48 protein-coding genes and 1 pseudogene (1 of these 49 running past the window's edge) are annotated in these 45082 nt (G+C 48.6%); 15 read left to right on the forward strand and 34 right to left on the reverse strand.

The genetic code is table 11. The annotated features are described in order from the left end of the window. The 3 genes in view from I0P70_RS19770 to I0P70_RS19780 are tightly spaced (at most 46 nt apart) and all read left to right on the forward strand, a layout consistent with a single transcriptional unit that may run on beyond the window. On the forward strand, positions 1 to 2557 hold the 3' portion of the coding sequence (locus tag I0P70_RS19770; protein ID WP_196120871.1) for a glucosidase. Its footprint begins 77 nt before the window's first position; the window shows 2557 of its 2634 coding nt (coding positions 78–2634); the start codon falls outside the window, past its left edge; its stop codon occupies positions 2555 to 2557. A 28-nt stretch (positions 2558 to 2585) separates the two neighbouring features. Further along, positions 2586 to 3707 carry a DUF2652 domain-containing protein gene (locus I0P70_RS19775; protein ID WP_196120872.1) on the forward strand — a complete coding sequence of 374 codons (1122 nt, stop codon included), beginning with the start codon at positions 2586 to 2588 and terminating at the stop codon, positions 3705 to 3707. A gap of 46 nt (positions 3708 to 3753) precedes the next feature. Then, on the forward strand, positions 3754 to 4554 hold the full coding sequence (locus tag I0P70_RS19780) for a DUF6503 family protein (protein WP_196120873.1): 801 nt from the start codon (positions 3754 to 3756) through the stop codon (positions 4552 to 4554). On the opposite strand, the gene I0P70_RS19785 is transcribed toward I0P70_RS19780, so the two are convergent. Then, positions 4551 to 5111, reverse strand: a complete 561-nt coding sequence (locus tag I0P70_RS19785) for a peroxidase-related enzyme (RefSeq protein ID WP_196120874.1) — start codon at positions 5109 to 5111, stop codon at positions 4551 to 4553. The two genes, I0P70_RS19780 and I0P70_RS19785, sit on opposite strands and share 4 nt — an antisense overlap. Positions 5112 to 5524: 413 nt before the next feature. On the opposite strand from I0P70_RS19785, the gene I0P70_RS19790 reads away from it, so the two are divergent. From I0P70_RS19790 to I0P70_RS19805, 4 genes are all read left to right on the forward strand, one after another. Then, a complete protein-coding gene (locus I0P70_RS19790) occupies positions 5525 to 6982 on the forward strand; it encodes a sorbosone dehydrogenase family protein (protein ID WP_196120875.1) in 1458 nt (485 codons plus the stop codon). Positions 6983 to 7029: 47 nt separating this feature from the next. Beyond that, positions 7030 to 7845, forward strand: a complete 816-nt coding sequence (locus I0P70_RS19795; protein ID WP_196120876.1) for an SDR family NAD(P)-dependent oxidoreductase — start codon at positions 7030 to 7032, stop codon at positions 7843 to 7845. A 54-nt stretch (positions 7846 to 7899) separates the two neighbouring features. After that, entirely contained in the window at positions 7900 to 8679 is a 780-nt protein-coding gene (locus I0P70_RS19800; protein WP_196120877.1) for an alpha/beta fold hydrolase, read from the forward strand. 69 nt (positions 8680 to 8748) lie between these two features. Next, positions 8749 to 9219, forward strand: coding sequence for a cupin domain-containing protein (locus I0P70_RS19805; protein WP_196120878.1), 471 nt, complete (start codon positions 8749 to 8751; stop codon positions 9217 to 9219). Between the two features lie 45 nt (positions 9220 to 9264). On the opposite strand, the pseudogene I0P70_RS19810 reads toward I0P70_RS19805, so the two are convergent. From I0P70_RS19810 to I0P70_RS19830, 6 genes and pseudogenes are all read right to left on the reverse strand, one after another. Continuing rightward, positions 9265 to 9672, reverse strand: a pseudogene (locus I0P70_RS19810) (fumarylacetoacetate hydrolase family protein); the annotation flags it as partial. Between the two features lie 55 nt (positions 9673 to 9727). Continuing rightward, positions 9728 to 10714: an IS481 family transposase gene (locus I0P70_RS19815; RefSeq protein ID WP_196120879.1), complete on the reverse strand. Its 987-nt coding sequence runs from the start codon at positions 10712 to 10714 to the stop codon at positions 9728 to 9730. 133 nt (positions 10715 to 10847) lie between these two features. Continuing rightward, entirely contained in the window at positions 10848 to 11297 is a 450-nt protein-coding gene (locus I0P70_RS19820; RefSeq protein WP_196120880.1) for a fumarylacetoacetate hydrolase family protein, read from the reverse strand. A 337-nt stretch (positions 11298 to 11634) separates the two neighbouring features. Further along, a complete protein-coding gene (locus tag I0P70_RS21415; RefSeq protein WP_230392315.1) occupies positions 11635 to 11847 on the reverse strand; it encodes a GDCCVxC domain-containing (seleno)protein in 213 nt (70 codons plus the stop codon). A 2-nt stretch (positions 11848 to 11849) separates the two neighbouring features. Then, positions 11850 to 12449 (reverse strand): mercuric transport protein MerTP, encoded by a 600-nt coding sequence (gene merTP / locus I0P70_RS19825; RefSeq protein ID WP_196120881.1) that lies wholly within the window; start codon positions 12447 to 12449, stop codon positions 11850 to 11852. Next, the gene (locus tag I0P70_RS19830) at positions 12446 to 12835 is read right to left on the reverse strand and encodes a metalloregulator ArsR/SmtB family transcription factor (protein WP_196120882.1); all 390 of its coding nucleotides are present in this window, start codon (positions 12833 to 12835) and stop codon (positions 12446 to 12448) included. The genes merTP and I0P70_RS19830 overlap by 4 nt, the downstream gene beginning before the upstream one ends. A gap of 68 nt (positions 12836 to 12903) precedes the next feature. Here I0P70_RS19830 and I0P70_RS19835 point away from each other — a divergent pair, with 68 nt between their 5' ends. Then, positions 12904 to 14253: an NAD(P)/FAD-dependent oxidoreductase gene (locus I0P70_RS19835; protein ID WP_196120883.1), complete on the forward strand. Its 1350-nt coding sequence runs from the start codon at positions 12904 to 12906 to the stop codon at positions 14251 to 14253. 265 nt (positions 14254 to 14518) lie between these two features. Here I0P70_RS19835 and I0P70_RS19840 read toward each other — a convergent pair whose 3' ends face one another. The 7 genes from I0P70_RS19840 to I0P70_RS19870 form a co-directional block, all read right to left on the reverse strand. Then, on the reverse strand, positions 14519 to 14944 hold the full coding sequence (locus I0P70_RS19840) for a hypothetical protein (RefSeq protein WP_230392316.1): 426 nt from the start codon (positions 14942 to 14944) through the stop codon (positions 14519 to 14521). Positions 14945 to 15186: 242 nt separating this feature from the next. Continuing rightward, the gene (locus I0P70_RS21420; protein ID WP_255531117.1) at positions 15187 to 15303 is read right to left on the reverse strand and encodes an OsmC family protein; all 117 of its coding nucleotides are present in this window, start codon (positions 15301 to 15303) and stop codon (positions 15187 to 15189) included. A gap of 160 nt (positions 15304 to 15463) precedes the next feature. Then, complete coding sequence (locus I0P70_RS19850; protein WP_196120884.1) at positions 15464 to 15790, reverse strand: hypothetical protein; 327 nt, start codon at positions 15788 to 15790, stop codon at positions 15464 to 15466. Between the two features lie 17 nt (positions 15791 to 15807). Then, positions 15808 to 17340, reverse strand: coding sequence for an NAD(P)/FAD-dependent oxidoreductase (locus I0P70_RS19855; RefSeq protein ID WP_196120885.1), 1533 nt, complete (start codon positions 17338 to 17340; stop codon positions 15808 to 15810). A 34-nt stretch (positions 17341 to 17374) separates the two neighbouring features. After that, entirely contained in the window at positions 17375 to 17656 is a 282-nt protein-coding gene (locus I0P70_RS19860; protein ID WP_196120886.1) for a DUF427 domain-containing protein, read from the reverse strand. Positions 17657 to 17698: 42 nt separating this feature from the next. Further along, positions 17699 to 18925, reverse strand: a complete 1227-nt coding sequence (locus tag I0P70_RS19865; RefSeq protein WP_196120887.1) for a bifunctional alpha/beta hydrolase/OsmC family protein — start codon at positions 18923 to 18925, stop codon at positions 17699 to 17701. 53 nt (positions 18926 to 18978) lie between these two features. Further along, on the reverse strand, positions 18979 to 20133 hold the full coding sequence (locus I0P70_RS19870) for a DUF3179 domain-containing protein (protein WP_196120888.1): 1155 nt from the start codon (positions 20131 to 20133) through the stop codon (positions 18979 to 18981). A 316-nt stretch (positions 20134 to 20449) separates the two neighbouring features. On the opposite strand from I0P70_RS19870, the gene I0P70_RS19875 reads away from it, so the two are divergent. The 7 genes from I0P70_RS19875 (at position 20450) to I0P70_RS19905 (ending at position 26226) form a co-directional block, all read left to right on the forward strand. Next, complete coding sequence (locus I0P70_RS19875) at positions 20450 to 20935, forward strand: hypothetical protein (RefSeq protein ID WP_230392317.1); 486 nt, start codon at positions 20450 to 20452, stop codon at positions 20933 to 20935. Between the two features lie 103 nt (positions 20936 to 21038). Beyond that, positions 21039 to 21551, forward strand: a complete 513-nt coding sequence (locus tag I0P70_RS19880) for a hypothetical protein (protein WP_196120890.1) — start codon at positions 21039 to 21041, stop codon at positions 21549 to 21551. A gap of 30 nt (positions 21552 to 21581) precedes the next feature. Then, a complete protein-coding gene (locus I0P70_RS19885) occupies positions 21582 to 22433 on the forward strand; it encodes a cyanophycinase (RefSeq protein WP_196120891.1) in 852 nt (283 codons plus the stop codon). Between the two features lie 182 nt (positions 22434 to 22615). Then, positions 22616 to 23242 carry a thioredoxin family protein gene (locus tag I0P70_RS19890; RefSeq protein ID WP_196120892.1) on the forward strand — a complete coding sequence of 209 codons (627 nt, stop codon included), beginning with the start codon at positions 22616 to 22618 and terminating at the stop codon, positions 23240 to 23242. Positions 23243 to 23274: 32 nt separating this feature from the next. Beyond that, a complete protein-coding gene (locus tag I0P70_RS19895; RefSeq protein ID WP_196120893.1) occupies positions 23275 to 23862 on the forward strand; it encodes a carboxymuconolactone decarboxylase family protein in 588 nt (195 codons plus the stop codon). Between the two features lie 273 nt (positions 23863 to 24135). Then, positions 24136 to 24828: a glycosyltransferase family 2 protein gene (locus I0P70_RS19900; protein WP_196120894.1), complete on the forward strand. Its 693-nt coding sequence runs from the start codon at positions 24136 to 24138 to the stop codon at positions 24826 to 24828. Between the two features lie 57 nt (positions 24829 to 24885). Next, positions 24886 to 26226, forward strand: coding sequence for a hypothetical protein (locus I0P70_RS19905; RefSeq protein ID WP_196120895.1), 1341 nt, complete (start codon positions 24886 to 24888; stop codon positions 26224 to 26226). A gap of 43 nt (positions 26227 to 26269) precedes the next feature. Here I0P70_RS19905 and I0P70_RS19910 read toward each other — a convergent pair whose 3' ends face one another. The 20 genes from I0P70_RS19910 to I0P70_RS20005 all read right to left on the reverse strand — a co-directional run bounded on the left by I0P70_RS19910 (position 26270) and on the right by I0P70_RS20005 (position 44837). Further along, the gene (locus I0P70_RS19910; protein WP_196120896.1) at positions 26270 to 26977 is read right to left on the reverse strand and encodes a TIGR04283 family arsenosugar biosynthesis glycosyltransferase; all 708 of its coding nucleotides are present in this window, start codon (positions 26975 to 26977) and stop codon (positions 26270 to 26272) included. Positions 26978 to 27081: 104 nt separating this feature from the next. Then, positions 27082 to 28104 carry a cysteine hydrolase family protein gene (locus I0P70_RS19915; protein WP_196120897.1) on the reverse strand — a complete coding sequence of 341 codons (1023 nt, stop codon included), beginning with the start codon at positions 28102 to 28104 and terminating at the stop codon, positions 27082 to 27084. Positions 28105 to 28155: 51 nt separating this feature from the next. Continuing rightward, positions 28156 to 29151: an SDR family oxidoreductase gene (locus I0P70_RS19920; RefSeq protein WP_196120898.1), complete on the reverse strand. Its 996-nt coding sequence runs from the start codon at positions 29149 to 29151 to the stop codon at positions 28156 to 28158. 1105 nt (positions 29152 to 30256) lie between these two features. After that, entirely contained in the window at positions 30257 to 30607 is a 351-nt protein-coding gene (locus I0P70_RS19925; protein WP_196120899.1) for a helix-turn-helix transcriptional regulator, read from the reverse strand. Next, positions 30604 to 32571 carry a type IV secretory system conjugative DNA transfer family protein gene (locus tag I0P70_RS19930; protein ID WP_196120900.1) on the reverse strand — a complete coding sequence of 656 codons (1968 nt, stop codon included), beginning with the start codon at positions 32569 to 32571 and terminating at the stop codon, positions 30604 to 30606. The genes I0P70_RS19925 and I0P70_RS19930 overlap by 4 nt, the downstream gene beginning before the upstream one ends. A gap of 101 nt (positions 32572 to 32672) precedes the next feature. Further along, the gene (locus I0P70_RS19935) at positions 32673 to 33131 is read right to left on the reverse strand and encodes a hypothetical protein (protein ID WP_196120901.1); all 459 of its coding nucleotides are present in this window, start codon (positions 33129 to 33131) and stop codon (positions 32673 to 32675) included. Beyond that, on the reverse strand, positions 33128 to 33916 hold the full coding sequence (traN, locus tag I0P70_RS19940; RefSeq protein ID WP_196120902.1) for a conjugative transposon protein TraN: 789 nt from the start codon (positions 33914 to 33916) through the stop codon (positions 33128 to 33130). The genes I0P70_RS19935 and traN overlap by 4 nt, the downstream gene beginning before the upstream one ends. Position 33917: 1 nt before the next feature. Next, a complete protein-coding gene (gene traM / locus I0P70_RS19945; RefSeq protein ID WP_196120903.1) occupies positions 33918 to 35099 on the reverse strand; it encodes a conjugative transposon protein TraM in 1182 nt (393 codons plus the stop codon). After that, a complete protein-coding gene (locus I0P70_RS19950) occupies positions 35086 to 35472 on the reverse strand; it encodes a hypothetical protein (protein WP_230392318.1) in 387 nt (128 codons plus the stop codon). The genes traM and I0P70_RS19950 overlap by 14 nt, the downstream gene beginning before the upstream one ends. After that, positions 35450 to 36058 (reverse strand): conjugative transposon protein TraK, encoded by a 609-nt coding sequence (traK, locus tag I0P70_RS19955; protein WP_196120904.1) that lies wholly within the window; start codon positions 36056 to 36058, stop codon positions 35450 to 35452. Before traK ends, I0P70_RS19950 begins: the two co-directional genes overlap by 23 nt. Positions 36059 to 36075: 17 nt before the next feature. Then, positions 36076 to 37071, reverse strand: a complete 996-nt coding sequence (locus tag I0P70_RS19960; protein ID WP_196120905.1) for a plasmid transfer protein — start codon at positions 37069 to 37071, stop codon at positions 36076 to 36078. A gap of 4 nt (positions 37072 to 37075) precedes the next feature. Continuing rightward, a complete protein-coding gene (locus tag I0P70_RS19965) occupies positions 37076 to 37699 on the reverse strand; it encodes a hypothetical protein (RefSeq protein WP_196120906.1) in 624 nt (207 codons plus the stop codon). Positions 37700 to 37714: 15 nt separating this feature from the next. Then, complete coding sequence (locus tag I0P70_RS19970) at positions 37715 to 38386, reverse strand: plasmid transfer protein (RefSeq protein WP_196120907.1); 672 nt, start codon at positions 38384 to 38386, stop codon at positions 37715 to 37717. After that, positions 38361 to 40805: a TraG family conjugative transposon ATPase gene (locus I0P70_RS19975; protein WP_196120908.1), complete on the reverse strand. Its 2445-nt coding sequence runs from the start codon at positions 40803 to 40805 to the stop codon at positions 38361 to 38363. Before I0P70_RS19975 ends, I0P70_RS19970 begins: the two co-directional genes overlap by 26 nt. Before the next feature lie 48 nt (positions 40806 to 40853). Then, positions 40854 to 41156 (reverse strand): DUF4133 domain-containing protein, encoded by a 303-nt coding sequence (locus I0P70_RS19980; protein ID WP_196120909.1) that lies wholly within the window; start codon positions 41154 to 41156, stop codon positions 40854 to 40856. A 3-nt stretch (positions 41157 to 41159) separates the two neighbouring features. Further along, positions 41160 to 41453: a DUF4134 domain-containing protein gene (locus I0P70_RS19985; RefSeq protein WP_025603778.1), complete on the reverse strand. Its 294-nt coding sequence runs from the start codon at positions 41451 to 41453 to the stop codon at positions 41160 to 41162. A gap of 24 nt (positions 41454 to 41477) precedes the next feature. Continuing rightward, positions 41478 to 41888 carry a hypothetical protein gene (locus I0P70_RS19990; RefSeq protein ID WP_196120910.1) on the reverse strand — a complete coding sequence of 137 codons (411 nt, stop codon included), beginning with the start codon at positions 41886 to 41888 and terminating at the stop codon, positions 41478 to 41480. A gap of 154 nt (positions 41889 to 42042) precedes the next feature. Then, positions 42043 to 42537, reverse strand: a complete 495-nt coding sequence (locus I0P70_RS19995) for a hypothetical protein (RefSeq protein ID WP_140455370.1) — start codon at positions 42535 to 42537, stop codon at positions 42043 to 42045. A 72-nt stretch (positions 42538 to 42609) separates the two neighbouring features. Beyond that, positions 42610 to 43239, reverse strand: a complete 630-nt coding sequence (locus I0P70_RS20000) for a ParA family protein (RefSeq protein WP_018480016.1) — start codon at positions 43237 to 43239, stop codon at positions 42610 to 42612. 20 nt (positions 43240 to 43259) lie between these two features. Next, positions 43260 to 44837 (reverse strand): relaxase/mobilization nuclease domain-containing protein, encoded by a 1578-nt coding sequence (locus tag I0P70_RS20005; protein WP_196120911.1) that lies wholly within the window; start codon positions 44835 to 44837, stop codon positions 43260 to 43262. Positions 44838 to 45082: the final 245 nt, after the last annotated feature.

Here is a 45082-nt window from a genome sequence, read left to right on the forward strand (position 1 = left end):
TGAGCGACAATGGGGTACAGTGCGGGAGGACTACAGCGAAGACGCGAACCCATGGACCTACTTCCCGCACGACCATGCCCGCAGCAGGGCCTATCGATGGGGCGAAGACGGCATAGCGGGCATCAGCGACAGCAGGCAGCGGATCTGCTTTGCCCTTGCCCTATGGAACCACCATGACGCCATCCTGAAGGAAAGACTGTTCGGACTAAGCGGCCATGAAGGCAACCACGGGGAAGACGTGAAGGAGCTCTATTATTACCTGGACAGCACCCCCACCCACTCTTACATGAAGCACCTGTACAAGTACCCTCAGGAGGCGTTCCCCTATGAGAAGCTGTTGCGTGAAAATCTAAGTCGTGGGTATTACGATTCGGAGTATGAACTACTGGACACCGGCATATTTCAGGACGGAAAGTATTTTGATGTGTTTACCGAGTATGCCAAAGCTTCGGAAGAAGACATTTGTATCCGCATTACCCTGTGCAACCGGGGCAAAGAACCCGCCCCGCTCACGCTGCTGCCCACCCTGTGGTGCCGCAATCTCTGGAGCTTTGGCCTGTTACCACAGAAGCCGGTTATTACCCTGAGTCCACCTGCAGCAAACTACGGCAGCGCCATGTTGCAGTATCCGAAAGTTGGTAACTATGTCTTCTATTTTGAGGCACCGGAGGATCTGTTGTTTACGGAAAACGATACCAATACAGCGCTCCTATTCGGCTTCCCAAACCCATCACCCTATGTGAAGGACGCCTTCCACACTGCCGTAGTTGGCAATAGACCGGAACTGCTCCAGGGAAATACCGCAGGCACCAAGTTCGCACCGCTCTATCGTTTTGTTTTAGAAGGCGGGGAGGAAAAAGTAGTCCGGCTAAGGCTTCGCAAAGAAGTACTGGAAGGGGAGCCCTTTAGGGAGCCTTTTGAAGCACTCTTCAGACAGCGCATTTCGGAAGCAGACAGTTTTTACCTGGGAATCACAACCTGCAGGGATAAGGAAGAGCAACTGATACAGCGGCAGGCGCTGGCAGGCATGCTTTGGAACAAGCAGTACTATAACCTGGATATTCCCCGCTGGCTGTCGGGGGACCCGGGGCCCCCTCCTCCACCGCTGAGCCGCGTAGATGGCAGAAACAGCCGTTGGCACACGCTTAACAACGAGGATATCATCTCCATGCCGGATAAGTGGGAGTACCCTTGGTACGCTGCCTGGGATCTGGCCTTCCATTGTGTGGCACTGGCCATGGTGGACGTGGACTTTGCCAAAAACCAGCTGATACTTTTCCTGCGCGAGTGGTACATGCACCCAAATGGACAGTTGCCGGCTTATGAATGGAGCTTTGGCGATGTAAATCCACCGGTGCATGCCTGGGGCTGCCTGCAGGTGTACCGCATGGACAAGGAAAGAAACGGGAAAGCGGATTATCAGTTTCTGGAGCGGGCCTTTCACAAGCTGCTGATAAACTTTACCTGGTGGGTAAACCGAAAAGACCGTCAAGGCAATAATATTTTTGAGGGTGGATTCCTGGGGCTAGATAACATCGGGGTATTTGACCGGAGCGAACAAATACCCGGCGGCGGCACTCTGGAGCAGGCAGATGGCACCGCTTGGATGGCTATGTACAGCCTGAATATGCTGGAAATGGCCTTGGAGTTATCCCAGTATAATAAAAGCTACGAAGACGTAGCCACCAAGTTCTTTGAGCATTTCATTTATATCACCGAATCGCTGAACCAGATACGGGAAAACTGGGCGGGCTCGTGGAGCGAGGAAGAGGGCTTTTTTTATGATGTGCTTTCCTTGCCGGATGGCAGTAAAACACCTATTAAGATTCGCTCGCTGGTAGGCCTGACCACCCTGTTTGCAGTACTGGTTTTGAAAAAAGAACTGGTGGAACAATTGCCGGACTTTTACGGTCGCCTGAAGTGGTTTAAAAAGTACAGGAGGCAAAACAACGCCTATCGGGTGATTGAAGACAATGAGGAAAATGAAGACATACTGCTATCGCTGGTACCCCGTAAACGGCTGGAAAAACTGATGGAGGCGCTGCTCAGTGAAAAAGAGTTCTTGGCTCCGGGAGGAATCAGATCACTTTCAAAGATTCACGTAAAGCCGTATGAGCTCGCTGTGAACGGAGAGGTTTTCTCGCTGGACTATCAGCCCGGTGAAGCGACGTCACCCTTGTTCGGAGGTAACTCCAACTGGCGAGGCCCGGTGTGGTTCCCGGTAAATTACCTGCTCATCCAGTCGCTGGAAAAGTACTGCGCCTACTTTGGGGGCACCTGCAAAGTAGAGTACCCTACCGATTCTGGAAATTTACTTTCCCTGTCGGAAGTGGCCCGGGAGTTGAGTAAACGACTAATATCCATTTTTAAGGCAGATGTAAGCGGCCATCGCCGGATACACGGATTAAACGACCTATACACGAGAGACCCGCATTTCCGGGACTTGCTGCTGTTCTATGAGTATTTCCACGGAGATACCTGCAAAGGGCTCGGGGCATCCCACCAGACAGGCTGGACCGGCTTGGTGGCAGAGCTTATTAACCGAACCCATACCTGAAAACTGACAAAGCATACTGTATAACAAATTGCAAACACATACCATCATACCAACCCCACGCCCCGGTATACTTTTTATGCCGGATATAAGCGGCTTTACCCGGTTTGTTAATGAGACAGCTATCTCTCATAGCCAGCATATCATTGCCGAACTATTGGAGGTAATGATACAGGCGACTGGAAACGCGTTTGAGGTATCCGAAATAGAAGGTGACGCCATCCTGTTTTTCCGTCTGGAGGAACAGCCTGTGCTACACGAGCTCGAAGAGCTGGTGCATCACATTTACATTAGCTTTCACCAGCACCTAAAATATTACCAAAGGGACCTGATTTGCCATTGTGGAGCCTGCTCGAGTGTTAGCAATCTCTCCCTTAAATTCATACTGCATTATGGCCAGCTTTCCACCCTCTCAGTTGGAGACAGGATAAAGCTCGCGGGCAGGGATGTGATTGCAGTTCACCGCTTTCTCAAGAACAGCGTTCCACTCAAGGAATATATTTTGATTAGCAGCGAACTGGCTCAGAGCAGCAAAGCGTTACCGGAAGAACTTAGAGGTTACATACCTTTGAAAGAGAATTTTGAAGGACTTGGCGAAATATCCTACTTCTATAAACCGCTGGATGGCTGGTTAAAGTCTATCCCGGAGCCACCCCCGCTGGAGCATTTTAAGCTTCCGGTCATCAGGAGAATGGAAAAAACCCGGATAAAGGCTACTGCGGAAGAAGTACTCTATGCGCTCACAGAACCGTCGCAACGGTTGTGCTGGATGACTGGATTAAAGCGCATCACGTTGCGAAAGCACAAGATAAACAGGGTGAAAACGGTGCATGAATGCATCCTTGGTCATCAGCAGGTAGAGGTTAGGATAGAAGATTATGCACAGGACGGCGGTAAGATCAAGCTGATAGAGACCGGCACCATCCAGGTCCCTTCGCTTAAGATCACGACGCTGTACCAGATTGAACCTGTTGGTGATCAGGAAGCCATCGTAGGAATCGGCGTACATCTCACCCCGCAGCATGGCTTTCTTTCTAAACTGCTCTTACCATTGGCTAAATATTTTATGGAACTAAACAGCATAAAGAACCTGAACAACCTGAAAAAGCTACTGGAAGACAAACAAACTAAAGCTGAAGTAGCCTGCCATTAATTTGAACAGCACATGACTATATCTTATATTTAATAAATACTTTCTGATGAAACACAACCTGATTTACGCTGCACTCACGGCACTTATTTTACAAGCCTGCCAGCCGGCAGAAGATAAAACAAAAGAAGCCACAGACGTTACAGCGGGAGAGACTGCCGAACAACCGACCTATCCGGCCTACTTTAGCAAAGTGCTCGATGCGCATGGCGGTCTGGAGCAATGGAAAAAGCTGGGAAGTATGCAGTACCAGCTCACCAACAATGGAAACACCGAGACGCACCTCATTGACCTGAATAACCGAAAGGACTTAGTAAAAGGAGACGGCTACACCATTGGGCATGATGGAAAGCAGGTATGGGTGAGCCCGAACAGAGCGGCTTATCCTGGCAAGTCAGCGAAATTTTATCACAACCTGTACTTTTATTTCTACGCCATCCCCTTTGTGCTGGCAGACCCGGGTGTGAATTATGAGCAGCTGGAGCCTATGGAGCTGCAGGGCAAAAGGTTTAACGTGATCGGCGTCTCTTTCGGAGAAGGCATTGGCGACACACCCGAAGATGAATACCGCATGCTGATCAATCCAGAAACAAACCGTATGGTATGGCTGCTCTACACGGTCACCTTTTTCAACGGGCAGCCAAGTGAGCAGTTCAACGCGCTGAAGTATGAAGACTACCAAGCGCACCAGGGCCTGCTGTTTCCGGCTAAATTAATCGGGTATAAGTATGAAAACGGCAAGATTGGGGATGTGCGCTATAGCGTTTCCATCGATAACCTGCAGCTAAAGGAAGAGCAGCCTGCCCAGGATCAGTTTGAGAAGCCGGAGCAGGCCGAAGTGGAGGCTTAGTACTTATAGCCCTCGCCTTGGTCGCTTTCGAGCGCTACCCCCAGGCCCAGTACCAGGCGGTTGACGAAGTTGAAGTAAGCGATGACCAGGTGTGCATCCAGGATGGCTCTGTCGTCGTGGCCCAGTTGCTTTAGCCTGTCAATCGCCTGCTCTACCTGCTCACCGCTTGGCGCTGCGGTTAAGTGGTATGCCAGGTCACATAAAACTTGGTCCGGTTCTTCCAATCCGATAGCAGTATAATCCTTTGCCAGCGTGTTCACCCGTTCTTCATCTTTCCAATAATGCTGCAGCGCCTGCTTGTGGTGTATCTGGCAGTATTCGCAGTTATTTGCCGCCGACACCACCACCGCCATCATTTCGCGCTGTGCACGGTTAAGCGGGGACTTTGCGTACATAATGGACATATAAAGGTCCATGTGGTGTACAATCGTAGCTGGGTTCAGGCTCTGGATCTTGTGTACCTCCGCCAGCTTTCCGCGCTTATTTACCAGATCATCATAGATTTTTTTTAACTCACCTGTAGCCTCTGAGTGGTCAATTACCTGTATGCGTGCCATGTAAATATTTATATTATTTAATTCAGCTGACAATATACTGCCTTTGCCTGCAAAGCAAAAAGTTATAAGGAAGGCCCTGCTGAAGAAAAAGGATTAAATAATGGGTGCACACAATTAAATTGTGACTCAAATAATGTCCTGTATATCGTGGCAACAGCTTTCGTGAGTTACCCTTTATCTGACAGCTCAACCTTTGTTTATCACTAAAAACTTCAGTTTTGTCGTGTAACTGACAAAGCTGCTGCCATATCGCCTTAACAGTAGACTCAAAGGCTTTTTTCATAGCTCCATGTCGTATAAATGACTACCAAAGGCGCTCTAGCAGGTGCTGCCAAGCTTTCTAAAATAACTCATTAAGTAGGGGCAAAGTATAATAAAAGTGCTAAACAAGTTTTACATCATCAATTATAACTATGAAAAAAAAATTACCGCTAACCAGATTATTCCTGCTGGTCTTCCTGCTCTATATGGCAGCAAGTTGTTCCAAAATGAAGACTATGATGAAGACAAAGCAACGCGATATTGCCATAGAACGGACGGTAAATGCCAATGATGTGCAGGTGCCGCCAGGATACAAGGTAGAAGCTGTGGCAACCAGTCTTACTTTTCCTTCCGGAATTACTTTTGATGAGCAGGGCAACGTGTATTTTATAGAAGCTGGTTACTCTTATATAGATGTTTTCAAGAAGCCGCGCCTGGTGCAGCTAATGGCGAACGGTGAAACTAGGTCGATTGCAGAGGGCGAGGATAAAGGTCCTTGGAACGGTGTGACCTATAAAAATGGCAGCTTTTATGTGGCGGAGGGAAACATCGAAAAAGGAGGCCGTATCCTCAGGATTACAAAAGACGGGCAGACAACGGCTATCGTGGAGAACCTCCCCCGCTTCGGTGACCACCAGACAAATGGCCCTGTCATCGGAAACGATGGCTATATCTACTTCGGGCAAGGAACGACCACTAACTCCGGTATAGTAGGCAAAGACAATTATCTGATGGGATGGCTTGCTGATAACAAGCAACTTCATGACATTCCGTGCCAAGACATTATACTGTCTGGCAAAAATTTCACTACCCCCAACATATTATCCGGCGAAGGTGCCGACCTGACCTCCACCGGGGCATATGTACCTTATGGAACCGCTACCAAGCCCGGCCAAGTAATACAAGGCCGCGTACCTTGTACTGGCGCTATCATGCGCGTACCCGAAACAGGAGGATCTGTGGAGTTGGTGGCCTGGGGCTTGCGTAACCCCTATGGCATGGCTTTTTCACCTGATGGACGTCTTTTTATAACTGAAAACAGCTTCGATGCCCGTGGCACAAGGCCTATTGTAACCCAAGGCGACCATCTGTGGGAAGTAAAGCAAGGTGCCTGGTATGGCTGGCCTGATTTTGAGGGCGGCGCTCCGTTGAACTCCGATAAGTATAAACGCCCGGGCGAAGAGGCTCCTGCCCCACTCCTGCAGCAGCACCCAGGCACGCCACCGCAGCCAGCTGCCGTGCTGGGGATTCACTCCTCCTCTAATGGTATCGCGTTCTCTAACGATGCATTTGGCTATGGCGGACAAGCCTTCATCGCTCAGTTCGGTGACATGACCCCAACCACCGGTACCACCAACCAGCCCACCGGATTTAAGGTGGCGCGGGTAGACGTGAACACTGGCCAGGTGACAGACTTTGCCACCAATAAAAAACCGGGACCGTCATCGGCGCACCAAAATAACGGCGGATTAGAAAGGCCACTAGGTATAGGCTTCTCCCCCGATGGCAAGAGCATGTACATCGCCGACTTTGGTATTATGACGGTAAGTCCTATGGGACCCACGCCGCAGGAAGGTACCGGAGTTATCTGGAAGATTACAAAAGATTAAAAATAAAGGAAATAACAGATTTAACAATAACCAGCCAAAAACGAACTATGGATTTAAAAATAAAAGGCAAGACAGCCGTCATTACAGGAGGAGATTCCGGAATGGGACTAGCCACAGCTAAGATTTTAGCAAGCGAAGGTGTGAACATTGTCCTGAGTGATAAAACAACGGAAGAACTTGAAAATGCTGCTGAGGAGGTTCGCAAATTTGCCAAAGATGGAGCTACCGTAGTTGCAATAACAGCAGATGTTACAAAAAACGAAGAAGTTATTGAGCTGGCCAAACAGGCAAAAGATAAGTTTGGCACAACAGACATGCTCGTGCACTGCGCAGGTATTAGGGGGGCTGCCGGCGACTTTCTTACACTCACCGACGAAGACTGGCTCGAATCCATTGATGTTGATCTGATGGGAGCTGTGCGTGTATGCCGTGCCTTTATACCGCAGATACAGAAAAGCGGCTGGGGAAGGATTGTATTGGTGGCATCAGAAAATGCCCTGCAGCCTTATGAAGAAGAAACACCCTATAATGCCTGTAAGGCTGGTATCATTAACCTCACAAAGTGCTTGTCGAGGGCGTACTCCAAGGAAGGCTTTGTGATTAATTGTGTTTCTCCCGCGTATGTAAAAACTCCCATGACAGAGGAAATGATGGATCAGTTGGCAGAGGAACGGGATACATCCAAAGACGAAGTGATTCAGTGGTTCCTGGATAACAAACGCCCCAACATTGTGGTGGACAGGCGGGGAAAAGCAGAAGAAGTAGCTGCTGTGATCGCCTTTCTGTGCTCAGAGCATGCCAGCTATGTTACCGGAAGCAACTATAGGGTTGATGGAGGCTCAGTGGGAACAGCATTCGGGTAAACCGATGCCACACATACTTCGATTAATAGTGAAAATGCATAAAATATAAATCAAATGCCTCAAAATGAAATTGCAAAACAGTGGGGAGATCAGGGGGAAGCCCTGGTGTTCCTGCACTACTTTGGTGGCTCTGCCCAAAGCTGGAACTGGGTAACAGAGATGTTATCGGATGAGTACCGCTGTATTGCCATTAATTTGCCGGGCTTTGGAGAAACGAAGGCTTTGAATAAACCGACTATCAAGGGATTCTCAGACTTTGTACAAAAGGAGCTGAAGCTACTTGGCATCGAAACCTATTCACTTATTGGACATTCTATGGGTGGTAAAATTGCTATGCAAATTGCAGCTGACGCTCCTAAAGATACCGTGAAACGCCTGATCTTGATTGCCCCTTCCCCACCTACAACGGAACCCATGCCTGAAAAAGAAAAGAAGCGTATGCTCCACCACCCCGACAGACAAGAAGCAGAAAAGACAGTAGAGAGTGGGATTAAGAAGAAGTTATCCCAGGAACGTCACCAGTTGGCAGTCGAAACACAACTCATCATAGATCAGACTACCTGGAAATGGTGGCTGGAAAAAGGGATGGATCATTCCATTGCTGAATATGTAGCGGCTCTTGAATTGCCCATTACAGTGCTTGCCTCTGAAGATGATCCGGTCATGACTCCTGACGTCATCAATGAGCGGGTAATGACGGTCTTGCATTCTGCCGAGCTTATCAATACAAAACAGACAGGTCACTTAATTCCTATGGAAGATCCGGATTGGATTGCCGAACAGATCAGGCGCACAATGAAGCCCGGAAACGGAAAACAGGATGGTATTAAATAGAAACTTTAACTGTTCGTGCATATCTTAATCTGCAAATTATAGCACCCTGTTGCTTTATTTAACAGTATCATGGCAGAAAAAACGAAAGAAGAAGTTGAAAAGCATTTACAATCTTACTGGCACGTCTGGACAGACGATGAAGGTGTCAGCCGCCAAACGCGTGAAGAACTAACTTCTTTTAAAAAAGAAAGCATGGGAGGAGATGCCGATGAACAATGGAACAACCACCTGCTGTCAGCTAATACAAAAGTGTTATTTACCGAACTACCAGTTGGATGGGTCGGCGCCTGGCACGAGAACCCAAAACCTCAGTGGATCGTGCCATTATCCGGGCGGTGGTATGTGGAAACCATGGACGGGCAGCGCGTAGAGATGGGAACGGGTGAAATTTCCTTTGGAGGCGACCAAAACACCAAAGCCAATGCGCAGGGCCATAAGGGGCATGTTTCTGGTACAGTCGGTACAGAACCAGCAAAATTGATGATCGTGCAGTTACTGGAAGAAAAATGGATAGGTACGAAACCCGGTGACTTTTCATAACTACAGAGATGGGAGGTATTATGGTTAAGCAAACAACATCTTCAGTTATGCCGTAACATGCTGCTTTGCAACTCCCAGGTTATCTATCCCCAACTCCACTACATCCCCAGGCTTTAAGAACGTCGGTGGGTTTAAGCCATAGCCTACACCGGCCGGTGAACCGGTAGATATCACGTCCCCGGGAAGCAGGGTCATGAACTGGCTCACATATGAAATAATATAAGGGATTTTAAAAATGAAGTTGGCCGTCGTGCTATCCTGCATCGTTTCGCCATTCACCTTTAGCCACAGGCGCAGGTTGTCCACGTCGCTAATTTCATCTTTTGTTGCAAGTACAGGCCCCATGGGTGCAAAGGAATCGCAGCCCTTGCCTTTGGTCCAGTTACCGCCACGCTCAAACTGGTACTCCCGTTCCGACACATCGTTGTGCAGGCAGTACCCTGCCACATAATCTGTAGTGGTTCTATAGATCCGCTACACTAACAGGCCTGCCAGAAGTTAGATGTTTCTAATTTTTGGTAGGCCTTCTTTTTGTTTTGTATTTGCTGAGCTTTCTCTCCCAGCCGTAGTTCTGTTCTCGGATCGGTTCTCTGGCCGCATCATACTTGGCCTCGATGTCTTCCCACAGCGGGGTGAGGGCTGACTTCTCAGTTACCACATCCATGGGCGTTTTTCCTTTCAGTGAGCTGTGGGCGCGGTGCCAGTTGTAGTGAAACTGCCACTCCTCTAACCGGTCGTTTAGCTGGGTATCTTTTAGATTAGCCGCCACATAGAACTCCTGCAAGTCAGTCTGCTGGCTTCGCTCCACCTTGCCGTTCAGATGCGGAGAGCGTGGTTTGATAGGCCGGAACCTAATGCCATACTCACGGAGCTTCTCCTGAAAGGCAAGGCCGAAGAACTCCCGCCCCCTGTCCGTTTGGACCCGCTGTACAGGGAAAGGCATCTGCTCAACCACCCGTTCCAGAAAGTGTGCGGAGTTTCTGGCTGTTCTTCTGGAGTAGGTGTGCAGCACCCTGAAACGGCTGCAGTCATCGATGGCAGTGTACTGGTAGATGCCGGTGTCTATCTTGCAGACATCCATCTGAACCCTCTCTCCAGGAATATCTTTGGCGTAGCGTTTATAATCCTTCTTCTTTCGATAGCGCTTAAGAGGCTTCATGTTGTACTTCTCCAGCACCCGGGCCACGGTTGAAGGGGAGATCTTTATCTGATGGTGTAGTAGCAGGTGAGAGCAGATCCTGATCTTGCCGTAGCGATGGGTGTCTCGGGTGTCCAGGATTAGGTTGACTACCTCGTCGTCCCACTTCTGCCTGGCCAGCCGGTGAGGCCTTCTGGAGCGGTCTCCCAATCCCTCCTCAGACTGCCGTCTGATCCACCGCTGCAGGGTGGAGCGGGCGATGCCGCAGCGGCGGGCAGCCTTGCTGATGGACCCCAGCTGTTGGTAAACCTTGATCCAGTCTGCTCTGGCTTTCTTCTTCTGTTCCTGCTTATTCATAGCGATACAGGCAAAAAAATAGCTGTGGATTTATGGATAACTCTAACGAGTTACCCACAAGTCCACAGCTTCAATAATAGTAATATTGCAAGATTAAATCAACACCCGTAACTGTAGTGCATCTTTTGAACCTTCACACATAATCCATTGCCTCTGCTTCTGACACATAGCTTGCCTTGGCTCCCATCACCACCGCCAGCTCCACCTCCCAGTCTGTTTTTACTGAATCTCGGGGTATGATGATCCCATCATTCGGGCCGGACAAGGCCGTAGTAGACTTCAGGAAAAGAATAGGCTCTCCAGGCAGTTCTACCTTCATCTCCTCGGCATGGTCGGCGTAGTTCAGGCCAATACAAACGATCTTTGACGGCCGTGCAACAGGACTGCCCAGGCGACTCCTCTCTGGTATCTTCTCAAGCTTTCCCTGATTTGATGCTAGAAAATCCTGAAGGCGAAGCAGGCCCTTTGTTTCAAAAAAGTGCTCGTTGTAATCTTCCCCAAAGCCGGAGGTATCAAACATGTCCTCCCCAACTACAACGCCTGTCTTTTCCTGATTTCGTGTTCCGTATCGTATCAGCTTCATACTCTTTTCTTTTAGCCTACGAGTTTGACTTACAGGAGTCTTTCTTCCTGCACATGTGAGACTACGACTACCTTGCTCTTTTCGTTCTTTGCCTGTAAACCGCATTGTTTACTGCTGCAACTGCAGGCACAGAAGTTTACTTATGCCTTTCTGTTAATGTTCTTTTTACAGAATGGCTATATAACCACAGCAGTAATCTTTCCTCCTCGGCGCTGTGCTTAAACACTACAGGTATGAAAACAGGAGTAGCTAAACTTATATCTCAAAAAGAGCGGTAACGGATAGTCAAGCAGCAGACATAATTACAGGTCAATCTAAAGTATAAACTACTGTACTTCTACCTACAACAGTTCTTTTCCTGCTGCACCGGCGGGCAGGCAACTGACCCATAGGAACAGTAAACACAGCAGTCCCCGGGCTTGGGCTTTAGTACCTGCTCACATTTTTCACAGGCGTAGAAATACTGGCAGGCATCCGTTGGCATCTCTTCCTCCTTGCTGTACCCACAGTTTGGGCAGGTAATAACAGATCTATGCTTTAACGCTTCCATAATTAATCTTCCTCTAGTTTTACAACATACCCTGTCTTGCGGGCTGCTTCTAGAATTGTGGATGGCTGAACCTGGGTGCTATCATAGGTTACGGTGGCGCTTTCCTGTTCATAGGAAGTACTTACACCCATTATACCAGGCAGCTTGCCAACTTCCTGATTTACGTGGGCCTCGCATCCGGTACAGGTCATGCCCTTGATCTGAAGGTGAAGGGTTTGTTTTACAGTCTCCTGGCTGGTTTCGGCATATGCCGGCTTTTCATAGAAGGCATCCGCATAATAGGGAAAGGCCAGGAAGATCACCGCCAGTACCGTTACCACCAGCAGAAATGCTTTGGTCTTCCAGAAAACAGGCTTCTCCTCCTCATCGCAGGCACAGTCTACGTCAGCCTTAGGCTTCCGCAGCCGCTGATACCAGGCACCGGCCAGTAAAGCAACGGTAACACCGATCAGGTATGGCCGCAAGGGTTCTACCCAACTAAATGTAGATAGTGCACCCGTGGCCCCACCTACTACTGCAAGCAGGGGAGCAATGCAGCAAAGGGAAGCAAATACGGCAGCCAGCAGGCCACCACCTATAAGATTTGGAAATGCAGGTTTCATACACGGTCTTCTGATTTAGCTGATGATTTACTATGAATGAACTGAAACAGCGGTCGTATCACCTCTAGGTGCTCTTCCTTTAGCGAATAAAATACCGTCTGCCCTACTTTTTTGCTTTGGATGATGTTGGCGTCACGCAGCTTGCGCAACTGCTGCGACACGGCAGGCATGGTCATCTGCAGCACATCGCTGATGTCACATACGCACAGCTCTCCCTCCTCTTCCAACAGGTACAGGATCTGCAGCCTTGTTTCACTGCCGGCAAGGCTCAGCACCTGGCTCAGCCGCTGTATCATCTCCCCGGCCGCCTCCAGTTTATGGGCGCAAGCCTCCAAGCGCTCCTGGTCGGCATAGACTCTGATACAGGTTTTGTCTTCTTCTTTCATTATTCCACGGTTATGAAACAAACATAAGATTAGTTAAGTATTTAAGCAAGTACTTAATTATATGCAGGATGAAAAAATACGATGTGTTTGTGATCGGGGCGGGAATGGCCGGGGCTGCCGTTGCGCGTAAATGCGCCGCCAATGGACTTAAAACAGCTATTTCCGACTTCAGGCCTTATGGGGGGACCTGTGCGCTGCGCGGCTGCGACCCCAAAAAAGTATTGGTGGATGCAGCACAACTGCACGAGCAGTTTAAGCAGCATCAAGGCAAGGGACTACAGGGCGAGCAAAGTATAAACTGGCAGCAGCTGATGGCTTTTAAAGACACTTTCACAGATCCTGTACCGGAAAAGATGGAGCACAGCTTTGAGAAAGCAGGTATCCATACCTACCATGGCACCGTGTCTTTTGTGAATGAAAGTACGCTGCTTGTCGGTAAAGAGCAGGTACAAGCAGAGAAGATAGCTATTGTAACAGGAGCCAGGCCACGCCGGCTGTCTATACCCGGTGCAGAGCACACCATCGATAGCACCGATTTTCTGAACCTGCAGGAGTTGCCGGAACATATCACCTTTGTTGGCGGCGGCTATATCTCGTTTGAGTTTGCGCACCTGGCTGCCCGTGCGGGGGCAAAAGTCACCATTATCGAGCACGGCCCTAAGGCGCTGAAGCACTTTGAGCAGGACATGGTAAAACACGTGCTGCAGGCATCAAAAGATGCCGGCATTAATATCAGGCTGAATTGTGAAGTACGTGAGATCATCAGGGCCGGTGATGGATACAGGGTCTCGGTGAGCAACCAAGATAGCAGAACTGAAAAAATTGAAACAGGGCTGGTAGTAAGCGCCATCGGGCGGATACCGGAAGTGGAACAGCTGCAGCTGGGTAAAGGCAATGTGAAGCACGGCCGAAAAGGCATCGCAGTGAACGAGTACCTGCAGAGCACCTCCAATCCCAGGGTTTATGCCGCCGGCGATGCGGCCGACACACAGGGGCTTCCCCTTACTCCCATTGCCGTGTACGAAGGACACATACTGGCCTCTAACCTTGTGAAGGGCAACAAAACCAAAGCAGCCTACCCCGAAATCCCAACGGTGGTGTTTACCATACCTCCGATTGCCTCCGTAGGCCTTACAGAAGAACAGGCAAAGCAAAACGGTATAAAGTATAAGGTTAGCTCCGGTGATGCCCGCAAGTGGTTCAACGGACGCAGAAAGCTTGCACAGGCCTATGCCTACAAAGTGCTCCTCGATGAACAGAAGGGTACCCTGCTAGGGGCGCACCTAGTTGGGCCACATGCAGATGAAACCATTAATGTATTTGCATTGGCAATAAAGGCGGGACTGACGTCAAAAGACCTAAAAAGCTTCCCCTTCTCCTACCCTACCATGGCCTCTGATGTGGCTTATATGGTTTAGCATCTTCAATGAAAGGCCGTACCTGAATACTAGTAGGGTTATAGTAAGGGTTGATCATTACCAGTAGGGAACTTCTAAATATTGTTATTTAAAATACTCTTTCTTGGTGCTATCGTAGCAGCCTAAAAGCATTTACGTACTTTTCAGTTTTTCACCCTCCGTGTTTTTCAATGCACCTAAATGAACTAGTATCGCATCTTCTAAAGACACTAGGCTCTAAAAGTATTGATGTTCTTGATTCTCCTCCTTACCATGACAAGTAGACCTAAAGCACCGAATAAACAATTATTCCTCCTATGATAAATGCTAATGGGGAAATAAACTGAAAGTACAGTGGTTTAATAAGTGTCGCACTTGCGCTTGAAAACTGGTGGTGCATCTTTCTTGGGACAATCAACAAAACCATTGACGTAAATAACATAAACCAACCTGCTACCTGAAACGCAAATGGAAACTTTGAATAGTCAGCATACAGAATCAATGCTGTAGCTGGAATCATTCTGCCTATTAGTTCTGTGTAATTGATAATATTGGTACTTCCTGCTTTTCTTAAAAGCAATCGTGCTCTCTTTGGTTTTAAAAGCATCAGAAATCCGGCTCCTATAATAAAAGCACCAAACCCTAGAACTGTATACCTTGCGATGTCTTCCAGCATTATATCATCATTAAATTCATAGATGGATCTTGTCATTTAAAGGATCAATATGCTACAATTATTGCTAATGTTCATTTACCCCGTGAGGCAGCAGGGGGGAGATGACCTTAACGCGCGCATGCAGGGTTTTATGCACCGGGCACTTCTCAGCAAGCTCCAGCAGCCTGTTAGGCTGCTCCTACGTCAGGTCTCCCTCCAGCTCAACCTCCCGCCATATATGAGCCATAGTATTCTTATTATCAGTGTTTACCAATCCAGCTCATGTATTTTATCATGGTTCAGGTGAACAAGAATATTTGTGAGGGCCACTTCTTGTGATCAGCATTTAAGCGAAGTGTAATGGCAGTACAGCCTCCCAAGGCTGCTGCCAGCAGATCATAGGGCGTAGGTCCCAAATCCAGACCACCGACGGCTTCAGGCTCATCTGCCAGGAGTGCATGGTTGCCGGTATTTGTTAAATGCCTCTTTGTGCAGACAAAGCAACAGCAGGGGCTCTGATCGAAACATCCGCTTGGTACGCTATTGAGCTATTCACACGCACCTCCTGGGCAGTTCTTACCTATCCCTGCTTTTTTGCATAACCTTCTGGTAGGTAGAGAAAGCCCCGTACCCTACCAGCGCGGCGATCACCAGGTATACCCACCAGGGTATATTCTCGCCAACCACGATCAAGTACAGGTAAGCGGATACAAAAAAGAAGCCCGTAAACAAAACAGGTAAAACAACCGATTTTTTCCTTTGGATGCTCCGGATAAGCCACCCAAGCGAGAAAAAGAAAAATGGAATGGCTCCAACATAGATACCGCCAAAAATAAGCGGGTCTACCTGGTACTTATTCCCCAATCCCCAAAACCACTCCTGTATATCATTCCACCACTCCATGCTGTTGCTCCTCAAACTTACCCAACCCTGTACAGCAGTTTAAGGATTTTTTTAATCCATGGCGTCAGTTGCTGCTGCTTTTTAGCCATCACAATGCGTTTGTTAACAGTAGAGCCCGTCGGGTAGGCGTATATTTTATCAAAAAAAGCGTTGATGCCCATTCCGTGGGTGTTTGCCAATACCAGCTCCTGAAACATTTCACCGGCATGGGGAGCGATCATAGAGCCGCCCAGCAGCCTGGGGTTCCAGTTCAGGATGCCGCTCTTTTCAATATACAGTACCAGCTTTCCATACCGGTAGTCTTCCACAACGGCCCTGTCATCTTGTGTAAAGTCCATGCTTAACTTCTCATACCTGATGTTCTTTTCTTTTAACTGAGATTCGCTGTAGCCAAACGTAGCAACTTCCGGGTCTGTGAAAGTTACCCAGGACATGTGCCTGTTATCGAGCTTTTTCCTGAACGGAGACATAAAGTTATGCAGCAGCACAGTGGCCTGCTGCTCGGCTGCATGCGAAAACAGAAGAGAACCGGCCACATCACCACACACATATACCTGCTTATTGGAGGTCTGCAGGTACTCATTGACCACTATGCCCCTGCCGGTTGTTTCTATGCCAGCCCTGGGTAAATCCAGTTGCTCGTAATTCAGTTCGCGGCCGATGGATAGCAGCACCTCGTCATAGGCCAGCGTCTCTTCCAGTCCTTCTATGTTTTTAAGCAAGAGGTGGTGAGCATCTGTAAAACGCAGGGTTTCTGCCTTCAGCACAAAGCGTATACCTTCCTCCTGAAGCCGCTTGTACAGAACGCTGGAAATCTCCCCGGCTTCTTTATCCAGGATCATTTCTTGATCATGTACCACCGTTACCGCTGACCCCAGTCTCCGGAAAGCCTGCGCCATTTCAATGCCAATGGGTCCACCCCCAATAACCAGCAAGTTTTCAGGTAATTGCTGGAGCTCAAAAATGCTCTGGTTTGTCAGGAAGTTCACCTCCTCGGCTCCGGGAATGGAGAGCCTGCGGGGACGTGAGCCGGTGGCGATAACGATTTTCCGGCCTCGGTAATGTTTGCCGTCCACCTCCACCCCATCTTTGCCCACAAAACGCGCTGTTCCCAGGGCAACATCAATCCCTATCTTCCGGAAATAGGCTGCATTTTCATGTTTCCGGATGATGTTCTGCCGCTCGCGGATAAACTGCATGACATCGGCCATACTTGCCTCTCCCTGGACCTTCAGCCCGAACCGACCCGCCTCACGGGCCTGCTGCACTACCCTCGCCGCGTGGATAAGTGCCTTGCTGGGCACACAGCCATCGTTCAGGCACTCCCCACCAATAGCCTCATCCGTTTTATCAATCAATAATACCCTTAACCCAAACGCATGCATAGGCAGGGCCACACTCAGGCCACCAGAGCCAGCCCCGATAACGATGATGTCATAGGCTGTAACAGCAGGCTCCTTTGCTGATGCAGAAGATGGAGCAGTTGCATGGGCAGAAGCTATATTACTTTCAGGGGCGGCAACAGGTTCTTTTATAGAGGTGGCAGGCATCGTGTTAGGTTTAGGCCAAGGATTTAAAAATGTGTTACTTCACTACCTCCACTCCTCGCCAGAAGACCACCCGGCCTTTTATACCCTTGGCCATTTCTTTCGGATCCGAATAATACCAGGCGGCGTCCCTGTTTTCCTTTCCGTCTACTTTCAGGGTATAGTAACAGGCTGTACCTTTCCAATGGCAGACCGTTTGCGTATCGCTATCCTCAAAGTATTCTTTCTTAACGCTATCTATCGGGAAGTAATGGTTTCCCTCGATTACGATGGTATCGTTGCTTTCTGCGATGGTCTCGCCGTTCCAAATTGCTTTCATGTTTTATACTTTAAGTTTTATTACTATTAATTGATATCATTTTTAATATGCATTCACGCCTCGAGGCAGCAGGGAGGAGATAATCTTAACGCGCGCATGCAGGGTTTTATGCACCGGGCATTTCTCTGCTATCTCCAGCAACCGGCTTCGCTGCTCCTCCGTCAGGTCCCCCTCCAGCTCAATCTCCCGCCATATGTGGTCCAGGAGTGAACTTTTTTCCGGGTTTTCTAAATCAAATTCATGTATTTTATCATGGTTGAGGTGCACCAGCACATTGGTCAGGGGCCATTTTTTGCGGTCGGCATACAGCCGCAGTGTCATCGCGGTGCAGGCTCCGAGGCCCGCAACTACTAAGTCATAGGGCGTAGGTCCCAGATCCAGTCCTCCGACTTCTGTTGGTTCGTCGGCCAGTAACGAGTGCACGCCCGCTTTTATCTCAGTAGTAAGCGAATCCGGCCCTATACGTGCTGCCACTCGTTTTCGGGCTCTGATGGGCTCTGGCTGTGAAAAAGGAATATACCGCTTCGCCCAGCAGGCAATCATCTCCCCTGTGTACAGGGAGTCCCGGGGGTCGGATAATAAATGGTCAGCGCCATCCAGCGATACAAAACTCTTGGGGTGTCGGGCTACCTGATAAACAGCGGCTGCATTGTCTATGTTTACCACTTTGTCCTGCGGGGAGTGAAGTATAAGCAAGGCTTTGCCAAGCCCCTTGATAGCCTGCTCGGGATCAAAGGAGTCTACATCATCCAGAAACTCTTGTTTGATAGGAAAAGGCCGGCCACCTATGTCCACCATCGCCGCCCCATTTCTATTGATGGTATCAATATCACTTCGCAACAGGTGCCTGACATGAGCCGGATCGCAAGGCGACCCGATGGTGGCAATCGCCAGCACGGAGGGTAAAGCACGGGCCGCCATCAGTACGGCTGTACCTCCAAGTGAGTGCCCGATGGCCAGGACCGGTGCCTGATACTCCTGTTTTAAAAAATCGGCTGCACTCACTAGGTCATTAACGTCCGAGGATAGTCCCGTTTCGCCAAACTCTCCCTCGCTCTGTCCTAAGCCTGTGAAGTCAAACCGCAGCACCGCAACCCCCATCAGGCTCAAGGCCCGTGCTATATTGCGTATCGCAGTCAGGTTCTTGCTACAGGTAAAGCAGTGGGCAAACAAGGCGAAGGCATGCGGTTTACCATCAACGGGCATTTCCAGTCGCCCGGAGAGTAACTGGCCTCTGGTATTGGGGAAAGTAACAGGTATCGTTTTCATCTAACAGAGTTGTTTAGGTGTGATGATACAGGTACGGGAACAGCCCCCTCCTGTTATTTCGCTTTTTTATTCTCCTGATATATCTCTGATTCAGGGTAAAAGGCAAGCCAGGCAAAGGCCAGGTGGTTGCTGTGCGGCTCTATCCGAAGCTGCTTTCCCTTGAGAGGACCTGCCACACTGCGGCCCGTAATATCCCAAGTAGAGCCTGTCTGTTGGTCTACGAACATCTCTCCTTTTTTCTGAAATGTCAGCCTCTGCCCGTCTAGCACGGCATTGAACAGCGTAGCCGTGCCCACGTTCTTGGACTTGCTGATGTCTTTTTCATCGAGCACCGAAACCGTACCGGATTTGTAAAAGACTACGATATGCTTCCCGTTAAAGGTATCGTTGATGACTCCTAGCCTGGAGATGGCCGAAAAAGGATATACTTTCCGCTTTCCCTTGCTCTCCACGTCTACCACGCGCTCCATAGGCGGCAGTCTTCTGTCCACCTTGTCTTTGTCTATGAACGATTCATAAGGCAGGCCTTTGGGGTCATCATAGCCAACATAGGGGTTCTGCCCATACCCACCGGCTATACCTGTCTCCGGAGAAAGAATTTGCCCATCGGGGTAGCGCTGAAAGAATTCCTCCACCGAGATGACCAAAGAAGGAATCACTTTCAATTCTTGCCCTGCCAGTTCCCCCACCAGTGCTTCACCCATCAGTTGTTGCCACCAGGTTTCTGTCTGGGTATCATACATCACCATATCGCTGTGGCGCAGCATACCTGACACCCCAAAGTCCAACAGCCGCTCGCGGTCTTTCTGGTTCAGGCGGCGGTCATATACCACGCTGGCGTTACACAGCGGACAATAAGTTACCAGGATGGGCGTACCTGCCAGTGTGTCGTTTGCTATTTCATGCACAGTTAACACATTCAGCGGGTAAGCTTTCGATTTTCCGTTTATGACTACACTGATGACAGGTTCGTGTTTAAAATAAGCCTGCAGCCCCTCTCGGGCTCCGATAAATTTCGGGACCTGCAGTACTGGAAATGCGCCTTTAGGAACTGCAACCTTAAATTCTGACAGCGGGACGGTACGCTTCGTGGTGTCAGTCTGCCAGGTATAGGGAATGTTGCGTGGATTTTGCAACTGGGCTAGAATAGTCTTACTGGACAGGATTAATAGAGCGACTGCGAAAAGAATGAAACCAGAACGTGCCATATTGAACGGGATTTAGTTTTCAAACAAGCTTTTACTGAAGCTATAACATGCCCTCTTACTGTTTTTAGACCGACAGCACGTCCTTTCACACCTTTGATTGCCTCTTTTAAGTTGAACGTTGAGGAATGAACTGCAGCTAATCTAAAAGTATCATATGTCGCCTGTCTGACAATCCACTAAATAAAGCCGCCATTTAATGTCTTCAACAACTCATTTGCACGTCTAACTATAAGAGAGACTGATAGGTATGGTTTTACCAACACATTTTTATCACTCCAAATACTTAAATAGATGTTCAACTTAAATGTTTAATATTATGGGAACTATAAATTGGAAAGCAGCTATCTGGGCCGGTGTCATAGCCGGTCTGATCTTCATGATGCTTGAAATGATCATGGTGCCCCTCTTCCTGGGAGGTAGCCCATGGGCACCACCTCGTATGATCGCGGCTATTATTCTGGGCGAAGGCGTGTTGCCCCCCCCTGCCACATTTGAATTTGGGATGTTTATGACTGCCCTTGTCCTCCACATGATGCTGTCCATTATTTACGCCATCGTTATCGCCTTTATTGTGAAAAACATGACGCTAGGTAAAGCGCTGGCAGTAGGCGCTGTCATCGGTCTGGTTATTTACTTTGTAAACTTCTACGGGATGACTGTTCTCTTTCCTTGGTTTGCTATGGCCCGGAACTGGGTTTCGGCCGTTGCGCACGTCAGTTTTGGTATTGGTGCCGCTTGGGCCTACCTGGGATTGCTCCACCCTTCTTCTCAGAGGGGACACACTACTGCAACCTCTATCTAATTATGAATTTTAATTTAGGCTCCTCACTTTTTAGCAGCTATTATCAACTGAATAGCTGCCTAAGAGTGGGGAGTATACCTGCCTTAAAGCCACATCAGGAACTATGAAAACAAAACAGACAGAACAAAAACAGGAACAAGCAACGGCCACTGTAGCAAAGGTGGCCGCAGGAATCGGCATCGGTCTTATAGCGGGCCTCGTGGGAACTGTCGTCATGACAGCTGCCCAAATGCTAGAGATGCAGTTCAGCGGGCGCAAACCCAGTGACACGCCTTACCAAGCTGTCAAGAAAACCTTTGGCATTGAAACCAAAACCGAAGAAGACAAAGAACTTGTATCGAATATAACCCATTTTGCCTACGGATCTACTTGGGGAGTGCCGAGGGGGCTGATGGCTGCATTTGGAGCCAAAGGAGCGGTCGGAACCACAGCGCATTTTGGTGCTGTGTGGGGCGCGGAAATAGTTATGCTTCCTATGATGGACATTTCAGAGCCAATCTACACTTGGAAACCTAACGTTATTGCCGAAGATGCGATGTATCATGGCGTCTACGTCCTCGCGACAGGCATCACAGCAGATGCGCTGGCTAACTGGCTTCAGAAAGCCTATGAATAAGACCAATAATTTTTCAAGAAAGGGGACGATTTGATACCTAAAGGCAAGATAGTTGCCATAGGCGGCAATGAAGACAAAGGAAGCATACCACTACCTTTCAATGCTGAGCAGGCGCAACGTATACTGTTCTTTGAGCAAGGTATCCTAAAACGTATTCATGATGAACTATACGGCATCGGCACCCGCATTGAGGTTATCACCACAGCTACCAGTATCCCCGATGAATTATTTCAGGCATATCTGCATGGTTTCATGCTCCTGGGCTGCGACAATGTAGGCCACCTGGCTATTCAAGATCGGGAACAAGCTGCTCGTCCGGAAACGCTTCAACGACTTCACAAGGCGGACGCAGTGATATTCACAGGGGGTGACCAACTCAGAATTACAGCTGCCTTCAACCATACAGAAGCGCTTAAGCTAATCAGGCGCCGCTACCTGCACGAGGAGAAGTTCCTGATTGCCGGCACCAGTGCGGGGGCTATGGCCTTATGCAAAACCATGATAGGAGGTTCATATGAAACCAAGCCCCTTGTGAAAGGAATCGTATCACTAGGTGATGGACTAGCCTTGCTGCCCCATGTCATCATAGACACGCACTTTGTGAACCGCCGGCGTATACCCCGTATGATTGAGGCGATCGCCATGCATCCAAAGTTAGTTGGTATTGGCTTGGGGGAAGACACGGGCATTCTCATCTCGAAAGGAAATGAAATAGAGACGATAGGCTCCGGGTTAGTTGTCCTCTTGGACGGCCGAGAACTGCAGGAGAATAATTTCAGGCAATTGCGCACTGGAGAACCTCTCTGTCTCGAACATCTTATCATGCATGTTCTCCCGAAAGGCCGGAGTTACTTTATCGACAAGGGCGGAATCAACAACTAAAGCGCTGCTCAGCCTGGCCGACGGTTTTGTCCATCTGCAGGAAGGCTAATATTCCGGATTGTCGCACCCCTGACAATTCAGTAGCACTTCTGTGTGCACCTTTGCTTAATAGGTTGCCTACACCATCACCAATAGGGCCGGGCTTATAAACCTGCACATTATGTATTTAAGCGAATGATAAAATGGAAAATACAGCCATAGACCCGCAGATCGATTACAAACAGTACCTGATCAGGGGCATAACTTATGAGGCGTACCTTGCACAGTTGCAGCAAACAGTTGTAAATACCACGAATGGTTTAAAATCCGATAGCGCCCATGCACAATATTTCCCTATCAACCTGACGCGTATGCAGCGTATTGCCAAAACAAGTGCATTCAGCCAGGAGCTGCTACTGACTTTAGCAGGTATAAGGAACAAAGTATACTGGCTTGTAATTACAGAGTATTGGTGTGGTGATGCCGCCCAAAGCCTGCCACTCCTACACAAGGTTGCACAAGCCTCGGAGGGTAAAATAACTCTCCGGCTTTTATACCGGGATAAATTTCCTGCGCTGATGCAAAGCCACCTGACCAATGGAGGCAGTGCTATACCTAAACTTATACAGCTCAACTCAGACTTTACTTACCTGGGTGAGTGGGGGCCACGGCCAAAGCCAGCACAGGAGTTAGTAAAACTGTTAAAAAGCGACCCGATGACAGCAGCCGGCTACGCTGAGCAATTGCACAGGTGGTATGCACAGGATAAAACACACACTCTGCAGCAGGAGTTAAGTGAGTTGCTGGAGAGAGCGAACCTGCTCGTATGATGAAATAAATTTTAACCTATAATAGTATAAAGATGACAACTAAAACAGCAAATAAAACATTTAAGACCAGCTTAGAACCTGTAACGCTTGAGAAGGCCAATGAGGCGCAAAAACCGCATTTAGAGAATGCCCATAAGCAGACGGGTATGATCCCGAACATGTATAAGAATATGGTAAATTCCCCCGGATTAATGGAGACTTATGCAGTGGGGTATGATAACTTCCGGAAAAACAGCGGCTTTACGCCTGTAGAGCAGGAGGTTGTTTTTGTGACGGTAAGTATAGCCAACGGCTGTGAGTACTGCGCTGCCGCCCACAGCTTTATCGCCGATAACATGTCGAAAGTTCCGGTTGAGGTAACAGATGCCATACGGGAAGGAAGGGAGATTCCGGACGCTAAACTAAGCGCTTTATCGAAGTTTACCCGCATTATGTTTGATAAGCGGGGCAATCCGACCCACGAAGAGGTAGAAGAGTTTCTGCAGGCAGGCTATGAAGAGAAGCACATTATGGAGATCATACTTGCTCTGGCCGTAAAAACACTCAGTAATTACTCCAACCACATCTTCCATACCGACCTAGATGAAGTTTTCAGCGGCAGGGCATGGCGAAAAGGGTAGTCCTTGATTATATCAGTAGCCCATTTAAAGACCTGACCATAACATAGCGATAGATATTGGCATAACTCCCCGAAAAAGCCTCGGTGAAGTTATGTCGACTTCTACTAAAGAAAGACTATTCTGGATTAGGAAAGGTAAAGGTGCCACAAATGTAATTATAATCGCAGGGTATGAAAGAGAGTAAATTTGATTTGGTATTAAACTGTAAAAGTACCTGCCTGAATTCTGTATTTATAGAGCGGCAGAAAATCTACTGCTTCCTTATTGGTTCGTATGCCCCTGATTAACGTAATTATTCCAGCTTACAACGAAGAGCATTCTATAGCCAAGGTAGTGCAGGATATTCCGAAAGGGATTGTAGATGATGTGATCGTGGTAAACAATAACTCTACTGATGCAACCGCTGCTGTTGCCAAAGCAGCTGGGACCACCGTCCTGCACGAGCCAAGTCCTGGTTACGGAAACGCCTGCCTGAAAGGGATAGCCTATGCCGCTGCAAAAAAGCAAAGTACACGTCCTGAAATCATCGTTTTTCTGGATGGCGACTACTCCGATTACCCTGAAGAAATAACAAAAGTAGTGCAGCCAATACTTGACGGCCGTGCAGATATGGTGATCGGCTCAAGGGCTTTGGGTAAGCGGGCAGCAGGTTCTATGTTGCCGCAACAAATATTCGGGAACTGGCTAGCCACAACGCTACTACGCTTTTTCTACGGTGTCCGCTATACGGATCTGGGCCCTTTCCGTGCCATCAGGCTCAACGCACTGCTGGCACTCGGCATGTGTGACCCTACCTACGGTTGGACGGTGGAAATGCAGGCAAAGGCCGCTAAACAAAGAATCAGGTATGCAGAGGTTCCCGTCTCCTACCGAAAGCGTATTGGAACTTCAAAAATATCCGGCACTGTGAGAGGCACTGTAATGGCAGGCTATAAAATTATACTGACTATTTTTAAGAATCTGTAGCCTTTTATTTTAATATATTAATCTTTCCTGAGCTCAGCCAGATGCCCATGACCAGTTATGGTAAGCACTAACAAAAAGATAGTTGCCTACGCGCTTTTGGGTACATCGGCAGTAGCCTACGCAGTGCTTGCCTATGCTACCCCACGTTCCAATTTCACACAATTACTCCTGCTGTATGCATTTGTTTTTTTCAGTTACCTGTATCTGGTTCGCCAGCAAAACGCACTGTACCTGAGCATAGCAGCGGCTCTGTTTTTCAGACTGATTTTTTTATTGGCTACACCAGCTCTGTCTGATGATTATTTCAGGTTTGTATGGGACGGGCGGCTGCTGACAGCCGGACAGAACCCCTACCTGTACCTGCCCCGGTTCTTTGTAACGCCCGAAGGCCCCCAAGTGCCGGGAATTTCGCAGGAGTTTTTTCGTTCGCTTAATTCTCCTGATTACTACAGTGTATATCCGCCTGTGTCGCAGGCAGTGTTCTGGCTGGGTGTAAAGCTTTACCCAAACAGCGTGTTGGGCAGCATTGTGGTAATGCGGGTTTTGATTTTGCTGTTCGAGGCTGGCAATATTTTACTGTTTTGGCGGCTGCTCAGGAAAATGAAATTACCCGATAAACAAGTCTTGCTTTACGCGCTGAACCCTCTCGTGATTCTGGAGCTAACCGGTAACCTGCACTTTGAGGCCCTGATGATTTTTTTCTTGCTTCTGGCTCTGTACCTCCTGTTGTACCTCCGTTTTGCCTGGTCAGCGATTGCCTTTGGACTTGCTGTTGGTACCAAACTTCTGCCCCTCATGTTTCTCCCTTTCCTTTTCCGGAAACTAGGTGTTGGGAAGTTCATACTTTATGGAGCGATAACGCTTCTTACAGTGGTAGCCTTAGTTGCCCCTGTCTTAAATGGAGAAGTGCTGTATAATATCTTTAGCAGTGTAGACTTGTACTTTCGGAAATTTGAGTTCAATGCCGGTATATACTACCTGATGCGGTGGATCGGCTTCCGATTCACTGGCTATAACCTTATATTTGTACTTGGGCCCCTGCTTTCGCTCCTAACGTTAACGGGTATCCTGGCCCTGGCCACAGTAAAAAGGCCTGAAAACATCCGGCAACTGATTGGCTGTATGGCAGCTGCCTTAACCCTTTACCTGCTGCTGACCACCACAGTACATCCTTGGTACCTCACCACACTACTGGCCCTTACATCGTTGAGCTATTTTAGATTTGCAGTTATATGGTCGGGCTTTGTGATACTTACCTACGCTGCTTACCGCACTAGTACTTACCAGGAGGACCTGAGACTAGTAGCATTGGAGTATAGCATCGTTTGTGTATGGCTGATGATTGAGCTCTATCGCCAGCGACAGCACTTACAGTATTGGATTTTCAGTAGGGGATAAGCATTTGTTAGAATAACAGCGGCAGGGCATGGAGCTGGTATTTTCATTTCAGCTTTGACTTTTTGATGAGCCTATTATAGATGCTAACAAGTTTCTGTTGGGGAACTCTAATGTAGTATAGCAGCCAGATGACCGAGAAGATAAACTGCAGGCGGTAAATGCCGTTCTGACGGTACTTTTGTGCCGAAGTAACGACGGCAGCAGGCAACACATTAAATCTGGTGACTTCTTTAATCCGGTATATAATTTCCTGATCTTCCATTACAATATGGTCTTCCCGAAAGCCTCCAATTCGCTCAAAGGCAGATTTCAGGATAAACAGGCTCTGATCCCCAAACCGGATGTGGTCGAGGTCGAACCGCGTAAACCAGGCATTTACTTTTAAAAACCAGTGGCTGTCGTCGAACCGGAGCCTAAAACATCCGGCACCGGCTCCTGATGCACAGCTTTCCAATATAGCAGTTTGAAAATCAGCAGGTGGAAATGTGTCTGCGTGAAGGAAATAGAGAATTTCACCAGTCGCGAAGGCGGCTCCGGCATTCATTTGTGCAGCCCTACCTTTTTGAGGTGACCGTATCACTTTTGCTCCGGCTGCTCTGGCCAGCTCGGGTGTGTTATCCGAACTGCCTCCGTCAGCCACTATTATCTCAGGGGCAGGTCTGTTCCCCGACGTTAACAGGTACCGAACCAGCCCCTGTATGCCATCCACCTCGTTGTAAGTAGGTATCACAATACTGATGCTGGCTGACATGTCTGGGCAACTTTATTTTTAGGGGAATAGATCGTTACGTTTTGATTATACTTTTTTTGAAAAATGAAGTTCGTCCTGACCGCTTTCCAAGGAACGATTCCTTCTTACCTTCTCGAGAGTGCGGATGCCGTTCTGGAACGATAAAGATTGCTTACCTCACTGGCAGGAGGACCTTGCTTCGACTTACGGTCCTGCTGTGTAGGCGCTTCTTTCCAAGGCATTTCCCCTACCACCAGCTTCGGAATGTTAATGAACACTTCGTTGCTACTACGTTTGGTGACGGCATCCAGTGGAATGTACGTATCCGTTTTAAAGATCATCCCGCGAGGCACCAGAATGTAACTCTCGGCATCGTTCGCTGCTCTCACTACTTTTTCTACGGTTCCGATCTCTCCATTGTCCGATCCCTTTACCGTATCCCCTTCCTGCACATCCACCGTCTGCAAAGGTGCTGCTATCTCCAGTGCCTTTAGAAACTCTTCGGTTGTGATCACCGCGTTTGAAAACAGCGGAAGGTTCAGATGCACGGCTGCTTCATATTCCGGTATACTGGCAGCCCCCATGGCGTCCTTGAGCATGGTGACATCATAGCCATCCTCAACGGCATGCCGGGCGGTAGACTCGCAACACATATTGGCTGCCATACCAGCTATAACCAGGTGTGTTATGCCAAGCCGCTCTAACTGTTCCGGCAGGTCCGACATAAACACATCACAGGTCTTGTGTGGCAGCAACACGATTTCGTCAGGAAGCGGCTGCAAATCCGGATGAAAGTCAGCGCCCCAGCTGCCAGCCAGGAACATCTTCGTTTCAAACATCATGCGGTTAATGCCACTTTTCTTCTGCAGTTTCTCATCGGCATAATCGTCCTCAGTATAGGCCATCGGTCCGAAGAGCACCGGCATTCCTTTTGCCCTCGCACCCTCAATCGCCATCTTAAGGTGCTTGATCATGTCGTGCTTTGTCAGGGTGGTCTTGGTCAGCTCATAGGCCGCCCCGCCCTCTGAAAGAAAGTCATTGACCGGGTCGATCACTAGTAAGGCTGTTTTGTCCAGGGGAAATGAGATACTGCCTTCTGCTTTTGGCAGAAAGGTGGCTTTGGATTGATTAGAATTCGCTTGTTCCATAGTTTGTTTTAGTTCAGTTAGTGTATTTATTTGTTTCAGTGATACTATTTTTTATTTCCGTAGAAAGAGGCCGGCTATTGCAACACCTGCCAGCAGGGTCAGTGCGGCAGGCACGGCCTGGTGACGGCCCAACCAACCCACGGTACTCGAATCTTTTGCTTTTGAATCGAACCGGCCATGGGCGCCAAATAGGCCCGGTGCAGGTTCAAACAGGTTGTCCAAACGGTCTTCTCCGGCAGGCTCATATGTCTGTTGTCCTTTATACCCGTTCATGGCCAGCACCCAGTCTCCTGCTAGGGGAAAAAACTTGTTGCCGATAACTGCCTGCAGCGTGGAGAAGCCTACCTTATACTCCCGCTCCGGGTGATAAGCTGCATGGTAGATGGTTCGAGCTGCTACTTCAGGCTGGTAGATCGTACCCATCGGGCGGGGCTTGTTGGGTAACTTGTTGCGCATCCAGTCAAACTGCGGCGTGTTCATGGCCGGGAGCTGCACCGTTGTCACTTTCACATGGCTTTTATCATGCAGCAGCTCGGTCCTGAGGGAATCGTAGAAGCCCATGGTCGCGTGTTTTGCGCCACAGTAGGCAGACTGCAGCGGAATGCCCCTGTAAGCTAGCGCTGAGCCGACCAGCACAATGCTTCCTCTGTCTCGCGGTAGCATGCGTTTGAGTGCTGCCAGCGTACCGTATACCTGCCCTAAGTAAGTCACTTCAGTTACCCGCTTGTACTCTTCCGGTGTCATCTCCTTCACGGGACTCAGCACCCCCACCATGGCATTGTTCACCCACACATCGATTGGGCCCCACTTACTTTCCAATTGGGCCGCCACGTTGTCCAGTGCGGCCGCGTCGGCTACATCGGCCGGAAAAATAAGGGCTTCGCCTCCGTTTTCCTCTACCTCTCTTTTGGCGTCTTCCAATCTTTCTCTCCCACGGGCAATGAGTGCCACACGGGCACCGTGTTTTGCAAATTTAAGTGCAATGGCACGTCCCAAACCTGCGGAAGCCCCTGTAATAACGACTATGTCTTTGTGATTTTTTTCCATAATGATAATTAGATTTACCTGAAACGCCTTTTGATCAAACCCATAATGTGCTAACTGGCAGGGTTGAAACATTTGGCTACAGCAGTCTCTACTCTTAAGACATCTTCTGAAAAGTTTATATAAGAAATGTTGTTATTTATTTAACTTCAGCTATTACCCGAAGGTTTGTGTAAAGAGTCTACTAGGTGCCTTTAGCCGCAAATTAAGCATTATAAAATGTTGATTTGTCGGCTTTGCGACAGTTGGCGGGCAGGAGAAGTAATTGTCAGTTTGGCTTTTTTAAATCAACCCCTATGAGGTGTTTTTACTGCTATCTCAGGTGGCTTGTAAAAAATAGTTCTTTTGGCTTTATTTCCACTCATCAGTGATGCTTGTAGCGTACTCCTCCAAAAGTGAACTTAAGCTGCTGAACTCTTCAAAGATACAGGTATAGAGGCTATACCTCACCCAGAAAGCTGAGCCTCTGTCATGGCCAAGCGGCAGAACTGGAAGCTGTCTGCGATGGGGTGCTATTGGCCACCGGTGACGGACAGATGGCTGAAACTCCTATGGCCTTTCAGGCCGCTTTAGCGGGTATCATGCTTGCTGCAGAGCTAGTGCTGGTGATGTGGAGCTTCGGGAGCTAAAAGCAACTGCCACTATAAGAGTCAACCTACTAGAGCCACTTGGAAAGCATTTGAATATTCCTGTGAAAAAGCACGTTAGTGGCCGCTGTATTTGTTCAGACAAGCATTTTCAGCAGGCTTTTCGAAAGAAATACCTAATCAAAAGCTGAGTGCATGAGCCATCCAGAGCTTAGAGTCAGGATCAGGTAGAATTGAGCAGCATAGGCTGGCTAGTATAAACTTGATGCGGTAAAGCGGCGTGGGAGACTTCCTACACCGCTTTACTATTCTATGGCGACTTTGCTTGCCGCAGTAGGTAAAAGCCAAATTGGCAGACTACCTTGTCCAGTAATAAGCGTAGGAAGGCGTAGATCAGAGGATGATCTGCAGCAGCTTTACACGGTTAGCCCAGAACTAGGTGCGGTACGACTCAAATATTAGGTGCAAAAGTTATTAGTGACTTCTAACCCTAACAAGCAGCCTGTATGCCCTTAAAAATTTTAAGGCGTATCAAGTAAGCGTATTACCTCCTCAATCTGCGAGGAAAACTCACTTTGGGCGAACTTCAGCTTTTCAACGGCAATGCTGTTGAGGCTATGGCTGTTGGATAGCTTTTCGTGCTTTTCCAGGATGTCGAAGTTGTCGGAAAAAAGAAGGTCCACGTGAAAGTGTTTGCTGTAGAAGCTGAACAGAAGTAAAAGCAATTCGATTGTCCCTCCCACCCCGTTCTCCAGCCGGGATATCTGGTTCTGGTTCACCCCCATGGACTCTGCCAGGCTCTCCTGCGATAAATCAAGCCGCTTTCGCAGCAGCTTTAACCTTTGGCCTAACTCCTGTATGCTCACGCTCATACCTGTAACGCTGTGATTAGTGTCTTAACCTCATTTCTAATTTTATTGTAGTTTGCTCTCAGGATTTGGTCTTTTTGGTCGGGGGTACCAAAGTTATAAAATTTTGGCAGGTCAAGATACTGCTTTTCTTCCTGTTGTATGTTATCAAGGTCGAGATTAATTTTACAGTGGTAGGTACTGGCAACATACTTCCCGCTATACTCTTCGCTATCGGAAGCCACCTGTCCTACCAGCTCACCCGCCTGCAAATTGGCTATTTTGGATGCCGGAATGAGCGGCCCCATTTCCTCGTTCATGTTGACGGAGGTACGGTTACGGTCCACACTAAGCCCCTCCTTTAGCTGCCTCACCCTACCAAAAAGTTTTTCCAGCCAGTCAAGCGTTTCTTTATTACGGGCAGAGCCCGAGAGTACATTGGCCGCTACAGAGCAAATGGTGTCGGCTGTTTCCCTGCCATACTGCTGCCGCAGTTGCGGAAGTTCCTGCAGGCCCAGCAGCACAGCTATCTTGTTGCTCCTGGCAGTAGCGATCAGGTTCTCCACCCGGTGTATATAAAGCGTAGGAGACTCATCCACGATCAGCCCACATGGCAAGTTCCCCTTTGTATTGATCAGGCGTGTCATGCGATTAAGGATAAGCGCATTGCAGGCGCTGTTAATGCTCTGTGTGGCAGGGTCATTTGCAATCACCAATATAGAAGGGTTTTCCGGGTCCGTTATCTTTAAATTAAAGTCGTCTCCTGATAGTACCCAGAATGTTTCTTTTGTGGCCAGTCGGCCAATATTAATCTTTAAGGTGCCAATCTGCCCTTCCAGCTGCTCAAAGGCTCTGTTCTTATAGGCTGTGGCAAAAGGCGAAAGCAGACTCTCCAGCTCAGGTTCGGAAAAGAGCACCTCGAAAATCTGATCATAGCTAAGGTTAATGAAGGAAAGTACATGCGGAAAAGAAGAATACCGCCCCCCTTCGTGCCGGCTCAGAAAGTAGATGCAGCTAGCCAGGAAATTAACGGCTGACTGGTTGAAGAATTGCGCAGTCCCAGAGTCCCTGTCTCCTCTCCGCAGCGCCTCCAGCAGCGCCTCAGCCGTTTCGGTGGCATCAGCCAGGGTAGGCAGATACTCCGGTTTTAAAGGATTAAACCTCCTGCTGTGCTCTACGCTGTTAAAATTGATGACATGGAACCTGTGGTTTTTCAATACCCCTCTCTTTCTATTGACCAGATAATGGTAATAAGTCGTTCTGGCCAGGTCTGGAAACTTGAAGTCGTAGACCATCATAGAAAAGCCTTTCCCCAGAAGCTGCTTGATAAAAGGCAATACCACCGAGAAAGACTTTCCAGAGCCGGGTGTACCTATCAGCAGTGTTGCCCGAAAGGGATTTACCACATTGAGCCACCCGCGCTGTACCCGCTTTTGGTAATAGTAAAGCATCGGGATATTCACCGAGTATGGCGTATGCTCCGGTTTCCTGGACTGCTCAAAGGACTCATTCTCCACGTTAAACTTGTCCTTCATCAATCGGTGCTGTATATGCTTGGAGATATTATCCAAGGCTATATGAATCATCATCGCACCTAAGAAGGAGAGCAGGATGTAAGCCGCATCAGACAGGGACACATCCCAGAAAAGAATACGGCTGCTTTCAAAGAAATAAAAGAAACCCGAGCCAAAGAAAAAGGCGCAGCCGATAAGCAAGGGAAGGAAGATATGCCGGAGCGGGTCGAGGTCCAGGTTCTTCCTGGCCTTTGTGCCAATGCTCACGATCAGAATCAAACCGAAAGTGAAAGCTTTGGAGAAGTAGATGTGTTCATAAATAGCCATGCGCTTTACTTTCCGCAGTACAGGCTGCAGCTGATACATACTGCCCGAATCCATAAAGAGGAAAACAGCTATCTCCACCACAATAGTGAAGTAGATAAGTCCCTGCAGAAAGGAGTAAAGTTTTTTAATTTCGCTGGATTCTTCCATGACGCTGTTGGTAAATAATGTCTAACACTTTAAAGTAAATAAGACAGGCCTATAGAGATCTTGCTTCTCAAGCAAATGCCCTTCGATTAGTCAGCGCCAAATCAGAGCGGAATTTTGATGCCTGCCAGTAAGCCAGTCCTGAAGTTGTGGTTTACCCGAAGCACGCCCTCATTTTTCTGTTGGAGCATCAACACTACATTTCCTGGCAGCACATAGCCCAGCTCCAGGCCTGCCTGCAGGGCTCCTATGAAGTGCTCGGTGTTAGAGCCAATGCCTGCCCCCACACGCAGCTTGAGGAATGTATTCTTAGACCGCGTAATCATGGGCTTGTAGGCGGCCCCCACCAGCCAGCTTTTGCTGTCGTCCACATTGCTCTTATAGGCATCACCGAAGATCTCGCAGGAATTATAGTGGCGTTTGCTGAACTCCAGGGCAAGGTTAGCAGTTAAGGCATCCTTGTACATCCAGCCGCCTGCCACGTTTAGATGGGTGTAGCCCTCCTGCGCTCGGCACGGCAGCACAACCAGGAGCAGCAGGGAAAGGAGTAGCGTCTTTCTCATAAGGTGTCTGCATGAAGAATGTCAGAATAGTCAATTTTAAGGGAGATGGTGCGCCCAGAGATCTGCTCCTCGGCCACCTCAATATTGAACACCTTTTCCTCCGGGAAAGTGAATTTCTTGAACACGAACACATTCCGGTACTTGCGCTTGAAGCTGCCTATATCATAAAGCTGAAAAACTGGCTGCATCTCTACTTGTTGAAAGTTAGTGGCCTTGACAACCTTTTTATCCTCTATTTTAAACCGTATCTGATCGATTGTATAGGGAATGTTGGTGTCGTTCTTTAGGGAGAGATCAACAAAGAAATAATCCCCCACCGTATAGATGTTGTTCAGCCTTGCCCGCATCCCCTGCCCTTTCGTAGTCACACTATTGAACTGGGGCTTTCGTTGGAGGGCCAGCAGCGCAAACCGCGCCATGTCCTCCCGGCTCATGGCCACAGCTGGGTTCAGGTAATCATCTACCTGGGTAGGGTCTATACGCACCTCCGTATCTGCCCGATCCGCTCGGCTGTAGGCTAGCTTATACTGCACAAGGAAGCGTTCCCCAACGATGGTGATAACACCCGGTTTTGCGCCACCGTGCTTGGGTTTGACCCGAAGGATGTTGGCGACAGGTATATCCCCCGCTACATCATCTGTGGAGATATCTACATACTGTATCGGCTCAGGACTCACAATATGCGTGGAGATGCTTTCATGCACGTGCACTACCTGAAGAGAATCCTGTGCCGAGGCTGAAAACAGCAGGGCAAACAACACATATAGAAGGAATAGCTTTTTCATATTATTGGGCTTTATTATCTATCAAATAAACAATGGTGTTGTACTTCAACTTAGCTTTGTTCTTCCGGATGGCTTTGCCAGCGGCGCGGGTGGTGGTCTGAGAAACCCTTTCCAGCATAGAATAAAGCATTTGGCTGCCATTGTCAGGTGAATCCTCAAAAGTAAATGACTGACCACTGCTCACATTCCCGGCAAGCTCTTTTGTAAAGTCCCTGAACTGTGAATCCGGGACATATAGCCCAGCCAAGCCGTCGTTATCGTAGATACTCAGGTCTACCGGGATGATTTGGTTGCCGTAGAGTATAGAGCGGATGGCTATCTCAATTCGTTGGGCACTGAAACCGGAAACAGTGCCGTAGAGGTAGCTGCCTTTCTTTATTTCGTAGTCCCGCACATAGATGTCATCCAGCAAGCGAATCCTGATCCTGCCGCCTTGCATCACCTTCAACCCTTCGTCCAGAATAGCTCTGATAAACTGCTCCTCACCGTCTGCTGTAATGGTATTGAAAAAGGCTTTGTTCGTATTCCTGTATTTGGTCACGGGTAATGGTGCCGGCTCTTGCTTCTCGGAAGCCGGTGCATGGACCATCGGCGGCTGCGACCCCCTACGAGAAGGCACAGGCTCCTCTCCTACCCGGCTCAGGCTGTCAATAAACATCATCTGCTCCCGGAACAGCCGCATCTCCTCTTCATATGCCGATTCAACCTTTCGCATCGGGCGGGTTGACCGTCCAGGCACAGAGGTAGTAGCCGATGCATAGCGCTCTGAGCTGAGGCGCTGCCGCTGGCTTACCCGCTCCATAAACCCCTCCGGCTGCTGATCCGATAGGATGCGGTTATTGAGACTGTCGAGCATCCGCCGCTCCTCCTCCGTGTACACGCTGCCATAGGCCATGTCCCTGGGGTCTACCCTATCCTGTCCGATTTCCTGCATGGCCGAGTAGTCGGTCCTATACTTAAACTCGTCCTGAAAAGCCGAGAATTTATCCTTCATGTCCCGCTTTCTGAGGTTGGCATCCGGAAGGGAGGTATTAAGGGCTGTTGTCTCGGTGAGCTCCACTTTCGTTTGTGCTGCGGTGGTTGCCGGTGTCATGTCCAGCCACAAGTAATTAAGCAGGACAAGAAAAGGCAGTATGATGAGCGGGATGGCATATCTGGGATGCCGAAAGTTAATTCTCTTCATGGATGATTCGGTTTAAACGCTGATCAATATCTTTGAGAAAAACACTGTCTTGGGCACGCAGGCTGTCAGGATTCAGCTGCCTGGCCGCGTTATAGAGCTTTATCAGTTCCAGCATGTCTGCGGTACTCGACCTGCCTATAGTCATCTTGCTGCCAGAAGTATCAAGTTGCCTGTACAGCTTGCCAGCCGATACTGCATAGGTCCCCTGGTGCAGGTGCCGGGCAACTAGCAATCCTATGACAGCCACAGAAAGTAAAACCAGCATGGCCAGCACCACTGCTTTTGGATTCGAGGCACAGTAGTCCCTGACACTTTCCTTGAGGTATGAAAGCCTTTGCTTTATGTTACCGCTAAAAGGATTTCTTTTCGACATACTCCAAGTCCTTATTCATGACCGTTTTCCAGTTCTTTATCAAAAGTCCATGGGGATTGTTCTCTGTGCGCGGCACTTCCTCAAGATCCCCCTCTGTAACAAGAAGTCTTTTCATCACAGAGGTCTCCCGCTCAATGCGCTGTGTGGCGTAGTAGGTAAAGTGCCTGTTTTCGTCCACTTTAACGCTATCGGTTTTGATCGTCAAAACCGCAGAACTAGCCAGAATCTGGTTGTAATAGCCCTTCTCCTTCAGGTTGTTGTATTGTGCCAGCCCGGACTCATCGATCAGGTACATGGCCTTGGCGATGTTATTCTTGATGTAGGCGTCATCTGGCGGTAGCGTGAAGAAGAGCAGGTGAAACATGTTCACGTGCGACTTGTATTCTACTGTCCGGTTTACCCCCAGCTCGGTCTGCTCCACCAGCAGCGGCACCGAGTGGTCGATCACATAAATCTTCTTCCGCTGCTCCTCGGCATAACGAAAGGCAAAGGCGCAAACCGTACCTACTATAATGATGGAGGAGATAAAGCTGCCGATACTCACGGCAAATGCCAGCTTCATTTTCTTTTCGAGGTTGTTTATCATAGCAAGCGCTTTTTAATTTATTTTAAAATTCCTCCGGCCGCCTTCGCAGCTCCTCCTGCCATTGTACCAATGGCATTACCCACACCCGTGGTGTGCACGATCCAGGTGGAAATAATGGGAATGGTCAGCATGGCCAATCCTCCCACAATCAAGGAGACAATGTAGAAACTGATGCCGCCAGAGGGGAAGGAAACGTAGGCAATGAACATCTCTTCGTTGCCCAGTACTGCCTTCAGGATATCTATTTCCTTCATCAACCCATACTTGACCAGCACAAAGGAGATGGACATAATGATATAGCCCAGTCCCGAGTACAGCCCTACGGAAATATAGCGGGCAATCCAGGCCAGGTAGGAGTCCCGAAAGCCCGGCAGCACGCTAAGGGCAAAGGAGAAGGGGCCCAGGATCACCAGAATGCCTGCAAAGATGATCTGCAGGAAATAGATAATGTAGGAGCATACCTGAAAGATGCTGATCACAATCCACTCCACCACCATCATCGCCGTAAAGTGCAGCTTGGCCATCAGCATCAGGTAATAGCCTTTCATTTTGTTAAACAGGGGTTGCAGGTCAATCCCCATCGTTTCGTACCAGCTCGCATCACTGGCCTCACTCTCAATCCGCTCAAACTCGGCGCTGCTCTCAGAGAGCTTCCGGGCCACAGAGTCTACCAGCGCGAGGCGTTCCCGGTGCAAATCCTCCACCTGGTCTACTTGTGCACCGTACATGCCTTTTGCCTGATCATTAACTAGCTGCAGCGGCAGGTTCACAGCGTCGATAAATCCTGGCCAGAAAACAATCACCAGTGTTAAGGCGAAAGGACGCAGCAAAGGCATGATGCGAAGCGTTTCATCCCCGGCCATCATTTTGTAAGCCTCCAGGCCGAAGTACAGCAGCATGCAGATGGCGCATAGCGCCTGCGCATCATACAGGAAAACACTCACCAGGTCCTGTATATTGAGAAAGAGCCCGTCGAACAGGTCAAATATGGCTTTATCGATTAATTCACGCATGGCATCAGTCGGTTAAGTCCTGACTCGTTTTAAAGAGAGAGATGAGCCGCCTGAAATCATTCCTCAAGGCCGTAAGCTCCCCGATGTATACCCGCAGCTGCTCCCCTTTTTTGGCATCGTCCAGGTAAGCGTCCAGGATGATCCCGATGTCGGCGTTAATTCTATCCCGCTCGGCATGGATGGCCAAAATATAATCTGCCTGCACCCCGGCCTGTACCGCCTCGGCATTCATCCCCAATAGGGCAGTGTTGAGTTCATCGATCTTCTTTTTATACAGGAGGTGGTATCCTTTATTCAGGGACCTGTCGGCAAACTTGAACATCTCCTGCTCATATACCTGGCTTACAGCTTCCTCCTGCGCCTCCGCCTTCACCCTGTTCTGGCTCAGCAAAGCCATGGTAGGGGCAAGCTGCAGCATGTTCCGCCTGTCAGGTCCTTTCCTGTATTTGTTATGGAAAAGAATAAAGTACCATTTCGGGTTGAACTTTCCCCAACGGGTAACAACCTCCCGCTCCAGCTGGTACCTTGTGTTTTTACTGTTAACTGGCTGCACGCCCTGCCCCAGGGCATCTGTAAAGAGTACAGGAAACAGGGCCAGGCATAAAGCGGGTACACATAACGTCTTCATAACAGTAGAGACAATTTACTTCTTGATTGCCTTGTACTCCTCCATCAGGGAGCGGATGATCGCCTGGCTGTTGTCAGGGTAGGCAAGCCCCATCGGGTTCATGGTCTTCAAAAGTCCCGCGTACTTGGCCACACGCATCTTGCGCGTAATGGAATAGGCCAGGCCCCGCATCACCCGCAGCTCGTCCACCACATGGCGGATAAGGGAGAGCCTGTCAGCGTTGTTCATCAGGTTCACATCCGTGCCGATGACAGCCACCTGGTAGATATAGGTAAACAGGTCGGATGTACGGTTGATCAGCTCCAGCTCTGTCTTGGCAGCGATCAGGAGCAGCTCGTTATCACCGCGCGCCAGTTCCATCATTTGGTTTTGGTAGTGGCCTATGTCTGCGGCAATTTGGGAGGCATAAATAATGTTTTTACTCTGCCCGATAATGGATTGCACAGATTTGAGAGAGTTGTACATCTTTTCCTCCAGCTCTTTGATCTGCGTCATCTTCAGGCTAATGGTAGTCTGTAAGGCCGCAATCTTTCCTTCGTTTTCCTTAATGTCGTTTAAGGCCGCCTGCTGGGCCGTATGGTTCACAACAAGTGTGGAGACGACCGCTGGGTCAAAAACAACCTGCTGAGCTAGTACATGACCTGTTACCAGGCTCATGAAGCTAAGCGTGTAGAGGTACTTTTTCATAGCTGCGTTGCAAAATTAGGTGAACAAATTCATTTAGCTTAAGCCCCGAGGCCTTGAAGTCTGCGACAAACCTTTCCAAGGCCTCCCTGTAATTTCCATACTTGCTCAGGTACACTTGTATGGCCTCTTTTTCCTGGCGCTCGGTGGTAAAGGTCAAGTACTCTTCTAGCGATACCTCCACGCCGTACACCTCACCGGTGGACCCGCGCTTGATGTAAACTTCCTTGAAGCGGCCCCGCCCCTCTTTGTTGTCGAGGCTGTTGATGGTAAATATCTTCTTGCGCTCCACCTCATTGATAGAGAGCAGCGCGGCGATCTCATCGAAATTGTCCTTGAACTTGGTCTGGTCCAAAAGGCAGATGGTATCGGAGTTGTTGATGATAGAGTTCTTAACCACAACATTGCCGATGATATCATCCAGCTCCTGCGTCACGACCACGGCCTCTCCCCAGAATTTGCGGACCGTTTTATAGACGTAGAGGATATAGCCGGCCATCAGCGGAGAGGCAATGGCCTTCCAGGCCTCCTCGATGATGAGGGCCTTACGGTTCTTCTTGTGCCGCATTTTCTGCAGGAACACGTCCATGATGATTAGGGTGGTGATCGGGAATAGTACCTTATGCTCTTTGATGGCATCAATTTCGAAAACAATAAAGGGCTCATCAAAAAGGGTGGTATCCAGCTCGTTGTTCAGGATCTGGCCATACGCCTCCCCTTTGCAGAACTTCTTGAGGATAAACCGATAACTGGTCAGGTCAAAGTTAATGGACTCTTTTTGTGTGATCTCGTCGATCTTTCTGATGGAGAAGTCATAGAAGGACTGGAAGGAAAGGTAGCTGCTCTCCAAGCCGTTTTCAAAGTAGTATTGGTAATAGGAAGTGATAACGGAAGAGAGGACGCTGTCCTCAATTTGGCTGACAGTGCCCTCGGCACCTTTCCAGAGCAGGCCCACCAATGACTTGAGAAACTCCCGCTTCTCCTCGTTGAATTCGGCAGCAGAGATCCGGAAGGGGTTCATGGTGATAGGCTGCTCCTCGGAGTAGGTAATGTAGCGGCCCCTGTAGTAGGCACACAGGCCGGAGTAACTGTGTCCGGTATCCACCAAAATAACATCTGTGTGCTGCAGGGCATACTGCCGGATCAGGTGGTTCATGAAAAATGACTTCCCTGCTCCCGAAGGCCCCAACACGAACTTGTTACGGTTATTCATCCGGCCTGAGAAGATGGGCGCATCACTCGTGTCAATCGTGATAGGAATCCCCTGCCGGTCCGTGAAGTATACCTGAAAGCTGGATGACTCACTTTGCAGTAAACGTTCTTTAAAAAGCAGACATAAGGCCGCGTCTGAAGTAGTCAAAAATTTATCATATACTTTAAGCTCCGAACTATTGCCGGGCAAGGCACACCGGAATAGTTCGAGTTGGTTATATGCGTTTCGGGAGGGAATAATACCAATGGAAAACAAAGCGCTTTCCAGATAGTTAGCAGCACGGTCTATCTCCTTTTCTCTGGCTGAAAGCAGCACGCTGTAGTGTCCGTACACGAGCAGCTGGTTATCCTTGGCGATATCGGCCATCACCTGATCAATATCCTGCACACTCAGATCATTGGCCGGGTCAGGCATGGAGAGGTGTTTCTTTCTTTTGGCCTGCAGCCTGGCCAATTCATGGCGCTGATCAGGGATTTGGATCACCTGGTTGTACACAAGGCAGTCACAACCTGGCACCTGGTGCAGAAAATGCATCAGGTCTACCGGGAGGCTGTACCCTATGTGAAGCGCTGTGTTTGGCTTAAGATTGGACGGAAAGTTGATCTCATCTATGTCCACAAGCGAGATACATCGGATAACGCTGTCACCGACTTGCAGGCCTTCCTCTGAGGCAAGGAGGTTATTGAGCGCATAAACCTCATCGGAAAAGTTGAAGGCAAGAATGCGGGAAATAAACTTCTTCACCTCTATCTCTTTCAGAGCATAGGGCTTGAAAGACCTGCTCTCCAGTATGTCCAGCACTTTGGCAACGTTCCGCTGGAATGCTTTGAAGTCTTTCTCGTCATATGTAAAGAAGCTGGAGCGCCGCACGCCCCTTGTTATAGTCAGGTATGTAGAAACATCCAGGTACTCTCTTCCTGCAAATGCCTCCTGAAATTTCTGACTCAGGAGATCATCCGTTTGCTTCGGCACATAGCGCTTCCTGGCTAGTATGTCCGTTTTCTGAAGGGTGTAGCCTGCGCCTAGAATTTTAACGATGTTGGCAAAGGTCTGGTGGAAGAGATAGTATGCCTCCACGTCTGCACAGTACTGCAGGGCTGGATTTTGTACTTTGATGATAACCGAATAGTCTCCGCGCTCATGATATAGAATATCATGGGCATGACGGTCTATGCCAATGTATGGCAGACCAAACCGCTGCTTTTTCATGGCTAAGAAAAGTGATGACGTTAAAATTGTGCTGCCAGGGCCAGCCCCCTATCTTCGTGAAGAACGCCTCCATTGTGCGGGCATGATGTATACCCCTTTGGACTTCGTTTTATGATGCAACCCTTTCTTCTGCTGTATAGCCGTAAACCCCATACCGCCGAAAGTCACGACCACCAAGGCTACCAGACCTGAAAAGAAGTTGAGCGAAACAGATAAGACAACTGCCGCAAAGAAGCCAGTTAGAACGGAGGCCAGGCCCCAGTAGATATATCTACCTTTGAAGGATTTAAATACAAGGGGTTTTTGCAGCCCCTTGTAGACATTAAATCCTCTGTTATCTTCAGGAGCCACGGCTTACAAGCCGAAGAAGGCTTTGATCACCACCCCCACCACCATCAGGAATACACAGGACCCCATCCACCCCATGACAGCCTTTTGTGTGTCCTGGTCTCCGGAGTTCCACTTGATGTACACCCTAACTCCCCCAATCAGGCCAACAATAGCTCCGATGACCAGGATTAGGTTGCCTACAGGGTCAATGTAAGTTTGGAGTTCAGAGGCTCCGGCATCAATGCCTCCGGCCCCTTGAGCAAAGGAAGATGGGACAGCGAGGACTACCAATACGAGCATAGCAAGTAACTTTTTCATAATCTCTGTCATTGAGTTAAAAATTTATGAAGAAAAAGGTATTGCGTTTGAAAGTCGCCTGGCGTTCTGAAGGAACTCCTCTAGGGGTATCCCCTGCCCTATCACGGGCATGGCGACACTGTTCTCCGAGGCCGTCTGGTGCGCAAAGGCATGCCCGTCGGCTGCAATAGGATACTCTTGGAGACCGCTATCCAAGGGTTGCTCCTCCTGCTCGTAATCCTCATAATCCTCCTCGAATTCTTCCTCTAGGTAATCCTCGTCCACAATGTCTTGGGGTGTCTCTGTAGTGTCTACTAAATCTGAAACACTGTACTGCGCCACCATATCTGCGGCTACGCCTTTTGCATTTCGAAGGTACAGGTCAAACAACAGGTTACCTGCATAATAAAGCACATAGAGTACTGCTACCGTAGCAAAGAAAACGCCCCAAGACATAGCTATATAATTTAAGTTAAAACATCAATTTACAAACTAGACATTCCTACTTTAAATATATAATCGATATGAAATACGGTTTTATACTTATACGTATATTTTAAGATTAGATTATTTATTTATATACTTTTTTACCTAATGTTATAGATTCAGCTTAGTTCAAGAACTTGTTATCCGTTCTATCTCGGAGCCTTTGGATCTCCTCTTTATGCTCTTCAATAAATTTGGCAAACAGGTAGCTTGCCAGCACATTGATTTTGATCCCTCCTTTTTTCTTCAGCAGGTCTAGCACTTCGTGTATATGCACGTCCACATAAACTGTTTTGGAGGTAAAGGTAAACTCATCCTTCGCACTATCGAGCTCAGCAAGCAGTTGTTCAAAGCTCAAACCTGACGCTGCTTTACCCGAAGCCTTTGCAGCTGTCTTTTTCGAGGAAGGCGCCTCCTGCTTTTTGCCTGCTGTAGCGGTAGAAGAAGCCTTAGGCTTTTCACCTTTTTTGCCCGATTTTGAAACTGCGGGCGCCATCTCTTCTTTTTCCTCAGGAACTGGTTGAACAGCTTTCTCTTCTGCGTTTTTCTGCTGAGGAGCCTGTCCTATGCTTTGCTTAAAGCTCTTGATGTCAAACCCTTTGTTACCTGCTGTAGCCATGAATATTATACGTTATTTAATTAAAATGTTTCAATTATTGAATATTAATATAAATTTTATTTAAAGAATCTTCTATATTGTCTCTAAATACTCATTATATATATACCCAAAAGAATTATCGAGCACCCCTCGAATATCCGAAGAGATCGATACGGTATCTATGCGTTGAAATCCTACACGGTCTGGCAGCGCCGGAGCCACAGTGCCGAACTGCGCCAGCTGCTCATCCACGGCAGCTTTCAATTCATAGTTCACGGAGGACTTCAGGCGGTTTGGCAGGAACACAATCCTTACCTGCGGGTTAACGTGCTTGGCCACCTGAACAAAGAACATGGTGGACTCAAAAGTCATTTTTTCATAGGAAAACGGACAGACGATTACTTCAGCATCCTGGTATACAGCAATAAGCTCGTTCGTGTCCAGCCTGCCAGGCATGTCCATAATAACATGCCCCCCTTGCAGACTGTCAATATGCACCTTGTATTTCGGGTACTCCTCTACCTCCATCTTGATAACCTCGTACAGTGGGTCATTGGCATACAGCTCCTTCTCCTTCTCCCATCTGGAGTAGATGGAGTCCTGAAAGTCCATATCCAGGATGATTACATTGTCCTTTTTCTCCAAGGCCAGATAGTTAGCCAGCAGTATACAGGTGGTGGACTTGCCTACCCCTCCTTTTTGGTTTGCTACTACAATTTTCATGTATTAATCGTCTATGTATATTATCGTTTTCGTTGATTCTTTCTCTTCCTATTCTCTCCCTGATCAGGTCCGAGGTTCGACTCCATAAGGTAAAGCATAGAAGCTGCCAGTTGACCGATGGCCCCGGAAGACTGGGTCCATGCGTCCTGCAGCCTTTCCTCTCTCGCCCGATCACTACCCTTATCGAGCTCAACAACCTTCACAGCATGAAATTCAGGCCTCTCTTTTGTCAGATCTACCCAGGCATATACCTGTTTCTGCTGATGATCAACCAGGAAGTGCTTTCCGTCTGAATGAGCGATGCTCCAGCCGCAACTGTCCAGGATTTCCTGCAGCGGCCTGCCGCTGGCAAGGCCGCTGTGCAGCTTGGCGGCCACCACCTCCTTCTCCAGAGGGTCAGAAGCCTTCGCAACCGTCAGATCTGACTGCTTTACAAAAAACAGCCTGGAAAGCAGCTTTATATCCTTATCGCTCGCCACGGTGTACTGCCGTGCCTCCTGCAGCCTTTCCTGGTAAAGCAGCTCCCTGACACGGGCCTTATCAAGCATCAGAACAGGGATGCTGCCTTCTTCATCTCCCTTGATGCGGATCTCTCCCTTTTTGTTGATCAGGAGCCCAGTTGCCTCCAGCTGTCTCTTGAAGCCGGTGTAGCACAGCCCCCTGTCTGCAGAAAGCTTGGCTATAAGCTCCCGTCCAGCCTGTATTTTATCTTCTCTGTTAACACTGGAAAGCAGCTCATCGAGCTTCATCACCTGGGAACCCTTTAGCACCTGTTTGCTGGCATGGTCGAGAATCGTGTAGCCATAGGGAGTGCTCTTCCCCTTTGCCTGGTGCACCACCAGCTCTATCCCGAACTTTTCCTTTAATAGCCCGGAGAACTGCTCCACCGTTAGGCCTCGTTTATACTTGCGGAATATGGCTTTCAGCTGCCCTACACGCGCATTTGGTGCTTTATACTTTGCTATCCTGTCAGCAACTTCTTTCCTTGCAAAGGCATGCACCATTGAACCGTACTTAATGAACTGGTACTGCCCCTCCTTCTCCGTGACCTTCACGCCTTCCCTTTCGAGCAGTAACTTAAACTGAGCTTCAGAGGAAAATCCATATGCCAGCGTTTTAGTCAAGTATGCTTTTACCTCGTATGCCACATCCTGCATCAGAATCTCCTGCATCACTTTCTGAGACCTTACGTTTTCATACTTGTCGTTTACCTTCTTCCCCTCTTTGCTTACCCTGGTAGACACCATGTGTACATGGTTGTGCGCAGTATCTGAATGAAAGTAGATAAGGTAGGGGTTGTCATGGTACCCCATGCGCTGGAGGTATCCCTCCGCGATTTCCAGGAGTTCCTCCGCACTCTTCTCCCTTCCCTTACAGGAAATAATGGCATGGAACTGGGACTTTAGCACTGACTCGTTTGTGTTTGCCACCAACGTCATGTACCTGATGTAATCCTCCTGCTTCAGGCTTCCCGCAGCCAGGTTCAAGAAACCGAAGTTCTCAGCCTTGAGCAGCTGAGCTGCACCCTGTGCTCTTTTCTCTTCATTGTAAACAACGCCATTGAACCCGGCAGCGGCAGAAAGGATTTTCACGATCATAGCCCACTCATTAACGCTTCAAAAATATAACAAATAATAACTTTTGCATAAAAGCTACTATATATTATTTAACAATTTTAAACTATTACATTTTAGTTAATAGTTATTATTTTTTATTTATAACATAAAGCTTAATATTTAACACTTAAGACTTATTAATTCTTACTTATTAATTCTTACTTATTAATTCTTACTTATTAATTCTTACTTATTAATTCTTACTTATTAATTCTTACTTATTAATT

Origin of the sequence: Pontibacter sp. FD36, from assembly GCF_015686655.1 — a bacterium.
Lineage (GTDB): Bacteria > Bacteroidota > Bacteroidia > Cytophagales > Hymenobacteraceae > Pontibacter.

Bases quoted from the DNA above. Each gene is read 5' to 3' on its own strand.
- I0P70_RS19780 (WP_196120873.1), top strand. From the start codon at position 3,754: ATGAAACACAACCTGATTTACGCTGCACTCACGGCACTTATTTTACAA.
- I0P70_RS19785 (WP_196120874.1), bottom strand. From the start codon at position 5,111: ATGGCACGCATACAGGTAATTGACCACTCAGAGGCTACAGGTGAGTTA.
- I0P70_RS19790 (WP_196120875.1), top strand. From the start codon at position 5,525: ATGAAAAAAAAATTACCGCTAACCAGATTATTCCTGCTGGTCTTCCTG.
- I0P70_RS19795 (WP_196120876.1), top strand. From the start codon at position 7,030: ATGGATTTAAAAATAAAAGGCAAGACAGCCGTCATTACAGGAGGAGAT.
- I0P70_RS19800 (WP_196120877.1), top strand. From the start codon at position 7,900: ATGCCTCAAAATGAAATTGCAAAACAGTGGGGAGATCAGGGGGAAGCC.
- I0P70_RS19805 (WP_196120878.1), top strand. From the start codon at position 8,749: ATGGCAGAAAAAACGAAAGAAGAAGTTGAAAAGCATTTACAATCTTAC.
- I0P70_RS19815 (WP_196120879.1), bottom strand. From the start codon at position 10,714: ATGAATAAGCAGGAACAGAAGAAGAAAGCCAGAGCAGACTGGATCAAG.
- I0P70_RS19820 (WP_196120880.1), bottom strand. From the start codon at position 11,297: ATGAAGCTGATACGATACGGAACACGAAATCAGGAAAAGACAGGCGTT.
- I0P70_RS21415 (WP_230392315.1), bottom strand. From the start codon at position 11,847: ATGGAAGCGTTAAAGCATAGATCTGTTATTACCTGCCCAAACTGTGGG.
- merTP (WP_196120881.1), bottom strand. From the start codon at position 12,449: ATGAAACCTGCATTTCCAAATCTTATAGGTGGTGGCCTGCTGGCTGCC.
- I0P70_RS19830 (WP_196120882.1), bottom strand. From the start codon at position 12,835: ATGAAAGAAGAAGACAAAACCTGTATCAGAGTCTATGCCGACCAGGAG.
- I0P70_RS19835 (WP_196120883.1), top strand. From the start codon at position 12,904: ATGAAAAAATACGATGTGTTTGTGATCGGGGCGGGAATGGCCGGGGCT.
- I0P70_RS19840 (WP_230392316.1), bottom strand. From the start codon at position 14,944: ATGACAAGATCCATCTATGAATTTAATGATGATATAATGCTGGAAGAC.
- I0P70_RS19850 (WP_196120884.1), bottom strand. From the start codon at position 15,790: ATGGAGTGGTGGAATGATATACAGGAGTGGTTTTGGGGATTGGGGAAT.
- I0P70_RS19855 (WP_196120885.1), bottom strand. From the start codon at position 17,340: ATGCCTGCCACCTCTATAAAAGAACCTGTTGCCGCCCCTGAAAGTAAT.
- I0P70_RS19860 (WP_196120886.1), bottom strand. From the start codon at position 17,656: ATGAAAGCAATTTGGAACGGCGAGACCATCGCAGAAAGCAACGATACC.
- I0P70_RS19865 (WP_196120887.1), bottom strand. From the start codon at position 18,925: ATGAAAACGATACCTGTTACTTTCCCCAATACCAGAGGCCAGTTACTC.
- I0P70_RS19870 (WP_196120888.1), bottom strand. From the start codon at position 20,133: ATGGCACGTTCTGGTTTCATTCTTTTCGCAGTCGCTCTATTAATCCTG.
- I0P70_RS19875 (WP_230392317.1), top strand. From the start codon at position 20,450: ATGGGAACTATAAATTGGAAAGCAGCTATCTGGGCCGGTGTCATAGCC.
- I0P70_RS19880 (WP_196120890.1), top strand. From the start codon at position 21,039: ATGAAAACAAAACAGACAGAACAAAAACAGGAACAAGCAACGGCCACT.
- I0P70_RS19890 (WP_196120892.1), top strand. From the start codon at position 22,616: ATGGAAAATACAGCCATAGACCCGCAGATCGATTACAAACAGTACCTG.
- I0P70_RS19895 (WP_196120893.1), top strand. From the start codon at position 23,275: ATGACAACTAAAACAGCAAATAAAACATTTAAGACCAGCTTAGAACCT.
- I0P70_RS19900 (WP_196120894.1), top strand. From the start codon at position 24,136: ATGCCCCTGATTAACGTAATTATTCCAGCTTACAACGAAGAGCATTCT.
- I0P70_RS19905 (WP_196120895.1), top strand. From the start codon at position 24,886: ATGGTAAGCACTAACAAAAAGATAGTTGCCTACGCGCTTTTGGGTACA.
- I0P70_RS19910 (WP_196120896.1), bottom strand. From the start codon at position 26,977: ATGTCAGCCAGCATCAGTATTGTGATACCTACTTACAACGAGGTGGAT.
- I0P70_RS19915 (WP_196120897.1), bottom strand. From the start codon at position 28,104: ATGGAACAAGCGAATTCTAATCAATCCAAAGCCACCTTTCTGCCAAAA.
- I0P70_RS19920 (WP_196120898.1), bottom strand. From the start codon at position 29,151: ATGGAAAAAAATCACAAAGACATAGTCGTTATTACAGGGGCTTCCGCA.
- I0P70_RS19925 (WP_196120899.1), bottom strand. From the start codon at position 30,607: ATGAGCGTGAGCATACAGGAGTTAGGCCAAAGGTTAAAGCTGCTGCGA.
- I0P70_RS19930 (WP_196120900.1), bottom strand. From the start codon at position 32,571: ATGGAAGAATCCAGCGAAATTAAAAAACTTTACTCCTTTCTGCAGGGA.
- I0P70_RS19935 (WP_196120901.1), bottom strand. From the start codon at position 33,131: ATGAGAAAGACGCTACTCCTTTCCCTGCTGCTCCTGGTTGTGCTGCCG.
- traN (WP_196120902.1), bottom strand. From the start codon at position 33,916: ATGAAAAAGCTATTCCTTCTATATGTGTTGTTTGCCCTGCTGTTTTCA.
- traM (WP_196120903.1), bottom strand. From the start codon at position 35,099: ATGAAGAGAATTAACTTTCGGCATCCCAGATATGCCATCCCGCTCATC.
- I0P70_RS19950 (WP_230392318.1), bottom strand. From the start codon at position 35,472: ATGTCGAAAAGAAATCCTTTTAGCGGTAACATAAAGCAAAGGCTTTCA.
- traK (WP_196120904.1), bottom strand. From the start codon at position 36,058: ATGATAAACAACCTCGAAAAGAAAATGAAGCTGGCATTTGCCGTGAGT.
- I0P70_RS19960 (WP_196120905.1), bottom strand. From the start codon at position 37,071: ATGCGTGAATTAATCGATAAAGCCATATTTGACCTGTTCGACGGGCTC.
- I0P70_RS19965 (WP_196120906.1), bottom strand. From the start codon at position 37,699: ATGAAGACGTTATGTGTACCCGCTTTATGCCTGGCCCTGTTTCCTGTA.
- I0P70_RS19970 (WP_196120907.1), bottom strand. From the start codon at position 38,386: ATGAAAAAGTACCTCTACACGCTTAGCTTCATGAGCCTGGTAACAGGT.
- I0P70_RS19975 (WP_196120908.1), bottom strand. From the start codon at position 40,805: ATGAAAAAGCAGCGGTTTGGTCTGCCATACATTGGCATAGACCGTCAT.
- I0P70_RS19985 (WP_025603778.1), bottom strand. From the start codon at position 41,453: ATGAAAAAGTTACTTGCTATGCTCGTATTGGTAGTCCTCGCTGTCCCA.
- I0P70_RS19990 (WP_196120910.1), bottom strand. From the start codon at position 41,888: ATGTCTTGGGGCGTTTTCTTTGCTACGGTAGCAGTACTCTATGTGCTT.
- I0P70_RS19995 (WP_140455370.1), bottom strand. From the start codon at position 42,537: ATGGCTACAGCAGGTAACAAAGGGTTTGACATCAAGAGCTTTAAGCAA.
- I0P70_RS20000 (WP_018480016.1), bottom strand. From the start codon at position 43,239: ATGAAAATTGTAGTAGCAAACCAAAAAGGAGGGGTAGGCAAGTCCACC.
- I0P70_RS20005 (WP_196120911.1), bottom strand. From the start codon at position 44,837: ATGATCGTGAAAATCCTTTCTGCCGCTGCCGGGTTCAATGGCGTTGTT.